The sequence below is a fragment of the Streptomyces phaeoluteigriseus genome, from assembly GCF_001896135.2.
Taxonomy (GTDB): domain Bacteria; phylum Actinomycetota; class Actinomycetes; order Streptomycetales; family Streptomycetaceae; genus Streptomyces; species Streptomyces phaeoluteigriseus.
On record NZ_MPOH02000015.1, the window covers coordinates 548711 to 605566 of the forward strand.

The window sequence follows — 56856 nt, forward strand, 5'->3', positions numbered from 1 at the left end:
TCGCTCTCATCCCGAGAGCAGCTCGAACTCCCGGAGGGACCCGGGGTTCGGTCCCCTGGACGAAGGACAAAGGAGTCGCGGGTGTCCAGCTCCGACATCTTCATCGGCGAGACCATAGGTACCGCCATACTCATCCTGCTCGGCGGCGGAGTGTGCGCCGCCGTCACGCTGAAGGCCTCCAAGGCCCGTAACGCCGGCTGGCTCGCCATCACCTTCGGGTGGGGCTTCGCCGTTCTCACGGCGGTCTACACCTCGGCGCCCCTGTCGGGCGCCCATCTGAACCCGGCCGTGACCCTCGCGCTCGCGATCAAGGACGGCGACTGGAAGAACGTCCCGGTCTACTGGGCCGGTCAGCTGGTCGGTGCCGCCATCGGCGCGGCCCTGGTGTGGGTCGCCTACTACGGCCAGTTCCAGGCGCACCTCACCGACAGGGAGATCGTCGGCGGTCCGGGTGCGCAGGACACGACCGCCAAGGCCGTGGAGGCCCGGGAGAAGGGCGCCGGCCCGGTGCTCGGCGTCTTCTCCACCGGCCCGGAGATCCGCAACGTGGTGCAGAACCTCGCCACGGAGATCATCGGCACCGTCGTGCTGGTGCTCGCCGTCCTCACGCAGGGCCTCAACGACAAGGGCAACGGCCTCGGCACCCTGGGCGCGCTGGTCACCGCGCTGGTGGTCGTCTCGATCGGCCTGTCCCTCGGCGGCCCGACCGGCTACGCGATCAACCCGGCCCGTGACCTCGGTCCGCGCATCGTGCACGCGCTTCTGCCCCTGCCCAACAAGGGTGGCTCCGACTGGGGCTACGCCTGGATCCCGGTGGTCGGTCCGCTGATCGGCGGAGCGATCGCAGCAGGCATCTACAACGTCGCGTTCGCTTAGGAACATGGGTTCAGGAACATGAGCTTCACGTTGCCCACCGAGCACGCGCCGTACGTACAGCCCTTCAACCACGGAATCCCCGGGAGCACACTGTGACCGACGCCCACACCGCCGGCCCCTTCATCGCCGCGATCGACCAGGGCACCACCTCCTCGCGCTGCATCGTCTTCGACCGCGACGGCCGGATCGTCTCCGTCGACCAGAAGGAGCACGAGCAGATCTTCCCGAAGCCGGGCTGGGTCGAGCACGACGCGACCGAGATCTGGACGAACGTCGAGGAGGTCGTCGCCTCCGCCATCGCGAAGGCCGGCATCACCCGCGACGACATCAAGGCCATCGGCATCACCAACCAGCGCGAGACCACGCTGCTCTGGGACAAGAACACCGGCGAGCCCGTCCACAACGCCATCGTCTGGCAGGACACCCGCACCGACGCCCTCTGCCGCGAGCTGGGCCGCAACGTCGGCCAGGACCGCTTCCGCCGCGAGACGGGCCTGCCGCTGGCCTCCTACTTCGCCGGTCCGAAGGCCCGCTGGCTGCTCGACAACGTCGAGGGCCTGCGTGAGCGCGCCGAGGCCGGGGACATCCTGTTCGGCACCATGGACAGCTGGGTCATCTGGAACCTGACCGGCGGCGTCAACGGCGGCCGGCACGTCACCGACGTCACCAACGCCTCGCGCACCATGCTGATGAACCTGCACACCCTGGAGTGGGACCCGAAGATCGCCGAGTCCATCGGCGTTCCGCTGGCGATGCTCCCGGAGATCCGCTCCTCGGCCGAGGTCTACGGCGAGATCACCGGCGGCAAGCTGGGCGATCTGCTCGGCGGCATCCCGGTCGCCTCCGCGCTCGGCGACCAGCAGGCGGCCCTGTTCGGCCAGACCTGTTTCGCGGAGGGCGAGGCCAAGTCGACCTACGGCACCGGCACGTTCATGCTGATGAACACCGGCGACAAGATCATCAACTCGTACTCCGGGCTGCTGACCACCGTCGGCTACCGCATCGGTGAGGCCAAGCCGGTCTACGCCCTCGAGGGCTCCATCGCCGTCACCGGTTCGCTGGTGCAGTGGATGCGCGACCAGATGGGCCTGATCTCCACCGCCGCCGAGATCGAGACGCTCGCGCTGTCGGTCGAGGACAACGGCGGCGCGTACTTCGTGCCGGCCTTCTCCGGACTGTTCGCCCCCTACTGGCGTCCGGACGCCCGCGGTGTCATCGCCGGCCTCACCCGGTACGTCACCAAGGCGCACCTCGCGCGCGCCGTCCTGGAGGCGACCGCCTGGCAGACCCGCGAGATCAGCGACGCCATGACCAAGGACTCCGGCGTCGAGCTGGCGGCCCTCAAGGTCGACGGCGGCATGACCTCCAACAACCTGCTGATGCAGACCCTCTCGGACTTCCTGGACGCGCCGGTCGTGCGTCCGATGGTCGCCGAGACGACCTGCCTCGGCGCCGCCTACGCCGCCGGCCTCGCCGTCGGCTTCTGGACCAGCACCGACGACCTGCGCGCCAACTGGCGACGGGCCGCCGAGTGGACCCCCCGCATGGACGCGGAGACCCGCGACCGTGAGTACAAGAGCTGGCTCAAGGCCGTCGAGCGGACCATGGGCTGGCTCGAGGACGAGGAGTAAGAACCGCAATGACCACTGAGTCCACCCTGAAGTCCGTGCCTGCCCTGGGTACGCACCCGGCCTTCGGCTCGAACCCGAGCCGTGCCGAGACCCGGGAGCAGCTCGCCAAGGCGTCGTACGACCTCCTCGTGATCGGCGGCGGCATCCTGGGCATCTCCACCGCCTGGCATGCCGCGCAGTCCGGCCTCAGGGTGGCAGTGGTCGATGCCGGCGACTTCGCCGGCGCCACGTCCTCCGCCTCCTCCAAGCTGCTCCACGGCGGTCTGCGCTACCTGCAGACCGGCGCGGTGAAGCTGGTGGCGGAGAACCACTTCGAGCGCCGTGCGGTGTCCCGCCAGGTGGCCCCCCACCTGGCGAACCCGCTGACCTTCTACCTCCCCGTGTACAAGGGCGGGCCGCACGGCGCGGCGAAGCTCGGAGCGGGCGTCTTCGCCTACTCCGCGCTGTCGGCCTTCGGCGACGGCGTGGGACACCTGCTGTCGCCGGGCAAGGCCCAGCAGGACGTGCCGGAGCTGCGCACCGAGAACCTCAAGGCCGTCGCCGTGTACGGCGACGACCAGATGAACGACGCCCGGATGGCGCTGATGACGGTCCGCGCGGCCGTCGAGGCGGGTGCCGTGGTGCTCAACCACGCCGAGGTGACCGGACTGCGCTTCACCAAGGGCCGGGTGACGGGCGCCGAGCTGCGCGACCGTCTCTCCGGTGACGAGTTCGGCGTCAACGCCCGGCTCGTGCTCAACGCGACCGGGCCGTGGGTGGACCACCTGCGCCGGATGGAGGACCCCGATGCCGCGCCGTCGATCCGTCTGTCGAAGGGCGCGCATCTGGTCCTGAAGCGGACGTCGCCGTGGAAGGCCGCGCTGGCGACCCCGATCGACAAGTACCGGATCACCTTCGCCCTCCCCTGGGAGGACATGCTGCTCCTCGGCACGACCGACGAGGTCTACGAGGGCGACCCGGCGGACGTCGCGGTCACCGAGCAGGACACGGCGCAGATACTCGACGAGGCCGCGTTCTCCATCCGCGACCAGCAGCTCGACCGTGATCTGATCACGTACGCGTTCGCCGGTCTGCGGGTGCTGCCGGGCGTCCCGGCGACACGGCGAAGGCCAAGCGCGAGACCGTGGTGACCGAGGGCAAGGGCGGGATGCTGTCGGTCGCGGGCGGCAAGTGGACGACCTTCCGGCACATCGGGCGGACGGTCATGAAGAAGCTGGAGGCGCTGCCGGGCCACCCGCTCGGTGACGACTTCGAGCCGGTCTCCTCGCTGCCGAAGAGGATGCCGCTGCCGGGTGTCGCCAACCCGCGCGCGGTCGCCCACCGGCTGCTCGTCGACCACCCGGCGCCGGGTCCGCGCATGGCGGCCGACACCGCCAGGCACCTGGCCACACACTACGGTTCGCTGGCCTTCGACATCGCCCGCCTGGCGAACGAGAACCCGGAGCTGGGCGAGCGGGTCCACCCCGACGCCCCGGAGATCTGGGCCCAGGTCGTCTACGCCCGTGACAACGAGTGGGCCGAGACGCAGGACGACGTCCTGCGCCGCCGTACGACCCTGACGATCCGCGGCCTGGCCACGGACGAGGTCCGCGCGAAGGTGCAGGACCTGCTCGACAAGAAGTAGGCGGTACGACGGGACTGCGGGAAAGGGACGGCTCCTCGGGGAGGGGCCGTCCCCTTTCTCGTCGGGAGGCCGGGAGGCCGGGAGGCCGGGAGGCCGGGAGGCCGGGACCGGGAGGGTTTCAGGTCGGTCAGGTTCGTCAGGTCGGCGAAGCCGATGACGCGGCGGACGGTCTCCGTGCCGACGTAGCCGACCGCGTCCGTCCAGACGCGGTTCACCAAGCGGTCGAGACAGGTGTCGACGCGGCTCGGCCGCAGGCGGAGGACCCGGTCTCGAACCCGTCCCAGCAGAGGCGGGGTTGGTCCGCGTGGTCGGAGAGGGCGCCCAGGCGCGGGCACGCTCCGTGGAGTTCGGCGGGGCGACGGCACCCACGTGACCAGCCCCGATCCCAACTCCCGCTGGAGGTCCCGAGTTTCGCCGTCGACTTCCACCACGACGCCACGGCCCTGGGGATTCCTGGCCGTCCGCCGCGTCCTGGGGCCGGCCGCGACGGCGATGACCGCCCTGCGCATCAGCGAGCTGCGACGGGACGTTCTCGAAGCTTGAGTCGGACAGGCCGGGCGCCGGGCCCTGGTGGAGAACTCGTCGTCGGCGAGCTGGAGTTCACCAGGATTCGTGCGGGCCGCCGGCAAGTCGGTGCTCCGCTCCCTCCTCGACGGCCTGTCCGGGCCCACCACTCGCGCCCGCGTCCGACGGGCTCTGAGGCGGGAGGACGCGGTCTAGAGCACCCCCCGCGAGCCCGGGGGGGATCCTGTCGGCGCCGCGCGACCGGGACGCGGAGGCGGAGGCGGAAGCGGAGGCCGCGAGATCGTGGGCGACGGTGCCCATCACGAGCGTGGAGCAGTGGCTGCGGGCGAGCCTTCGAGCGCCTTGCGGCGAAGGGTGTCCGGTGGTGGTGATCGGGGCAGTGATCCGTTCACTGGCCCGTGCAAGGGGGCTGCGGGCGCCCCCGCCGGACGCCGTAAGGTTGGGTGGTCAGGCGAGGGCACGTCGGAAGGAGGCGCTGGGTGATCGAGCTCGAGGGGGTTCCCGAGCTGATCGACCCGGTCATGGTGGCCGCGTTCGAGGGCTGGAACGACGCCGGCGACGCCGCCTCCACCGCGGTCGGGCATCTGGAGCGGGAGTGGAAGGGCGAGGTGTTCGCGGCGCTGGACGCCGAGGACTACTACGACTTCCAGGTGAACCGGCCCACGGTGTGGATCGATGCCGGAGTGCGAAAGATCACGTGGCCGACGACAAGGTTGTCGGTGGTGCGCGTCGGCGGCGAGAAGCCGCGCGACCTCGTGCTCGTGCGCGGCATCGAACCGTCCATGCGCTGGCGCTCGTTCTGCAACGAGCTGCTCGGCTTCGCGCACGAGCTGGGCGTGGAGCTGGTCGTCATCCTGGGCGCCCTGCTGGGCGACACCCCGCACACCCGTCCGGTGCCGATCAGCGGGACCACGTCCGACGCGGACCTGGCCCGGCGGATGGACCTGGAGGAGACCAAGTACGAGGGCCCCACGGGCATCGTCGGCGTCCTCCAGGAGGCGTGCACGCACGCGGGCGTACCGGCGGTCAGCCTCTGGGCGGCCGTACCGCACTACGTGTCGCAGCCGCCCAACCCGAAGGCGACGCTGGCCCTCCTCAACCGGCTGGAGGATCTGATCGACGTGCGCATCCCGTTGGGCGAGCTGCCCGAGGACGCGCGCGCCTGGCAGGTGGGCGTGGACCAGTTGGCCGCGGAGGACAGCGAGGTCGCGGAGTACGTCCAGACGCTGGAGGAGGCCCGCGACACCGCGGAGCTGCCGGAGGCCTCGGGCGAGGCGATCGCCCGGGAGTTCGAGCGGTATCTGCGGCGCCGGGACGGCGGTGGGCCACCCGGCCCCGGCGAGCGGACACGGCCGCCGAAGCCGCCGAGGCCGAGCGGGGAGAGCGCCGACGAGGACGACTCGTCGGACGACTAGGAACCAGGACAGACGGACGGGACGGGGGGCGGTGCGCTCGGCGCACCGCCCCCCGTCCCGTCCGTTCGCTCTCGTATCCGGTCCATGGCGGCCACCACGTCGGGGTCGGTGTCCGGCATCGGCTCCGCGTCGGAGCGCGCGGCCGCTGTCGGCTACAGCGCCACGCCCAGCAGCGCGTCCACCGCCCGGGACACCACGCCGGGCGCCCCGATGTCCGTGCCGCCCCGCTCCTCCTGGAGCGCGGCCCAGCGGTCGACGGCGGCCAGCGCGGCCGGGGCGTCCAGGTCGTTCGTCAGGGCCGCGCGGATCTCGTCCACGAGGGCCTCGGCAGGCGGACCGTCGGGCCGGGAGACGGCCGCGCGCCAGCGCCCGAGCCGGTCCAGGGCGTCCTGGAGCACCTGGTCGGTCCACTCCCAGTCCGCCCGGTAGTGGTGGGCGAGGAGCGTGAGCCGGATCGCGGCGGGGTCGACGCCGTCCCGGCGCAGCCGGGAGACGAAGACGAGGTTGCCCTTGGACTTGGACATCTTCTCGCCGTCCAGCGCCACCATGCCGGCGTGGACGTACGCCTTGGCCATGGGGAACTCGCCGGTGAGGACCTGGGCGTGCGAGGCGCCCATCTCGTGGTGCGGGAAGGCGAGGTCGGAGCCGCCGCCCTGCACGTCGAAGCCCATGCCGAGGTGGTCCAGGGCGATGGCGACGCACTCGATGTGCCAGCCCGGCCGGCCGCGGCCCAGCGAGCCGCCGTCCCAGCTGGGCTCGCCCTCGCGGGCCGCCATCCACAGCATCGGGTCGAGCGGGTTCTTCTTGCCCGGCCGGTCCGGGTCACCGCCGCGCTCCGCCGACAGCAGCCGCATCGCGGCGGCGTCCAGGCCGGACACCCTGCCGAAGTTCGGGTCGGACCGACGGAGAAGTAGACGTCCCCCTCGAGTTCGTAGGCGGCACCGAGGTCCCGCAGCCGCTCGACGAGCGGGACGATGCCTGGTATGGCCTCGACGGCGCCTATGTAGTGCTGCGGCGGCAGCATCCGCAGGGCGGTCATGTCCTCGCGGAAGAGGGCCGTCTCCTTCTCGGCGAGGGCGACCCAGTCGAGGCCGTCCCGCTGCGCGCGTTCGAGGAGCGGATCGTCCACGTCGGTGACGTTCTGGACGTAGTGCACCTGCCGCTTGGTGTCGAGCCACACGCGCTGAACCAGGTCGAACGCGTTGTAGGTCGCCGCGTGACCCATGTGGGTCGCGTCGTACGGCGTGATGCCGCAGACGTAGATACGGGCGACGGGACCGGGGTCGAGGGTGACGAGGCCGCCGGTCGCGGTGTCGTGGATCCTCAGGTCGCGGCCCTGACCAGGCAGGGCGGGGACCTCGGAAGCGGGCCAGGCATGCATGTCATGAGCCTAACCGGAGGGATCTCCCGTATACGAACCGGAGCGGGCCGGATGGCCGGGAAGGCACCCTTGCGCCACTCCGGCCCGCGTGCGGGGCCGCTCGCCCCGACGGGACGGACGGGGCGTGCCTAGACCGGTGGCCAGGGAATGGCCGGCCAGTCCCCGCCGGGCTCCGGGTGCTTGCCGGAGTCCAGCAGCGCGCCGACGCGCGCGCGTGTGGCGTCGATCTCGGCCGGGGTGATGAGGGCGGCCAGGGTGGCGGCCAGCGTCCCGCCCGCCTCCAGGGCGCTCCGGAGGCCCTTGAGCACCTCGACGGCCTCCCCGGTCAGGGGCTCCCCCGCCCAGCCCCACAGGAGGGTGCGGAGCTTGTCCTCGGCGTTGAAGGTGACGCCGTGGTCGATGCCGTACAGCCGCCCGTCGGCGGTGGGCAGCAGATGGCCGCCCTTGCGGTCGGCGTTGTTGACGACCGCGTCGAGGACGGCGAGCCGGCGCAGCCGCTCGTCGTCGGCGTGCACCAGCAGCGCGGTCCGTCCCTCGTCGGCCTCGGCGAAACCGATCGCCTTCCAGCCCGGCCCGGGCTCCTCGGCGTCGAGCAGGGCGAGCAGCTCGGCCTCCGGGGACACCTCGATCCACAGCTGGCACATGCCCTCGCCGTACGGCCCGTCGCGCAGGACGGTGGGCGGGACGAGCCCCCAGCCGGTCGCCTCGGAGACCTCGTACGCGGCGACCTCGCGCTGGGCGAGGGTGCCGTCGGGGAAGTCCCACAGGGGTCTCTCCCCGGCGACCGGTTTGTAGATGCAGGCGGCCTCGCGGCCCTCGTGCGCGACGGTGCAGTACAGGGCCGCGTTGGACGCCTCCCGGATCCGGCCGCGCACGGTCAGCTCGCCCTTCGCGAGCAGGCCGGCGTCGGCCTTGTCGGTGGTCGTCACGCCCCGCGGCGGTATCCGTTCTGGCGCGGACATACGTGTCCTTCCGGGTCGAGCGGCAGACTGCACAGCGGGCACGGCGGCCGGCCGGCGTTGACGACGTCGAGGGCCCGCTTGGCGAAGGCCCGCGCCTGCGCGCCGGTGAGGCGGACCCGCAGCATCGGGGGCCCGTTCTCCTCGTCCTGGAGCAGCCGTTCCTCGGCCTCGGCGAGGTCCTCGTCGGTGTCGGCCTCGAGTTCCACGAGGGCCTGAGCCTCGACGATCATGCGCTGCTCCTCGCCGTCCCAGGCAAGAGCCATCGTGCCGACCCGGAACTCCTCCTCGACCGGGGTGTCGAGGGGGGCGGAGTCGGCGACTTCGGTGGGCACGACGGCGGGCACCGCGGCACTTCCGCCGCTACGGCGTACGACCTCGTCCAGCAGTTCGTCCATGCGCTCGGCGAGCGCGGCGACCTGGGTCTTCTCCAGGGCCACGCTGGTCACCCGGGAGCCGGCCGTGGCCTGGAGGAAGAAGGTACGGCGCCCGGGCAGTCCGACCGTCCCGGCCACGAAGCGGTCCGGGGGGTCGTAGAGGAACACCTGACGGGACACGTCCTGTCTCCATGGGAATCGTGGGTACGGAACGTCCATGCGTGAACGTGCGTATGTGGACCGCTTCACCCTACTGCGGCCGACGATCACGGTGCGCCCGCATCGCCCCCGACGGTGGCGTCCGGCTCCGGGGGCGCCTCGCGCGGCATGAGGGAGGCGAAGTCGCCGGTGTCGCCGAGGCGTACGAGGAAGGGCCGCAGGCGGGTGTAGCGGATCACCGTGACGGAACAGGGTTCGACGGAGATGCGCTGGAAGAGGTCGAGATGCAGCCCGAGCGCGTCGGCCACGAGGGACTTGATGATGTCGCCGTGGGAGCACATGAGGTAGACGGCGTCGGGGCCGTGGTCGCGCTCCACGCGCGCGTTCCACTCGCGCACCGCCTCGGCGGCGCGGGTCTGCATGGCCCGCATGGACTCGCCGCCGGGGAAGGCCGCCGCGGAGGGGTGCGCCTGGACGACCTCCATCAGCGGGTCGTCCGTCAGCTCGGCGAGCTTGCGCCCCGACCAGTCGCCGTAGTGGGCCTCCCCGATCCTCTCGTCGGAGTGGACGGGCAGGTCCGGGCGGGCGTCCAGGAGGGGCCGGATCGTCTCCTGGCAGCGTTGCAGCGGGCTGGCGACGACCTCGGCGATCGGCAGGCCCGCCAGCCGTGCGGGCAGCGCGGCGGCCTGCGCGGCGCCGCGCTCGTCGAGGGCGACACCGGGCGTCCAGCCGGCGAGCACTCCGGAGGTGTTGGCGGTGGACCGTCCGTGCCGGACCAGGATCAGCGTGGGCATGCCGACCAGCGTAGGGGTACTAGTGGGGGCACGGGGACGACTGAAGGGAGAACGCGTTTCGTGATCGTCGACTGCGCCATCTATCGCGACGGGCGCCGGACGGAGGGTCCGCAGGACTTCTCCGACGCGCTGGACGAGGTGCGGGCCGCGGGCGGCTTCGTCTGGATCGGGCTGCACGAGCCCACCGAGAAGGAGTTCGCCCACGTCACGCAGGAGTTCGCGCTGCACCCGCTGGCGGTGGAGGACTCCCTCAAGGCCCACCAGCGGCCCAAGCTGGAGGTGTACGACGACTCGCTGTTCCTGGTGCTGAAGCCGGTCGAGTACGAGCCGGAGAGCGACACGGTGTCCTCCGGCGAGGTCATGGTCTTCCTCGGCGACTCCTTCGTGCTGACCGTCCGGCACGGCGAGGGCGCGCCGCTGGCGGCGGTACGGCAGCGGCTGGAGCACGAGCCGGAGTTGCTGGCGAAGGGACCCACGGCGGTGCTCTACGCGATCGCCGACGCCACCGTCGACCACTACCTGGACGTGGCGGCGGAGTTGCAGACCGACCTGGAGGAGCTGGAGGCGGAGGTGTTCTCGCCGGACGGCGGCGGCTCGCGGAACACGGCGTCCCGGATCTACACCTTCAAGCGGCAGATCCTGGAGTTCCGCCGGGCCACGGTCCCGCTGGCGCCCCCGGTGTCCCGGCTGACCGGCGGCGGTGTGGCCGGGACGGGCCTGCCGTTCGTGAACGACGAGGCGCGGCCCTTCTTCCGTGACGTCGGCGACCATCTCGCGCGTGTGAACGAGTCCGTGGAGGGCCTGGACCGGCTCGTCTCGGACATCCTGTCGGCGCATCTGGCGCAGATGAGCGTCCGGCAGAACGACGACATGCGGAAGATCTCCGCGTGGGCGGCCATGGCGGCGGTCCCCACGATGATCGCCGGGATCTACGGCATGAACTTCGAGCACATGCCCGAGCTGCGCTGGACGTGGTCGTACCCGGTGGTGATCGTGGTCATGGCCGCCCTGGAGGTGGCCCTGTACCGGCTGTTCAAGCGGCGGGGGTGGCTGTAGCTGTAGGGGACACGGGCACCCCGGCGTCCCGGAGGTTCGGCCGGTTCGGCCGGTTAGGCCCGTTCCGCCGGTTGGGCCCGTTCCGCCGGTTCAGCCGGTTCAGCCGGTTCAGCCGGTTCAGCCCTTCGAGCCGTCACCCGCGTGTGGTGGCCCGTCGCTCGGGCGGACTCGGGTCGGTGGCGGCGGAGCCACCCAGGGCGTCCAGGCGTTCGGGCATCCTCAGGGTGACCATGCGGCGCCAGCCCACCAGCCGCTCCCACGCGTAGACGGCGTGGATGCCGACGGCGAGGAGGGCCGCCCTGGGCCGGGACCAGCCGAGGATGCGGCCCATGTGGGACATCACGGCGAGGCTGACGTCGCGGTAGACGCGGATCTCCGCGAGCGCGGCCTCGCGCAGCGTCCGCTGGATGGCGCGGCCGTGCCCCGCGCGCGCGAAGCGCAGCAACTCCTCGTGGCAGTAGGCGAGGTGGTTGTCCTCGTCCTGGGAGATCATCCTGACCGCGCGCCCGAGGTCGGGGTGGTCGCCGAAGTGTCTGCGCAGCAGCTCCATCTGTTCGGAGGCGCGCTGCTCGGTGACCCGGCTGTGGGCGAGGTAGGTGACGATGTCCGGCACGGTCAGCGGCCGGTCGGCCCTGAGCCTGTCGTGGGCGAGGCCGATGCCGCCTCGCTCCAGGAGCATCGTGTAGTCGGTCTCGGGCGGCACGGGGACGGGTTGGAGGCCGCGCTTCTTCAGGAGGGCGTCGAAGATCCGCCCGTGCTTGTCCTCGTCGGCGCCGTGGCGGGTGATCTTGGGCGCGAGGTCACGCTGGTCCGGCGGGACGAGCGCGGCGATCCGGGCGTTCTCCCAGCCGCCCTGCGACTCCCCGCTCGCGGCGATGGAACAGAACAGCCGGAAGGACTCGTCGTCGTCCAGGATCTCCTGGAACAGGCTCTTGGCCGAAAGCATCGTGAGGCACCTCTCCGCATCCCCGGGGATTCCGCAGGTTCCGCAAAGAACGAGTCAAGTGCGGGACAAGAGGCACTGCAACAGCTATGTCGGACAACTACGCCGAAAGGATGACCCGAGAAGCTCGCGCGGGAGGCGTAACCGCACGCTTCCCGGCGCGTTGTTCCCCGTGACGGCCGTGGCGGGGAAGACCCCCGAGCCCCCACCACGGCCGCTGAAATCTCCCCCTACGCCACGAGCGGCCCTACGCCAGTCCGGCCAGCTCCAGCGCTTCCGCACCCGCCCGCAGCGAGGCGAGCCGCTCGTCGAGCGTGAAGCCCGCGGGGGCGAGGGTGAGGGTGGTGACACCGGCCGCCGCATAGGCCTTCATCCGGTCGGCGATCCGCTCCTTGGACCCCAGCAGCGTGGTCCGGTCGATCAGCTCGTGCGGTACGGCGGCCGCGGCACCCTCCTTGTCGCCGCTGAGGTACTTGTCCTGGATCTCGTCGGCGGCCTGCTCGTAACCCATGCGCCGGGCGAGCTGGTTGTAGAAGTTCTGCTTGCGGCTGCCCATCCCGCCGACGTACAGCGCGGTGTAGGGGCGGAAGGTGTCGGCGAGCTGCTCGACGTCCTTGTCGGCGCCCACGGCCAGCGGCAGCGTCGGGCAGACGTCGAAGCCGTCCAGGGTCTTGCCGGCCTTCTCGCGCCCCGCGCGCAGGTGCCTGATCGCGGTGTCCTCGATGTGGTCGGCGGACGGGAAGATCAGCAGGGCGCCGTCGGCGATCTCGCCGGTCTGCTCCAGGTTCTTCGGGCCGATCGCCGCGATGTACAGCGGGATGTGCTCGCGCTCCGGGTGCACGGTCAGCTTGATCGGCTTTCCGGGACCGCCCGGCAGCGGCAGCGTCCAGTGCTCACCCTCGTAGGACAGCCGCTCGCGCGTCATCGCCTTGCGGACGATCTCGACGTACTCGCGCGTACGGGACAGCGGCTTGTCGAACTTGACGCCGTACCAGCCCTCGGAGACCTGCGGGCCGGAGACGCCGAGGCCGAGGCGGAAACGGCCGCCCGACAGCGAGTCGAGGGTGGCGGCGGTCATCGCGGTCATCGCCGGCTGGCGGGCCGGGATCTGGAAGATGGCCGAGCCGACGTCGATCCGCTCGGTCTGGGCGGCGACCCAGGTGAGCACCGTGGCGGCGTCCGAGCCGTACGCCTCGGCGGCCCAGCAGACCGCGTACCCGAGCCGGTCGGCCTCCTGCGCCACGGCCAGGTTGTCCCCGTCCATTCCGGCACCCCAGTAGCCGAGGTTGATACCGAGCTGCATGGCCGATTCCCCTTACTGATCAGTAACGACGCTGTTCCGGAGACACTAGCGCGGGGGCGGCCCCCGGGGGAGCGCGATGTGGCGAGGGTCGCGCCGGCCCAGCGAGGCCCCCGGCCTGCCCGAACCGCTCGCGGCCTGCCCGGAATTCGGTTGTCCACAGGCAACCCACGGCCCAGTTCTGGCCAGTAATCTCGGCATCCATGGAGCAGAGGCATCTCGGCCGCACCGGCCTGCGCGTGTCCCGCATCGGGCTCGGCACCCTGACCTGGGGCCGTGACACCGATGAGCATGATGCCGCGGACCTCTTGAAGACGTTCTGGGAGGCGGGCGGCACCCTCGTCGACACGGCGGACGTGTACGGCGACGGAGAGGCCGAGTATCTCCTGGGGCGGCTCATGGAAGGCCTGGTCCCGCGCCGGGACCTGATCATCTCGACGAAGGCCGGCAGCGTGCCCGACCCGGAGCGGCGCTTCGACGGCTCGCGCGGTCACCTCCTCGCGGCCCTGGACGCCTCGCTCGGCCGCCTCGGCACGGACCACGTGGACGTGTGGCACGTGCACGCCTTCGACCCGGACACCCCGCTGGACGAGACCCTCCAGGCCCTCGACATCGCGGTCGCCAGCGGGCGCGCCCGCTATGCCGGAATCGCCAACTTCTGCGGCTGGCAGCTCGCCAAGGCCGCCACCTGGCAACTCGCCGCACCGGGCGCGCGCACCCGGCTGGCCAGCACCCAGATGGAGTACTCCCTGCTCCAGCGCGGGGTGGAGCGCGAGGTGCTGCCGGCCGCGCTGGACCTGGGCATCGGCCTGCTGCCCTCCTCCCCGCTCGGCAGGGGCGTCCTCACCGGCAAGTACCGGGGCGACGCCCTGCCGCCCGACTCACGCGCCGCCTCGGACCACTTCGCGCCGTTCGTCGAGCCCTACCTCGACGAGACCGCGAGCCGCATCGTGGACGCCGTGGCGACCGCCGCGGACGGACTCGCGGTGTCCCCGCTCCAGATCGCCCTCGCGTGGGTCCGCGACCGGCCCGGAGTGACCGCCCCGATCGTCGGCGCGCGCAACGCGCAGCAGCTCACGGCCGCGTTGTCAGTGGAGGCCCTTAGTCTTCCTGACGAGATCTGCCGGGCGCTCGACGATGTGTCGGCACCCGTGCACCGCTATCCCGATCACGACTGGAGCACGCTGTGAGCACGGAGCCGGAGCCCCCCAGCACCACGGAGAACACCGGGCCGGGCACCCCGGACGACGCCCCGCCCGCCGCGGGCACACCGGAGACCGACCCCGCGGCGGCCACTGCCGAGGAGCCGACGTCCGAGCCCACGGCCGATGAGACCTCGCCGGAGTCCCCGGCGGCCGGCGCCACGGATGCGGAGTCCGCGGCCGACGAGTCCGCCCGGAAGCTGTCCGAGGCCGAGGCGGAACTCGCCGCGCAGAAGCTGGAGCGTGAGCGGATCGAGCGGCGCAAGGCCGAGAAGCAGGGCCCCATCCCCGCCGGGACCAAGCTCAGCGGCAAGGCCGCCGACCTCCTCGCGGCCGTACGGGCCGTGGAGAGCGGGGAGAAGCCCACCGCCACCGTGTTCGCCGATCCGGAACCGGCCCCGCGCCGCGCCGCGGCAGAGCCCGTGCGGCGCCCGCAGCCGATGGCCGCGGAGCCCACCGCCACGGCACCGGCACCCGACACCGTCGAGGCGGTACGGCAGGTGCTGGCCGGTGGCGGTGCGCCCGAGGCGCTGGCCGCTCAGGTCGCCGCGGCTCTCGGCGAGGGCGCCGCCGAGGAGCTGGGCGAGGACCCCTGGCAGTTGTTGCGCGTCCCCGGTGTGCGGCCCGAGCAGGCCGACGGCTTCGCGCGGGCGCTGCTCGGCGCGGAGTGCGCCCCGGACGACGAGCGGCGGGGCCGGGCGGTCACCGTCTGGCTGCTGGAGCAGGCGGCCCTGGCCGGGCACACCGCCCTGGAGCTGCCGGCGCTGACGGCCGCGCTGGCCCAGCGGGGTGTCCCGGACGCGGACGCGGCCGTGCAGAGCACCCTCGCCGAGGGCGAGGCCCTCGCCTTCCAGGACGCCATCGAGGAGCAAGGGGCCGCCCCGGTCAGGGCCACCGGGAACGAGGAGTCCGAGGATTCCGACGGGTCCGACGAGGAGGAGGCCGGGCCGGTCCGGGTCCTCGTGGGTCTCGAGCGGTACGCGCTCGCCGAGGAGAGCCTCGCCGACGGTCTGGCCCGTGTGGTCAACTCCGTCGCCAAGGAGACCTCGACGCCTTGGGACTCGGCCGCCGCCTCGGCGTCCGGCAGCACGGCGGAGCTGATCCGCGCGGTCGCCGGGCACGGTCTGGTCCTGCACACCGGTGGCGAGGCCGCCCGCGCGGAACCGGCCGCCCTGCTGGCAGCCGCCCGCTCCCTGGGGCTGCGCGCGGTCGCCGCCTGTCACACGCCGGACGGACGGCGGCGCCTGGCGGCACACCTGGACGCGGCGGACGACGCGGACGGCTTCCTCGTCACCCTCCCCGGCCTGCTGTCCGGCGCCGAGGGCCCCGGCCGGGACACCGAGGGCGCCTTCGTCCTCGACCTGCTGATCCTCCTGGACGCCCCGCAGCTGGACGTGGAGACCGCCGCGATGCTCGTGGAGTCACTGCCGGACGGCGCCCGGCTGGTCCTCAGCGGCGACCCGGCGCTGCTCTGGTCGGCCGGGCCCGGCCGGGTCTTCGCCGACCTGCTCGCCGCCCGCGTGTGCCCCCAGGTCGCCTCCCGCACCCCCGATCCGGGACCCCTCGGTGAGCTGGTGTCCGGGGTGGGCATCGGTGAGCTGAACCAGGTCGAGGCGCCCGGCAAGGAGATCGTGATCGTGCCCGTGCGGGACGCGGGCGAGGCCGTGCACCGGACGGTGCAGCTCGTCGCGGACTCCGTGCCGCGGGCCTTCGGCATCCCCGCCGAGCAGACGGTGGTCGTCACCCCGGGCCACGGCGGCGCGGCCGGAACCCGCGCGCTGAACGCCGCGCTCAAGGAGCGCCTCAACCCCGGCCCCGGCCGCTTCGGCGGCTTCGACCCCGGCGACCGGATCGCCTACTCCCCCGTCCCGGGCCGTACGGTGCCGGGCCAGGTGGTGACGGCCGACGCGCAGGGGCTGCACCTGTCCTGTGCCGGTGCCGCCGTGGTCGTACCGAAGGAGCGGGTGGAGCAGTCCGTCCGGCACGGGTGGGCGCTCACGGCGCACCAGGCGGCGGGGAGCCGGTGGCCGGCCGCGGTCGTGGTGCTCCCCGGTGATGCCGCGCAGGTCCTCTCCCGGCCCTGGGTCTACACGGCCTTCAGCCGGGCGGAGCGCCACCTGTCCGTGGTCCACGGGGTCGAGCAGGCACTGGCCGGAGCGGTCGCCGAGGTCACCGCGAAGCCCCGTACCACCCGGTTGCCGGTGCTGCTGCGCACGCAGGTGCCGGCGGCGGGCTGACCGTCCCGCGCGCGCGAACGGCGGCGGTCACGGCGGGGTGTCACTCCCCTGCCGCGGCCGCCGGCGTCCGTGCACGTCCACCGCCTTCGCCGGGGCGTCCGGCGCGGCTCTCCGCCAGGGCCTGTCTTCGGATCAGGTCGCAGGGGAGGTCGACAGCGCTGTTCAGTGCCGGTGAGCGGGGTCTGGTGCGTGCGGCCGCAAGGCGGAGGAGGGCGTCGACGCGGAGCGTCGGCGACGCGGCAGATGCGCGAGCCGGACCCCGCGTCTGCGGCATGATCCGAACGACAGGGCCCTAGCGGTCCACGCGGTCGGTGGCCGACCGCTCCGGGCCCGTTTCCTCGTCCTCGTCGTCCTCTTCCTCCACCAGTTCGTCCTCGGCGTCGTCCTCGTCGTCCTCGAGGTCGTCGTCGAAGACCGAGCTGACGTCGAAGCGGCACACGACCTGCTGCGGGTCCGGCTGCTCGAAGGGGGTCTCCAGCCACTCGCCCGGCTCGGCCGGCTCGTCGGCCGCCAGCACCCACAGGGTGGAGTCGGCCTCCTCCAGGCCGAACTCCTTGTGCCGGGAGGCGATCTCGTCGGGTTCGAACTCGCCGAAGAGCAGGCCCAGCGCGCCGTGGACGGTCCCGGAGGCCTCCGCTTCCGCGCCGTCCTCGAACTCCGCCGCCTCGACCCGCTGGGCCTGCGCCAGCAGTCGCTGCGGTTCCACCACCGCGTAGTCACGGCGGATCAGCACGCTCAGGGCGTTGGGCTCCTCGGGGCCCGCGTAGGGCGGCAGCGAGTCGTCGGCGCCGGGGATCTCGAAGGGGGTGACCTCGTCATAACGGTCGTAGAGCAGCTCGTCGTACGCCTCCGCGGCCGCGGCCAGCTCGTTGAACGCCGCGTAGACGGCCGGGTCGTCCTCACCCGTCCTGCGTTCGACCGCCGCCAGGTGGCGGTCGAGCGCGGTCTTGACCGCCTCGGCGGCGGTGCGTACCTCGGCAGCGGTGGGCTGCGCAGCATCAGACATAGAGCAGACGCTATCCGTACCGGGCCCCAGCCCGCACAATAGATGCGATGCCGGAATACGAATTTGTCGACGTGTACGTTCCGCGCGGTGTCTCCCGCAAGGACGCGACACGTCTGCTGACCGACCATGCGGAGTACGGACACTGGGAGTTGGACCGTCTGAGCCTGCTGCGGGACGGCAGCCGCCGAGTGCGGCTGCGTCGGCGGATCATCCGTCAGGTACGCGCCACGTGGTGAGCTGAACATGACGGAAACGGAGCGGGCCCCGCCGAGGCGGGGCCCGCTCCGTTGTGCGGTGCCAGGGGACGTCACGCCGAGGCGCGCGCCTTGACGTCACACCGAGGCGCGCGCCTTGCGGTACAGGACCGCGCCCGCGAGCAGCGCGCCCGCACCGGCCGGGAGGGCGAGGCCCAGCGGCAGTCCGCTGCCGGTCTGCGCGAGCTGCGGGGAGTGGACGGAGGAGACGCCTGCCGGGGCCACGTGACCGGGCTTGGCGGGCGTGCCCTCGACCTCGGAGCGGCTGGACTTTCCGGGACCGGCCGGCTTGGCGGGGCCCTGGTTGCCCGGAGTCTCCTCCTGGCCGCCGGGAGGCGTGCCGTACTCACGGCCGGGGCCGCTGTCGTTGGCGCAGTCGTTGCCCATGGTCGGGTTGAGGATCCCGACGACGTCGACGCTGTTGCCGCAGACGTTGACCGGCACGTGCACCGGGGCCTGGACGTTGTTGCCGGAGCCGACGCCGGGCGAGTTGGAGGTGGAGCCGGACGCCTGCGCGCCACCCGAGCCGCTGTGCGCGCCGGAGCCGCCCTGCGAGCCGGAGCCGCTGTGGCCGCCGCCGTGTCCGGTGTGGCTGCCGCCGCCGCTCTTGTCGGCGCTGTGGCCCGCGCTGCGGTTGGCACAGGAGTTGCCGACCGACGGGTTGAGGACACCGATGACGTCGACGGTGTTGCCGCAGACGTTGATCGGCACGTGCACCGGGGCCTGGACGTTGTTGCCGGAGCCGACGCCGGGCGAGTTGGAGGCGGAGCCGGACGCGCCGGAGTCGGCGTGGGCGTACCCTCCGGCTGCGGCGATCACCCCCGTCGCCGCCGCCACGGTCATGAGGCCTTTGCGGGTGACCTGTCGCATTACTGAATCCCTGCTTTCGAATCTCGTCCCGAATTGCTCGCATCCTTCCAGCTGCGCGAGGCCTCCGGGTTCTACGGCTTCTTCGGTTTTCTTTTCTCACTCCATCGGCTTTCACGCGAATGAACATGAGAAAAGACCGGTCGCGAGCGCATGGCGCGCGCTCCGGGGCCGACGGTGTGGACGACCCCTCAGCGGGTCGGCGTCACTTGTTGATGCAGACGTTGCCGAAGGCGGGGTTCAGCAGCCCGATCACCGAGATCGTGTTGCCGCAGACGTTCACGGGGACGTGGACGGGCACCTGGATCACGTTGCCGGAGACGACACCCGGGGAGTTCACGGCGGCACCCTGGGCACCCGCATCGGCGACGGCCATGCCCGCACCCGCGAGAACCAGACCACCGGTGGCGGCCGCAGCAGCTACGATCTTCTTGATCATTATTCCTCCTTGTTGGCAATGCGATCCCAAGCAACGGATCGCATCAGCAGTAACGACGAGGAAGTAATGGGGCTACGTGCTTATCGTCGCATTCACTCTTCTCAGTCCCGCCCGCACAGGCTGCCGAATAAAAGGCACGCCGGTCGCTCCGTGGCGGTTGACGTAGACGTTGCCGCGGACGTCGACGTCGACGCTTCCGTTCAGGAGGCGTCGATGAAACGGTCGAGCACGCGGACGCCGAACTGGAGGCCGTCCACCGGCACCCGCTCGTCGACGCCGTGGAACATGCCGGCGAAGTCCAGCTCCGGCGGCAGCTTCAGCGGGGCGAAGCCGAAGCCGCGGATGCCGAGGTCGTCGAAGGACTTGGCGTCGGTCCCGCCGGAGAGCATGTAGGGGATCGCCTTGGCGGTGGGGTCCTCGGCGAGCAGCGCGGACTGCATGGCCTCCACCAGCGGCCCGTCGAAGGAGGTCTCCAGGGCCTTGTCGGAGTGGACGTCCTCGCGGCGCACCTTCGGACCGAGGATCCGGTCGAGGTCGGTCAGGAACTCCTCCTCGTGCCCCGGCAGGAAGCGCCCGTCGACGTGGGCGGTGGCCTCGCCCGGAATGACGTTGACCTTGTAGCCGGCGCCCAGCTGGGTCGGGTTGGCGGTGTTGCTCAGGGTCGCGCCGATCAGCTTGGCGATGCCGCCGAGCCGGGCGAGGGTCGACTCCATGTCCTCGGCGTCCAGCTGGGTGCCCAGCGCGTCGCCCAGCTCGTCGAGGAAGGCCCGGGTGGTCTTGGTGACCCGCACCGGGAACGTGTGGCGGCCCAGCCGGGCCACGGCCTCGGACAGTTCGGTGATCGCGTTGTCCCGGTGGATCATCGAGCCGTGCCCGGCGGTGCCGGCCACGGTCAGCTTCATCCAGTGCATGCCCTTCTCGGCCGTCTGGATCAGGTAGAGCCGCCGCTCCTCGCTCACCGTGAAGGAGAACCCGCCCACCTCGCTGATCGCCTCGGTGACGCCCTCGAAGAGGTCGGGGTGGTGGTCGACCAGGTGCCGGGCGCCGTAGGTGCCGCCGGCCTCCTCGTCGGCGAGGAAGGCCAGGACGATGTCGCGCGGCGGCCTGCGCCCGGAGCGCAGCCGGTCGCGGACGACCGCCAGGGTCATCGCGTCCATGTCCTTCATGTCGACCGCGCCCCGGCCCCATACGCACCCGTCGGCGACCTCGCCGGAGAAGGGGCCGTGGGTCCAGTCGGCCGCGTTGGCCGGGACGACGTCCAGGTGGCCGTGGATGAGCAGCGCGGGCCGGGACGGGTCCGTGCCCTCGATGCGGGCCACGGTGGAGGCGCGCCCCGGGTGCGACTCGTAGATCTGGGGTTCGAGGCCGACCTCGGCGAGCTTCTCGGCGACGTACTCGGCCGCCTTGCGCTCGCCGGGGCCCGAGTGGTCGCCGTAGTTGCTGGTGTCGAACCGGATCAGCTCGCGGCAGAGGTCCACGACCTCGTCCTCGCCGGTGACGCCCCTGGCCGTGTCGTCCGTCGCGCTCACGCTGGTTCCTCCCGCTGTCACTGCTGGTGGTTCCCCTCATCCTCCCCCGCGCCGCCACCCGCACCCAAGACCGGTCCCGGCCCGTCACACGTCGTTCACGCGCGGTGCGACAGCACGGCAGGCGGACGGAGTGCGGGCGGGATGCGGGCGGAGCGCGGCGCAAGGCGCACGGCGGGCGGGATGCGGGGAGTGCGGCGCACGGCAGGCGGGCTGCGGCGGCCTGTGATCGGGCACCCGGGAAAGCCTGGTAATGTTTACGTCGTCGCCGCAGGGGAAACCCGCGCGACAGACACCTTGTCCGGGTGGCGGAATGGCAGACGCGCTAGCTTGAGGTGCTAGTGCCCTTTATCGGGCGTGGGGGTTCAAGTCCCCCCTCGGACACGCGAATTGAGTGAGGGCCCCGACCGTGAGGTCGGGGCCCTCACTCGTTGATGTGGGGCATCTCTCCCCGGCTCGAAGATCACCAGGTCACAGCCTGTCCGAGGTCCCGCGGCGGGCCCCGGACGGCCTACCCGGCTGGCCGGTGGAAGGGGGACGAGCCTAGCGTCGTACTAAAATTTCCGGCTTGTTACGGGCTGGAGCCGGACAACCCCAGGCAGACCTGCGGGCCCGCCAGCGCCCCGGAGGTTTCCGGGCAGGAGAGGCGAGGACCCGATGGCAGCCACAGACGAGAGCAGCGCTCTCGGCCTGCTCGACGAAGAGATCCGCGAACAGCTCGGCGACACCGCACGTTTCTCCGGCGGTCCCGCCGCCTCCCCGCGCACCCTCGTCGACATCCTCGACGCGTCCGTGCGCTCGTACCCGGACGAGCCCGCCCTGGACGACGGCGGCACCTCGCTGACCTACCGGGAACTGGCCGTCCAGGTCGAGCGGCTGCGCCTCCGGCTGGCGGGCGCCGGGGTCGGCCTCGGCGACCGGGTGGGGGTCCGGGTGCCGTCCGGGACCAACGACCTGTACGTCGCGATCCTCGCCGTGCTGGCCGCCGGAGCCGCCTATGTGCCCGTCGACGCCGAGGACCCCGACGAACGGGCCGAGCTGGTCTTCGGGGAGGCCGGGGTCCGGGCCGTCGTGGGGGCCGGGCACGCGCTGACCGTCCACGGCCGCTCCGAGGTGCCCGCCGCGCGGCCCGGTGCCGGGCACGACGCGTGGATCATCTTCACCTCCGGCTCCACCGGGAAGCCCAAGGGCGTCGCCGTCAGCCACCGCAGCGCCGCCGCCTTCGTGGACGCCGAGGCCGCCCTGTTCCTCACCGAGGAGCCGATCGGGCCCGGCGACCGGGTGATGGCGGGGCTGTCCGTCGCCTTCGACGCCTCCTGCGAGGAGATGTGGCTTGCCTGGCGGTACGGCGCCTGCCTGGTGCCGGTGCCTCGTGCGCAGGTCAGGAGTGGTGCCGACCTCGGGCCCTGGCTGGTGGAGCAGGAGATCACCGTCGTCTCGACCGTGCCCACGCTGGCCGCGCTCTGGGAGCCCGAGACCCTCAACGACGTCCGCCTGCTGATCTTCGGCGGCGAGGCCTGCCCGCCCGAGCTGGTGCAGCGGCTGGTGACCGAGGGGCGCGAGGTCTGGAACACGTACGGGCCGACCGAGGCGACCGTGGTGGCCTGTGCCTCGCTGATGAGCGGGGCGGAGCCGATCCGGATCGGGCTGCCGCTGCGGGGCTGGGAGCTGGCCGTCGTGGACGAGGCCGGGGAGCCCGTGCCGATGGGCGGCACCGGTCAGCTGGTGATCGGCGGGGTCGGGCTGGCCCGGTACCTCGACGCCGGGAAGGACGCGGAGAAGTACGCGCCGCTGGAGTCGCTGGGCTGGGAGCGGGCGTACCGCAGCGGTGACCTCGTGAAGGCGGAGCCCGAGGGGCTGGTCTTCCTCGGGCGGGCCGATGAGCAGATCAAGCTCGGCGGGCGCCGGATCGAGCTGGGCGAGGTCGACGCGGCGCTCCAGGCGCTGCCCGGCGTCGCGGGCGCGGCCGCCGCCGTGCGCACCGCGCGCAGCGGCAACCAGCTCCTCGTCGGGTACATCGTCACCCAGGACGGCTGGGACCAGGCCGCGGCCGTGGAGAAGCTCCGCGCCGGGCTGCCCGCCGCGCTCGTGCCGCTGCTCGCGCCGGTGGCCGACCTGCCGACCCGGACGTCGGGCAAGGTCGACCGGGCCGCGCTGCCCTGGCCCCTGGAGGGCCTGGAGACGGGCGGCCCGGCCGAGCCGCTCTACGGCACCGAGGCCTGGCTCGCCGAGCAGTGGACGGCGGTCCTCGGCATTCCGGTCGGCGGCGCCCGTGACGACTTCTTCGCGATCGGCGGCAGCAGCCTGGCCGCCGCGCAGCTCACGACGCGGCTGCGCACCCGGTACCCGAGCGCCGCCGTCCTCGACATCTACCAGCAGCCGACGCTGCGCAAGCTGGCCCGGCACCTGGAGGAGTCCGCGCAGGACGACGGCTCCCGGCGCACGGTCGCGCCGGTGCCGCGGCGCGCGCAGCTGATCCAGGTCCTGCTGCTCCTTCCCCTGTTCACGCTGCTCGGGCTGCGCTGGACGGTGGTCCTGGCCGCCGCGGGCAACGTGCTGCCCGCCTACGGCCGGCTGCCGACCGCCCCCTGGTGGCTGGTGATCGCGGGCGCCTGCTGTTCTTCAGCCCGCCGGGCCGGCTCGCGCTCGGCGCGGGCGGAGCACGGCTGCTGCTGCGCGGGGTGACGCCGGGCCGCCATCCGCGCGGCGGCGGGGTGCATCTGCGGCTGTGGGCCGCCGAGCGGCTCGTCGAGTTCACCGGGGCGGCCTCGCTGACCGGCTCCTGGCTGGAGCGGTACGCCCGTGCCCTGGGCGCCAAGATCGGCCCGGACGTGGATCTGCACGCGCTGCCGCCGGTCACCGGCCTGCTCCGGCTCGGCCGGGGCGCGGCCGTGGAGTCCGAGGTGGACCTCTCCGGGTGGTGGCTGGACGGTGACCGGCTGGAGATCGGCCCGGTCAGGATCGGTGCGCACGCCGTCGTCGGCACCCGCAGCATCCTCTTCCCCGGTGCCCGGGTCGGCAAGCGGGCCGAGGTGGCGCCGGGTTCGGCCGTCACCGGTCAGATCCCGACCGGGCAGCGCTGGGCGGGCGCGCCCGCGGTCAAGCTCGGCAAGGCCAAGCGCAACTGGCCCAAGGAGCGGCCGGCCCGGGGCCGGATCTGGCGGGCGCTGTACGGGGCCGCGGGGGCCGGGTTGACGCTGCTGCCGGTGCTGGCCGCCGGAGCCGCGCTGCTCGTGGTGTACGCCCTCGTCTCGCCCGACGCCCCGCTGCGGGGTGCGGCGCTGGCGCTGGTCCCGGCCACGCTCGCCTACGGGCTGACGTACGCGCTGCTGCTGCTCGTGGCCGTGCGGCTGCTGAGTCTGGGGCTGCGGGAGGGCACGCATCCGACGCACAGCCGGATCGGCTGGCAGGCCTGGACGGTCACGCAGCTGATGGACCGCTCGCGCGAGACGCTCTTCCCGCTGTACGCCGGGCTGGCCACGCCGGTGTGGCTGCGGTTGCTGGGGATGCGGATCGGCAAGGGCGCCGAGGTGTCGACCGTCCTCGCGCTGCCCAGCCTGACCACGGTCGGAGAGGGCGCGTTCCTGGCCGACGACACGCTGACCGCGCCGTACGAGCTGGGTGGCGGCTGGATGCGGATCGGGCGCGCGGAGATCGGGCGGCGGGCCTTCCTCGGGAACTCGGGGATGACCGCGCCGGGGCGGAGCGTGCCGGACGGCGGGCTCGTCGGGGTGCTGTCGGCGACGCCGAAGAAGGCGAAGAAGGGCAGTTCCTACCTGGGGCTGCCGCCGGTGAAGCTGCCGCGGGCGGCGGCCGACGGTGATCAGAGCCGGACGTACGAGCCGCCGGCGCGGCTGCTGTGGGCGCGGGCGCTGGTGGAGCTGTGCCGGATCGTGCCGGTGTTCTGTTCGGCCGGTCTCGCGGTGCTGACCGTGGCGGCGCTGTGCGCGCTGGGGGCGTGGGCACCGCCGCTGTCCGGTCTCGTGCTGCTCGGGGCGGGGGCGCTGGCCGGACTGGTGTCCATGGCCGCCAAGTGGCTGCTGGTCGGGCGGCACCGCAGCGGGGAGCACCCGCTGTGGAGCGGCTTCGTGTGGCGCAACGAGCTGGCGGACACCTTCGTCGAGGTGGTGGCCGTGCCGTGGCTGGCCGGATTCGTGCCGGGTACGCCGGTGCTGTCGGCGTGGCTGCGTGGGCTCGGCGCGCACATCGGCAGGGGCGTGTGGGTGGAGAGCTACTGGCTGCCCGAGACGGACCTGGTGACGCTGGGGGACGCGGCCACGGTGAACCGCGGCTGTGTGCTCCAGACTCACCTCTTCCACGACCGGATCTTGCGGACGGATACTGTGGTCCTCCGTGAGGGTGCCACGCTGGGCCCTGGCGGGATCGTGCTGCCCGGCAGCACGGTCGGGGCCCGGACGACCCTGGGTCCCGCGTCGCTCGTGATGGCCGCGGAGTCCGTCCCGGACGACACCCGCTGGCTCGGAAACCCGATCGAAGCATGGCGTCCCTGAACGCCTGCCACTTCGAACCGGACGACGGCACACCGGCGGGGAGTGGCAGCACGGCGCAGGGAGCGGACGCGGAAGTGGCAGTTCAGCAGGCAGGTGGGCCGGACCCGTACTTCCCGGCCAACGGTGATCCCCGGTATCGGGTGCATCGCTACGAACTCACGCTGGACTACCGGCCCGGGCCGAACCGGCTCTCGGGCACGGCCCGGATCAACGCGATAGCCGGGCGCTCGCCGCTCGCCGAATTCCAGCTCAACCTGGCCGACTTCAAGATCGGCCGGGTCCGGGTCGACGGCCGGCAGACGCACTACACGCATCGCGGCGGCAAGCTGCGGGTCCGGCCCGCCAAGCCGCTGCGGGCCGGGGCCGCGTTCACCGTCGAGGTGCACTGGGCGGGCAACCCCAAGCCGGTCAACAGCCCCTGGGGCGGGATCGGCTGGGAGGAGCTGGGTGACGGGGCGCTGGTGGCGAGCCAGCCCGTCGGGGCGCCGTCGTGGTACCCGTGCAACGACCGGCCCGCCGACAAGGCGTCGTACCAGATCTCGGTCACGACGCCGTCGGCGTACTCGGTGGTGGCGGGCGGCCGGCTGCTGACGCGGACGACGAAGGCGTCGACGACGACCTGGGTGTACGAGCAGTCCGCGCCGACGTCGAGCTATCTAATCGGGTTGTCGATCGGCAAGTACCAGACGGTGCTGCTGGGAGATCCGGGGCTCGGCGGGGTGCCGCAGCACGGGCACATCCCGGCGGACCTGCTGCCGGAGTTCTCGCGGGACTTCGCGCGTCAGCCGGGCATGATGCACCTCTTCCAACAGCTGTTCGGACCCTACCCGTTCGACGAGTACGCGGTCGTGGTGACCGAGGAGGAACTCGATGTCCCCGTCGAGGCACAGGGGTTGTCGTTGTTCGGCGCCAACCACGTGGACGGGGCCCGGGGTTCGGAGCGGCTCGTGGCGCACGAGCTGGCGCACCAGTGGTTCGGCAACAGCGTGTCCATCGCCGACTGGCGGCACATCTGGCTGAACGAGGGCTTCGCCAAGTACGCGGAGTGGCTGTGGTCGGAGCGTTCGGGCGGCCGTACGGCGCAGCAATTGGCCGCCGTCGCGCACCGCTTGCTGTCCACCCTGCCGCAGGACCTGAAGCTGGCGGACCCCGGCCGCAAGTCGATGTTCGACGACCGGCTCTACGAGCGGGGCGGACTCACCGTGCACGCGTTGCGCTGCGCGCTGGGCGACGACGCGTTCTTCCGGATGCTGCGCGCCTGGCTGGGGCTGCACCGCGGCGGCGCGGTCACGACGTCCGCCTTCACGGCCCACGCGGCCCGGTTCGCCACCGAGCCGCTGGACGACCTGTTCGACGCGTGGCTGTACGGGACGGCGCTGCCGCCGCTGCCGCTGTCCGGGACCCGGGCGGCCGTCTAGCAGAATGACGACCATGACGACCCGTTCCTGCCCCTGTGGGCTGCCCGAGCCGTACGAGGGCTGCTGCGGCCGCTTCCTCCTGCCGCCTCGAACAGCCTCGACCGGGGGAACCCCCGCCACTGCCGCCGCGCCGACCGCTGAGGCGCTGATGCGGTCGCGGTACAGCGCCTTCGTGAAGGGCGACGCGGGGTATCTGCTGCGGACCTGGCACCCGCGGACCCGGCCGGGTCGGCTGGACCTGGATCCGGGGATGCGGTGGACGGGACTGGAGATCCTCGACACGGTCGACGGGTCCGCGTTCCACACCACCGGGGTCGTGGAGTTCCGGGCCTCCTACCGGGGCGGCGCGCTGCGGGAGCGGAGCCGCTTCGAACGGGTGGAGGGTGCCTGGGTGTACGTGGACGGGGAGTTCCCGGAGCAGTAGGGGCGCGGGCTACGGCGCCAGGATGTCCAGTTCCTCGAGGGCGCCGACCGTGATCTCGCGGGTCAGCTTCTCGGCGCGGTCCGCGTCGCCCTCGCGGACCGCCTCCGCCAGCCGCACGTGCAGGGTGACGGCGGCCGGGTCGGGGTCCTCGAACATGACCTCGTGGTGGGTGCGGCCCGCGAGGACCTCCGCGACGACGTCGCCGAGGCGGGCGAACATCTCGTTGCCGGAGGCCGTGAGGATCACGCGGTGGAAGGCCACGTCGTGGACGAGGTAGCCCTCCAGCTGGTGGCCGCGTGAGTTGGCCACCATGCCGAGCGCGCACTCGGTCAGCTCGGCGCACTGTTCCGCCGTGGCGTTGCGCGCCGCCAGGCCCGCGGCGACCGGCTCGATCGCCGACCGCAGGACGGTGAGCGAGCGCAGCTGGTGGGGGCGGTCGGCGCCGGCCAGTCGCCAGCGGATGACCTGCGGGTCGTAGACGTTCCACTCGGCCTTCGGGCGTACCGTCACGCCCACCCGGCGGCGGGACTCGACCAGGTGCATCGACTCCAGGACGCGGACCGCCTCGCGCATCACGGAACGGGAGACGTCGAAGCGCTGGGCCAGTTCGTCGGTGCGCAGAACACTGCCCGGCGGGTACTCACCCGCGGTGATGGCGGGGCCGAGGGCATCGAGTACACGGCCGTGCAGACCCCGGCCCAAAGTGGTCATGCACTCAGCGTACGGGGTAGATCACGGAGCCAAAAAGTCAGACTTATTTGTCACAGACTCTTGAATTCGTCGTACCTAATGAGTTTCAGTGTCGTCGACATCAGGTGTCGAGGAAGACAGCGAGGCAGAGATGCGCACCCCCCACGTCGTCGCGGTGATGGGCGTCGCCGGCACGGGCAAGACCACGATCGGTCCCCTGCTCGCCGCCCGGCTCGGCGTTCCCTACGCCGAGGGCGACGACTTCCACCCGCAGGCCAACATCGCCAAGATGTCGGCCGGCACCCCGCTCGACGACGACGACAGGTGGCCGTGGCTCGACGCCATCGGCACCTGGGCTCACGAGCGGGCCGGGCTGGGCGGGGTCGTCAGCTGCTCGGCGCTGAAGCGGTCGTACCGCGACCGGCTCAGGGCCGCCGCGCCCGGGATCGTGTTCGTGCACCTCGCGGGTGACCGGGCGCTGATCGAGGACCGCATGGCGCACCGGCAGGGCCACTTCATGCCGACCGCGCTGCTGGACTCCCAGTTCGCCACGCTCCAGCCGCTCGAAGCGGACGAGACGGGGGCCGCGGTCGACGTGACCGGGACTCCCGAGGAGATCACCGAACGGGCCGCGAAGGCGCTCGACGCCCTCCCCGGCACCCAGCGGTAGCCGCCCCGCCCGGACGGGCGGCGGCGCCCCGGCAGTACCCGTAGTACCTCCGCGGTGGACTCGCACACCGCTCGTACCTCCGTGCCTGGGCAGTACCCGCAGTACCCGCAGTACCCGCAGTACCCGCAGTACCCGCGTTCCCGCAGTTCCTGCCGTACCCGTAGTACCCCTCTCCCCCATCCCCGCATGCGTAAGGGACCCCCGTGACCAGACTCAGCGTCGAGATGCTGGCGGCGGACAGTGTCGAGCCGATCACCTCGGCCGGTCATGCCCAGCTGGGCATCGCCGTGCTGGCGGGCATCGCCTTCATCGTCCTGCTCATCACCAAGTTCAAGCTTCACGCCTTCCTGGCGCTGACCATCGGTTCGCTCGCCCTGGGGGCGTTCGCCGGGGCGCCGCTGGACAAGACGATCGTCAGTTTCACCACCGGTCTCGGCTCCACGGTCGCCAGTGTGGGCGTGCTGATCGCGCTCGGCGCGATCCTCGGCAGGCTGCTCGCCGACTCCGGCGGCGCCGACCAGATCGTCGACACGATCCTCGCCCGGGCGGGTGGCCGCTCGATGCCGTGGGCGATGGTGCTGATCGCCTCGGTGATCGGTCTGCCCCTGTTCTTCGAGGTCGGCGTCGTCCTGATGATCCCCGTCGTGCTGATGGTCGCCAAGCGCGGCAACTACTCGCTGATGCGCATCGGCATCCCGGCACTGGCCGGTCTGTCCGTGATGCACGGGCTGGTCCCGCCGCACCCCGGTCCGCTGGTCGCGATCGACGCCGTGGACGCCAACCTGGGCGTGACCCTCGCACTGGGCGTCCTGGTCGCCATCCCGACGGTGATCATCGCCGGTCCGGTGTTCTCCCGGTTCGCCGCCCGCTGGGTGGACGTGCCCGCCCCGGAGCGCATGATCCCGCAGCGGCCCTCGGAGGACCTGGACCGGCGTCCCGGCTTCGGCGTCACGCTGGTGACGATCCTGCTGCCCGTCGTGATGATGCTGGCCAAGGCGCTCGTCGACATCGTCGTGGACGACCCCGAGAACACCGTGCAGCGCGTGTTCGACGTGGTCGGCTCCCCGCTGATCGCCCTGCTCACCGCCGTCATCGTCGGCATGTTCACCCTCGGCCGGGCGGCCGGCTTCACCAGGGAACGGCTCTCCTCCACCGTGGAGAAGTCCCTCGCCCCCATCGCCGGCATCCTGCTGATCGTCGGCGCGGGCGGCGGCTTCAAGCAGACGCTGATCGACTCCGGCGTGGGCCGGATGGTCCTGGAGATCTCCGAGGACTGGTCGATCCCGGCCCTGCTGCTGGCCTGGCTGATCGCGGTGGCGATCCGGCTGGCGACCGGCTCGGCGACCGTGGCGACGATCTCGGCGGCCGGCCTGGTCGCGCCGCTCGCAGCCGACATGTCGACCGCCCACACCGCTCTGCTGGTCCTGGCGATCGGCGCCGGCTCGCTGTTCTTCAGCCATGTCAACGACGCCGGATTCTGGCTGGTGAAGGAGTACTTCGGCCTCACCGTCGGCCAGAACATCAAGACCTGGTCGATCATGGAGACCCTCATCTCGGTGGTCGCCGGCGCTCTGGTCCTGCTGCTCTCCCTGGTCCTGTAGAGGTACGGGGACGACTCACCCGCTGCTCGACATCAGCGGCCGTACGGCTCTGTCGACCGACTCCGGCCGCGGCATCGGGCCCGCGCCCGCCCGCGGCCTCACGGAGGCCGGCCGCGGGGTGGTCCTGAACGGGCGGGAGGGTGACCGCCTCGCGCACGCGGCCGCCGGCCTGCCCGGCGGCCGGGTGCGCACGGCCGTGTCCGACGTCACCGACAGCGCCTCGCCGGCCGGCACGCGGACGTGGAGATGGCCGGCGGACCGCTCGACATCGTCACGTCCTGAGGCTCGTCACGGCGGTCAGCGGCGCCACAGCGGGTGTTCCCGGTCGGCCCAGTCCGGGCTCACCGAGCCCGTGCGCATGCCGCGGCGGGCCTCCGGATCGCCGAGGGCCATGCCGATGTGGCCGGCCAGGACGACGCCGATGGTCAGGGCCAGCCAGTCGTGCACGAAGGTCGCGCTGGTCCGCCACGTGATCGGAGTGAGGTGGGTGAACCACATCAGCAGCCCGGTCCCGAGCATCACCAGCGTGGCGCCGGCGATCCACGCGGCGTAGACCTTCTGACCCGCGTTGAACTTGCCGGCCGGCCGGGACTCCGCGCGCTCGTCCCGGCGCAGGACCGCGCGCAGCCAGCGGCGGTCGTGCGGACCGAAGCGGTTGAGGTGGCCGAGGTCGGCGCGGAACGCGCGGGAGGCGAGTCCCGCCAGGACGGGGACGGGCAGGGCGAGGCCGGCCCACTCGTGGACGCGGACGACCAGCTCGCGGCGGCCGACGAGCCGCGCGAGTTCGGGGACGTACAGGAAGGCCGCCGTCAGCACGCATACGCCCATGAGCCAGGCGGTCGTGCGGTGGACCCACCGTTCGGCCCGGCTGAAGCGGCGGACCCGGGCGGCGCCGGGCGGGGCGTCAGCTCGTAGGGTCATCGTCCCGCCCGTTCGAACGGCCCACCCAGGCGTCGACGTCGTAGCCGCGCTTCTCCCAGTAGCCGGGCTCCACCTTCTCGGTGACGGTGATACCCGAGAGCCACTTGGCGGACTTGTAGAAGTACATGGGTGCCACGTACAGGCGGACCGGGCCGCCGTGGTCGTGGCCGAGGTCCTCGTCCCGCATGCGCAGGGCGACCAGGACGTCGGAGCGGCGGGCCTGGGCGAGGGTGAGGCTCTCGGTGTAGGCGCCGTCGAAGCAGGTGAAGCGGACGGCGCCGGCCCGCGCCCGCACCCCGGCCGCGTCGAGCAGGACGGACAGCCGTACGCCCTCGAAGGCGGTCTCGGGCACCCGCCAGCCGGTGACGCACTGGACGTCCCTGACCATGCGGGTCCGGGGCAGGGCCCTCAGGTCGGCCAGGGTGTGGGCGGCGGGGCGGTCGACCAGGCCGTCGACGGTGAGACGGTAGGTCTCGGCGTTCTTGTGCGGTACGGAGGAGGTCACCGAGTAGTAGCGGAAGCCGCCCCCGTTGGGGAGCAGCCCGGTGAGGCCGGTGGGGTCCTTGTCGGCGGCGCTGCCCAGGAAGTCCTCCAGGCCGCGCTGGAGGACGGGGGCGGCGACGACGCCGAGGGCGCCCAGGCCGAGCGTGCCGAGGAAGACGCGGCGGCCGACGGGGGTGCCTCGTTCCTCGGGTGATTCCGATGTCACGGGCCCATTCGAGCACTCGGGGCGTGCGCGGGGCCAGGGGTCAGGGGTGGCCGTCAGAATTCCGTCATCACTTCAGGACGCCTCGGTTCACAGGCCCTCCCGCTCCGTTGATGGCCCCTCCCTCTCCGTGCGCGGACCTCGTGTCGCCGAGGGACGCCGTCCTGGCCGCGTGGAAGGCGGCGTGGGGGTCGCGGTCCGGGTACGACCAGGGAGCCGGGGTGACGTGGTCGCCGATGCGGTGGAACAGCGCGGCGGCCTCGGCGGGCCGGCCCTCGCAGAACTTGGCGTGCGCGAGGAAGTTCAGGTCGACCAGGCGGCGCGGGTGTCCGTCGTGCTCCCATTCCAGCCACCAGTCGAAGGCCGCCTTCATCACGTCGGCGGCCCGGGGGTCACGCCAGTGCCGGGCGGTCGTCGGATCGGCGGGGGCGTGGCCGCGGACGGCCAGGGCCCGGTAGCGCTCGGCGTGCGCGACGATCGGGAGGATGGCGAGCGGGGAGTCGGCGGGCGCCTGGTCGGCCGCCCAGGACGCGAAGTCGTAGACCTCGTGCAGCTGGTCCGGGCCGGCGTCGGCGCGGCGCTCGGCGAGCAGGGCGATCATCAGGTGGTGCGCGTGGTGGTGGTCGCGGTGGCGGGCCCGGATCTCCTCGAAGATCCGGACGGCGTCGGCGGTTCCCTCGCGCTCCAGCATCAGCAGGCCGAGCCAGGGCGTGGGGTCGGCCGGTGCGGCCTCGGCGGCGGCCCGGCAGGCCGCGCGGGCGGTGGCCGGGTTCTCCTTGCCGCGCAGGGCTCGCCGGACGTGGGCCAGGGCCAGCAGGACGGCGGCGTCGGCGCAGCCCGGTTCGGCGAGCAGCCACGCGTGGGCCCAGGCAGCGGCGTCGGGATCGAGGGCGAGGACGGTGATCCGGTGTCCTCGCCGGTCCCAGTCGTCACCGGTGCGGGCGAGCAGCGAGCGGGCGGCCTGCCGTCGGGCCTGGGCCGGTGCGGCGCGGGCGCAGGCCAGCTCGATGTCGTCGAGGGCCGGGTCCCCTACCGTCGGGCCAGCGGCCGTCGGGGCAGCGAGCGTCGGGCCGGCGGGCGTCGGGTCGGCGAGCGCGGCCCGGATGGGCGCGGCGTCGACGCGGGCCGCGCCGACGGGCGCTGCGCCGACGGGTCCGGCCGGGCGCTCTTGGCTCCGGGGCGGGGACGGCTGGGATATCGGGGGTGGTGGGGGCACCGCGGGACTTCCTCAGACTTCTCGGTGACGGGCCGGGCAGGGCGCCGCGTACGGCTCGGCGGCGGGCACGTCGTCGGCCCGCAATCGACCGATCACCCTCAGCAAACCCCCGGGCGACACTCACCGTCAAGCGCCGGGGGCACGTGACAGCCGTCAACTGCCCCCCTGTGGCGAGCACTTGACCGGCTCCCACGCAGGTCGCGGCACCGGCGGCGGCACGGATGTGGCGTACGCCATGGCGCGGCCCGCTCCGGTCCCGCAGCATGGCCGCACGGTCGCTCCGCGCCACCCCCGGTGTCCGCCCGCGGCAGGCATCCGGAGCAAGCCACTCCCCCGAAGCACATCGAGGTACGCAGCGTGTCGGTTCTGGTCCTGGTTCTCGCAGTGAGCGCCGCCTGCTGCCTGGGCTTCGGATTCGTCCTCCAGCAGAACGCCGCCCAGAAGGCGCCCCTCGGCGACTTCCTCTCACCCCGGCTGCTGCTCGACCTGGTGCGTGTGCCGCGCTGGCTCGGCGGCATGGGGCTGATGGTGGCCGGCATGGCGCTCGGCGCGATCGCCCTCGGCCGGGGCGAGGTGTCCCTGGTCGAGCCGCTGCTCGCGACGAACCTGCTCTTCGCCCTCGCGCTCTCCCGCCGCCAGACCGGCCAGCCGCTCGGCCGGCAGGGCTGGTCGGGTCTGCTGCTGCTCGCGGGCGGGGTGAGCGCGTTCATCGTGGCGGGCGAGCCGCGCGGCGGTACGGCGGTCTCCGATCCGCTGCGGCACTGGCTGATCATCGGTGGGATGGTCGGACTCGCCCTGCTGCTCACCGCGTACGCCAAACGCTCACGGCTGTCCTCGGGCCCGGTGCTGCTGGCCCTCGCGGCCGGGTTGCTCTACGGCGTCCAGGACGCCCTGACCCGGGTCAGCGGGGAGCGCTTCTCGGACGGCGGCCTCGCCCTGCTGCTCACCGGCTGGCAGCCGTACGCCGTCCTGGTGCTCGGGGTGACCGGCCTGGTGCTGGTGCAGAGCGCCTTCGAGACGGCACCCCTTCGGATGTCGCTGCCCCCGCTGACCGCCGCCCAGCCGCTGGCCGGGATCATCTGCGGGGTGGGCTTCCTCGGGGACCGGCTGCGCACCGACGCGGGCGCGCTGGCCTGGGAGGCGGCGGGACTCGCGGCGCCGTCGTGGGCATCCTGCTGCTCGGGCTGCACCCCGCGATGCCGCAGGGCGCGGCGCCGCGCGAACGGGTGCCCGACCTCCGGCCGCTCTGACCGCCGGCCGCTCCGACCGCGGTCGTACCCCCGTTCTGCCGCCCGGCCGTCCGCCCCTGCTTGGATGGGCGCATGAGCGCTGCTGACGAGATCCTCGACGTCGTCGACGAACACGACCGGGTGGTGGCACAGCTTCCGCGCGGGCGGGTGTACGCCGAGAACCTGCGCCACCGCTGCGTCTTCGTCCGGGCCAGGGACGCCGAGGGCCGCCTCTTCGTCCACCGCCGCACCCCCACCAAGCTGGTCTTCCCCTCGCTCCACGACATGTTCGTCGGCGGGGTGGTCGGCGCGGGCGAGACCTATGACGACGCGGCGCTGCGCGAGGCCGAGGAGGAACTCGGCGTGAGCGGGCTACCGCGTCCGGAGTTCCTCTTCAAGTTCCTCTACGACGGCGGGGCCCGCGGGAGCTGGTGGTCGGCCGTGTACGAGGTGCGCTGCGAGCTGCCGGTGAACCCCCAGGTGGAGGAGGTCGCCTGGCACGCCTTCCTCACCGAGGAGGAGGTGGAGGACCGCCTGAGCGACTGGGAGTGGGTGCCGGACGGACTCGCGGCGTACGAACGGCTCAGGGCGCTCCGGGCGGGCGGCTGAGCGGCGCGTACGTGTCCCGGAGGGGCGGGTAGGGTCCGGCACGTGAGCGAGTTCGTGCGGAACGTCCGGTTGTGGTTCGCGCCCGAAGGGGTCCGGCAGGAGGGGGTGACGCCCGACTACCGGTTCTCGCTGGCCAACGAACGCACGTTCCTGGCCTGGCTGCGGACCGCTCTCGCGCTGATCGGCGGTGGGTTCGCGGTGGACCAGTTCCTGCCGGACCTGCGGTGGGGCTGGCGGGTGGGGCTGGCACTGGCGCTGCTCGCGGCGGGTGTGCTGTGCTCCCTGCGGGCGGTGAACCACTGGGTGCGCTGCGAGCGGGCGATGCGACGGGGCGAGGATCTGCCGGTGTCGCGCTTCCCGGCGCTGCTGGGCGTCGTCGTCGCCGTGGTGGCCGTCGCGATGGTCGTCGTCGTGCTCGTCGGGTGGGAGGGGTGAGCGGCGACCGCGATCCGGGGCTCCAGCCGGAGCGGACCCGGCTCGCCTGGCGGCGTACGACGCTGTCCGGCACCGTCGCCGCCGTGCTGGGCATGAAGGCCGCGCTGCACGGCGGTGCGTCGGCGCCCGCGATCGCTGCCTGCGTGGCGTGCGGCGGGCTCTGGCTGGGCTTCCTCGTCCTCGCCCACCAGCGCATCCGCGTCCTCGCCTCGACGACCGCTCCCCCGGCCCTGCACCCACGGCGTGCCACGGCGGCGGCCCTGTGCACGGTGGCGCTGGCGGTGTGCGCGGCGGCGCTGGTGATCTGACGCCTCCCGCGGCTCGTCGGCGCTCCGGGTCTCACTCCGCCGTCTCGTCCGGCCAGTCCACCGTCACCGTGATCTTTCCGCGGGTGCGGCCCTCCTCGCTGCGCCGGTGGGCGTCCGCCGCGCGTTCCAGGGGGAACGTCTCCGAGACGTGCACCGACACCACCCCCTGTTCGGCCAGTTCCGCCAGCCGGGTGAGGTCCTCGGCGTCGGGGCGGACGAAGACGTAGCGGCCGCCGTAGTCGACGACGTCGCCGTCGGCGATCGACACCAGCCGGCCCTCGGGCGCCAGCAGGTTGGCGGAGGTCCTCAGGGTGTCGCCGCCGATCGTGTCGAAGGCCGCGTCCACGCCCTCGGGAGCCAGCCCGCGCACCCGTTCGGCCAGACCGTCGCCGTAGGTCACGGGCTCGCCGCCCAGGGAGCGCACGAAGTCGTGGTTGGCCTCGCTCGCCGTGCCGATCGCGCGCACGCCGAGATGGCGGGCGAGCTGCACGGCGACGGAGCCGACACCGCCCGCGGCCGCGTGGATCAGCACGGTCTCGCCGCGCCTGACCTGGAGGGCCTTGGTGAGGACCTGGTAGGCGGTGAGGCCGACCAGGGGCAGGCCCGCGGCCTCCTCCCAGGTGAGGTTGCGCGGCTTGCGGGCGAGGGTGCGCACGGGGGCGGCGACGTACTCGGCGAAGGTGCCGCGGGAGAGGAAGTCCTCACGGACGTAGCCGATCACCTCGTCGCCGACCGAGAACTCGCTGACGGCCGCGCCCGGCTGGACGACGACGCCGGAGACGTCCCAGCCGGGCACCACCGGGAAGACGGCTTCGAGGGCGCCGTCGAGATAGCCCGCCCGGCACTTCCAGTCGACGGGGTTGACGGCGGCCGCCCGCACCTTGACCAGCACGGAGTCGGGGCCGACCTTGGGGTCGCGGACCTCGCCGTACTCAAGGACCTCGGGACCGCCGTACCGGCTGTAGCTGATGCCCTTCATGCCACCGACCCTCCGGGGTACTCGCACGCCACGCAAGCCGGACGCCCGGAATGTACCGTTCGCGTGGCAGCCTGTCCGACGTCGTCCCCGTACCCCCGAAGGTGAGCGCCATGACCACCCTTCACCAGGAGCACACAGCACACTCCCACGCGCACGGCCCCGCGTGCGGACACACCGGGGTCCCGCACGGCGACCACGTGGACTACGCGCACGACGGGCACCTGCATCGCGAGCACGGCGGCCACTGGGACGAGTGCGAGCCGGGCGGGCATCTGCCCCACGAGGTACACGAGCACCGGCACGCCGAGGGCTGCGGGCACCCGGGCGTGCGCCACGGCGACCACGTCGACTACCTGCACGACGGGCACCGGCACGCCGAGCACGAGGGGCACTGGGACGACCACTGAACGGGCATGCGCCCGTCCCCCTCGCGGCTCCCCGGGTTCTCCCCGGGGGCGTCGTCCTATCGTGGCTCCGATCACTTTGGGTACACCCTCTGGACGTACATACCGACCGGTCGGCATCATGGTGCGGGTTACCGTCACCCGTCCGTAGGAGCGATGTATGACCCCCGACCACCCGCCCGGACTCGACCTCGACCGGTTGCGCGCCCTGTTCGACCGTGAGCGCCCCGGTCTGGTCGACGGCCCCCTCACCGGCCGGCTGATCGAGGGCGGACGGTCGAACCTCACCTACGCGGTCACCGACGGCGGATCCCGGTGGGTCGTCCGGCGGCCCCCGCTCGGCCACGTCCTGGCCACCGCGCACGACATGAGGCGCGAGCACCGGGTGATCGACGCCCTGCACCCGACCAGTGTGCCGGTGCCGCGTCCCGTGCTGCTGTGCGAGGACGAGGAGGTGCTCGGAGCGCCCTTCTACGTCATGGAGTTCGTCGAGGGCACGCCGTACCGCACGGCCGACCAGCTGGTCCCGCTCGGCCCGCAGCGCACCCGGGGCGCGGTGCTGTCGCTCGTGGACACGCTCGTCGAGCTGCACGCCGTCGACCCGGCCCAGGTCGGCCTCGCGGACTTCGGCCGTCCCGAGGGCTTCCTCGCCCGGCAACTGCGGCGCTGGGGCAAGCAGCTCGACGCCTCCCGCAGCCGTGACCTGGCCGGCATCGACGAACTGCACGCCGCGCTCGGCCGGTCCCTGCCCTCCTCCCCGGCCCCGGCGGTCGTGCACGGCGACTACCGGCTCGACAACGTCCTGATCGGCGAGGACGACACGATCAGGGCGATCCTCGACTGGGAGATGTCGACGCTCGGTGATCCGCTGACCGACCTCGGCCTGCTGGTGATGTACAGCGTGCCGCTGGAGGTCCCTGAGTCGCCCGTCTCGACCACCGCCTCGGCCCCCGGCCACCCGACACCCGCCGAGCTGATCGAGCGGTACGCCGCACGCTCGGGGCGCGATGTGTCGGCCGTCTCCTGGTACACGGCGTTCGCGTGGTTCAAGCTCGCCGTGATCCTCGAGGGCATCCACTACCGCTTCACGCTGGGCCAGACGGTGGGCCCCGGCTTCGACCGCATCGGCGAGCTGGTCCCCGTCTTCATCCACCACGGACTGACCACTCTCCAGGAAGGCTGACGCCATGGACTTCGCGTTCGACGCACGCACGGAGGAACTGCGCGCCAGACTGCTCGCCTTCATGGACGAGTACGTGTACCCGGCCGAGGCGGTCGCCGAGGAGCAGCGCGCCCGGCTCGCCTCGCCGTGGGACACGCCCGCGGTGGTGGAGGAGCTGAAGGCCGAGGCCCGCCGCCAGGGCCTGTGGAACCTCTTCCTGCCCGACGCCGAGTACGGCGCCGGCCTCACCAACCTCCAGTACGCGCCGCTGGCCGAGATCACCGGCCGCTCCCCGCAGCTGGCGCCGACCGCGCTGAACTGTGCCGCGCCGGACACCGGCAACATGGAGGTGCTCTCGCAGTTCGGCAGCGAGCAGCAGAAGAAGCAGTGGCTGGAGCCGCTGCTGTCGGGTGAGATCCGCTCGGCGTTCGCGATGACCGAGCCGGAGGTGGCCTCCTCCGACGCCACGAACATCACCACGCTCATCGAGCGGGACGGCGACGACTACGTCGTCACGGGTCGCAAGTGGTACATCTCGGGGGCGATGAACCCGGACTGCTCGATCTTCATCGTGATGGGCAAGACGGACCCGGACGGCTCCGACATCCGCCGTCAGCAGTCCATGGTGCTGGTGCCCCGGGACACCCCCGGGGTGACCGTCGAGCGGGCGATGAAGGTCTTCGGGTACGAGGACCACTACCACGGCGGCCACGCCGAGGTGGTCTTCGACCACGCGCGCGTGCCGGTGACCAACCTGATCGGCGAGGAGGGCGGCGGCTTCGCCATCGCCCAGGCCCGGCTGGGTCCCGGCCGCATCCACCACTGCATGCGGCTGATCGGTATGGCCGAGCGGGCGATCGAGCTGATGTGCCGCCGGGCCGTCTCGCGTGACGCGTTCGGCAAGGCGCTGGCGCAGCAGGGCGTGGTCCACAACTGGATCGCCGACGCGCGCGTGACGGTCGAACAGCTGCGGCTGCTGGTGCTGAAGACCGCCTGGATGATGGACACGGTGGGCAACCGGGGGGCGCACACCGAGATCCAGTCGATCAAGATCGCGACGCCTCGGGCGGTCGTGGACATCATCGACCGGGCCATCCAGTTGCACGGCGCCGGCGGTGTCAGCCAGGACTTCCCGCTGGCGGAGCTGTACGCCGGGGCGCGGACCCTGATGATCGCGGACGGGCCGGACGAGGTGCACCAGCGGTCGCTGGCGCGGCGGGAGTTGAAGAAGTACGTGTGAGGAGAGGTGAAGGGGCGGCGGGGCTCTCGCCCCCGCCGCCCCTTCACCTGCCGAACCCGGGGGCCGGCGCCCCCGGCCCGCTGTCGGCGCCTCGCGCCGCGTCCTCGAACGCCGGACGGGCTTGCGGCCCTACGGGCGCAGCGCCCGCAGCAGCAGGTCGGCCAGGTGGTCGGCGACCTCCTGGGGGCTCATCGGGCCGTCCGGGCGGTACCAGGTCGACAGGTGGTGCACGGAGCCGAAGTGGTAGTCCACGATCAGGTCGGCCGGGGTCGCCTTCGAGAAGACGCCCTCCCGTTGGCCCTCCTCGATCAGGGCGCGGAAGCGCTCGTGGTAGCGGCGGCGCTCGGCGCGGACCTGCTTGTTCTTCTCGGGGCCGAGGTGGTGCATCGAGCGGAAGAAGATCGACGCGTCGTCGAGGTTGTCGATCGTCGTGACGACCACGTCGGCCGCCGCGCCTCTGAGCCGCTTCTCGATGGGCTCGTCGGCGTTCGCGAAGGCGTCCAGGCGTTCCTGCTGGACGCGCAGCACGCGCGCGTACACCTCGTGCAGGAGGTCGTCCTTGGAGCCGAAGTAGTGGTAGAGCGCCCCCTTGGTGACGCCTGCCGCCTCGACGATCTCCTGGACCGAGGTGCGGTCGTAGCCCTGCTCCGCGAAGAGCCGGGTGGCGGCGGCAAGGAGCCGTTGCGGAACAGGAGCCTCCGCGTCGTCCGTCGTCCTGGGCACTGCCGCCACCTGCCTTCCGTTCGCCTTACTGGCTGTCGTGCGCGCGGGAACGCAGTTCCCGACGGAGGATCTTCCCACTCGCCGTCTTGGGCAAGTCGGCGAGGATCTCCACCTGCCGCGGATATTTGTAGGCGGCCAGTCTCTCCCTGCAGTACACCGCCAGTGCATCCGGGTCCGTGTCGGCCCCCGGACGGAGGCTGATGTACGCCTTCACGGTCTCCCCGCGGTACCCGTCGGGCACCCCGACGACGGCTGCCTCGCGCACCGCCGGGTGGGTGTACAGCACGTCCTCGACCTCACGCGGCCAGACCTTGAAGCCGGACGCGTTGATCATGTCCTTCTTGCGGTCGACGACGTACAGCCAGCCCCGCTCGTCCATGAAACCGATGTCGCCGGTGCGCAGCTCGCCGTCGGGGAAGGTCTCGGCGGTGGCGTCGGGACGGCGCCAGTAGCCGGGGACCACCTGGGGCCCTCGGACGACGATCTCTCCCTGTTCCCCGAAGGGCACCTCCTCGCCCCGGTCGTCGACGATCCGTACGACCGTGTCGGGGCCGGGCACGCCGACCGCCAGGGTCCCGGAGGCCGGGTCCACGGGCGCCTCCCGGTGGGGCGGCACGGAGGCGCAGGGGGCGCTGCACTCGGTGAGGCCGTAGCCGTTGCGGATGTACGGCCCGAAGCCCGCCCGGAACTTCTCCACCAGGGCCGGCGGCAGCGGGGCGCCGCCGGAGGAGATGTGCACGAAGGAGGAGAAGTGGTCCCGGGTGACGTCCGGGTGGGCGGCCAGCGCCATGAACGCCGTGGAGGGGCCGACCGTGTAGTGCGGGCGGTGCTCGGCGAACGCCTCCAGGACGAGGCCCGCCTCGAACCGGTACGTCAGGACGAGCGTGCCCGCGCTGTTCAGGCAGGCGCCGAGCTGGCAGACCATGCCGGTGATGTGGAACAGCGGCGCGAGCGCGTAGTACACGGGCCCCTCGGGCAGAGGCAGGCCGGTGCTCTGCCGTTCGGCGTTGTACATGATGTTGGCGTGCGTGTTGGTGGCGCCCTTGGGGGCACCGCTGGTGCCGGAGGTGTAGCTGATCAGGGCGGTGTCCGAGGCGGCCGGGTCGCGGTCGGCGGGCGCCGGGTGCCCGGCGCGGGCGACGGCGGTGAGGTCGTCGGCGTCGGAGGCTTGCGGGAGCCGTTCGAAGGTGAGCACCCGCGCGTCGCCGCGCGTCTGGAAGTCCAGCTCGCACGCGGTGAGCACGACCCGCACCGGTGAGTCGGCCGCCGTCTCCCGCAGATACGACTCCCAGGCGCGGTCGGCGCAGACCAGCGCGGCCACCTCACCGTCCCGCAGGACGTGGGCCACCTCCCCCGACTTGTACATGGGATTGACGGGAACGACGGTCAAGCCCGCCTTCCACGCGCCCAGCACGGCGAGCACGAAGTGCGGGGAGTTCTGGAGGAGGACGGCGACCCGGTCGCCCCGCTCCAGGCCGCGGGCCGCCAGATGTCCGGCGACCGAGTCGCTCAGCTCGTCCACCTCGCGGTAGGTGAGCCGGCCGTCGAAGTAGGCGAGGAAGGCGCGCTCCGGGGCCTTCGCGGCGGACCGGCGCAGGGCGTGCACCAGCGAGTCGGCCGGGTCGACGGGGCCGCGCTGGGCCTCGTCGAGCAGATCCAGCCAGGGCTTGGCGGCGTAGCGGGAGACGGTCACTCGGCGGCCTCCCACTTCTGCTGGATGTGGTTCATGGTGGACAGCCACCGGTCCGGGTCCCCGGCCCGCGCCTGGTAGTACCCGGCGACCTCGGGGTGCGGCAGGATCAGGAAGCGGTCCTCGGCGATCCCCGCGAACAGGGCGTCCGCCACGTCCCGCGGCTCGATCGCGGTCGGCTTGAGGACGAGGTCCCCCGCGGTGCCGGTGGCGTCGAGCATGTCGGTGCGGACACCCTGGGGACAGATCGCGTGGACCTTGATCCCACGGTGGCGGTACGTCAGCGACAGCCACTCGGCGAAGGCGTACGCGCCGTGCTTGGTCACGCTGTAGGGCGCGGCACCGATCATGGTGAGCAGCCCGGCGGCGGACACGGTGGAGACGAAACGGCCCGAGCCGCGCTCCAGCCAGTCGGGGATCAGGGCGTCGGCCGCGCGGACATGGGCCATCACGTTGACGTCCCAGGCCAGCGCCCACACCGACTCGCCGGCCGCCTCGGACCCGCCCGAGCCGACACCGGCGTTGGCGCAGTAGATGTCGACGGTGCCGCCGAGTGCCTCGCGTGCGTCGCCGATGATCGCGGAGGCGTCGCCCGGTACGGCGGTCCCGCCGATCTCCTCGGCCACGGTCCTCGCCCGGTCCGCGTCCAGGTCGTTCACGACGACCCGCGCGCCCTCCGCGGCGAAACGCCGGGCGAGCGCGGCCCCGATGCCGCCTCCCGCACCGGTGACGACGACTCCAGCACCTCGAACGGCTTCCACCATCGATCTCCTTCGACCCGGCTCGGACGCACGGCCCTGCTTTCCGGCCGTCAGACTAACCGGTCGGTATGTTTCAGAAAAGGGGAAGCGCAACACCGTTAAGGGGCGCGGGACCGTGTCCGCACGCGGCTCCGCCCACGGAGCGCGATCAGTCACGCACCCCAGGAGCCGGCATGCATCTGCCCAGACGAACCCTGCTCGCGGCCACGGCGGCAGCCGCCGGCCTGCCCGCGACGGCAGCCCCCGCCCAGGCGGCCCGCCGCACCCGGACCGGCTTCGAGCGCCTGCGGGCAGCCGGTTACGCCCAGCTCAGCGGCGAGCGGACCGGCGTCGTCACCAACCCCACCGGCGTCACCCGCGACGTACGCCACATCGTCGACGTCATGCACGCCGACGACCGGGTGGACCTCGTCGCCGTGTTCGGACCCGAGCACGGGTTCCGGGGCACCGCGCAGGCGGGCGGCTCCGAGGGCCGCTACGACGACCCGGCGACCGGTCTGCCCGTCTACGACACCTACCTCAAGAGCGGACAGCGGCTCGCGGACGTGTTCACCGCCTCCGGTGTCGACACGGTCGTCTTCGACATCCAGGACGTCGGCGCCCGGTTCTACACCTACATCTGGACGCTGTACGACTGCATGGTGGCGGCGCGGCTGGCCGGGAAGCAGTTCCTGGTGCTGGACCGGCCGAACCCGGTGACCGGGCGGGCGGCCCTGGGACCCGTGCTGCACCCGGAGTTCGCGACGTTCGTGGGGCGCGAGCCGATCGCGCAGGCGCACGGGATGACGGCGGCGGAGCTGGCCCGGCTGTTCAACGGGGAGTTCCTGGCCGCGCCGGTGGAGCTGGAGACCGTGCCCATGAGCGGGTGGCGGCGGGCGGACTGGTACGACGCCTCGGGTCTGCCATGGGTGCCGGCCAGTCCGAACATGCCGACGCCGGACACGGCCCTGGTGTACGCGGGGACCTGTCTGTTCGAGGGGACGAACCTGTCCGAGGGGCGGGGCACGACCCGCCCGTTCGAACTCCTCGGCGCGGAGGGCGTCGACGGGCGGTGGGCCGCGGCCGTGGGCGGACTCGGGCTGCCCGGTGTGCACTTCAGGGAGGCGTACTTCGCGCCCACCTTCTCCAAGTTCCAGGGGAGGACGGTCGGCGGGGTGCAGATCCACGTGCACGACCGGGACGCCTTCGACCCCGTCCGCACCGGCATCGCCCTCCTGGTGACCGCCAAGCAGGTCTGGAGCGGCTTCGGCTGGCGTGCCGACCACTGGATCGACAAGCTCACGGGCTCGACATGGGTGCGTACGGCGATCGACAAGGGGGCGGGGGTCGACGAGGTGGTGGCGGGCTGGCAGGAGGAGCTGGCCGCGTTCCGGCGGGTGCGGCGGGAGTACCTGCTGTACCGGTGAGCCGGTGAGCGGGGACATCCGGTGAGCGGGTGAGCGGGGACCATCTGGCCTCTCGCACCACGCGTTCGCCGCCCGGCTGCCGCACGACCCGCGCGCGGGCTGCGCGCTCCGGGGGCGGCAGCACCGCATCGACGGCCCGCTCCTGTGCTGTCACCCGCGCACGACACGGCCCTCGGCACGTCCGTCCGCCGGCCTCCCCCACGGCGGGCGACGCGCGGTGCAATCCGCGAGCCGCTCGTGGACGATCTGCTGGGCGCCGGGTGGTGGGCGATGGGCTTCGCGCCCGGACGGCGCGGGTGGTGCCGACGGCGGGCCGCGTCCACCGCGGTCGCGACCCGCCGCCCCCGGCCGTCACCGACCGGCGCCGGCTACCGGTGCGAGGTGAACTCGACCACCTGCTGATAGGTGGGCCGGTTCTGCCAGCTGATGTTGCCGTGCTTGATGCCGCCCAGGGTGCGCTGGACGATCGAGTCGGCACACCACTGGTTGCCCGCCGCGCACAGGGCGTCGCCGGGGTAGACCTGGGCCGCGGTCCGGCCGGCCGCCTCCTTCAGGGTGGTCAGGAGGACGTCGCGGCAGCCGCTGAGGGAGCCGCCGCCGCAGTACTTGCGGCCCAGCGCGCCCTGCACCGGCTCACCGAGGACCGCCCGGATGTCCTTGTCGACATAGCTCCACCAGCCGTACTGGAAGGCGCTTCCGGCGTGTGCGCCGGTGGGGCCGTGCGCGGCCGACGGGGTCTCGTCGACGGGCAGGTTGTTCGTCATGGCGGTGTACAGCGCGGTACCCAGGCCGGGTTCGAACTCCGCCTTCACCAGCAGCGGCCACCAGGCGTCGAGGATACGGATGGCGTCCGCGTTCGCGTACGTCCGCGAACCGGCCGTGGTCTCCGTGCGTCTGCCGCCCGCCGTCAGCCAGGTCTGGAGCTTGGCGACCGCGGCCGAGGCCGTGGGGTCGGTGACCGGGGAACTGTTGAGCACCTTCAGCAGGTCGGGAAGGACGTCCTCGGCACGCAGATCGGCGAGGGCGGCGTCCGCCATCGCCTTCGTCAACGAAGCCCGCGTGACGCCGCCCGCCTGGACCAGTTTCTTCACCCGGTCCTCCAGCAGGTTGCCGCGGTGCACCGAGCCGTTGCCCCACGGCGCGGTCGCGTAGTCCTTGGCCTGCTTGTTGTTCCAGGAGATGTAGTAGTCCTGGTCGATGGAGTTGGGGTGTTCCGAAGCGGGGGTGTACGAGGCCGTGTTGGTCGTCGGGTCCCAGTTCCGCCACTCGTACGCCGGCTGCGCCCAGACCGGGAACTCCGCGTCGACGCCGCTCGCCCGGACCGGGTTGTCGCCGCTGTTGTAGTAGGCGGTGTGCTCGGAGTCGGCGTAGAACCAGTTGAAGGTGTAGTTGATGTGCTGCACCGCGCTCTGGAAGGACTCCGGTCCGGTGACGTGGTCCGGGTCGTTCAGCATCTGGAAGCCGATGATGGAGTCGGCCTCGTGCAGGAACGACGAGCGCAGGGTGGTGTAGGCGACCTTCTTGCCGCCGACGGTCGCGCGGTACTCGACGGGGCCGTACTTGGTGCGCCAGACGCGCATCGTGTACGAACCGGCCGCGGTGCCGTCGGCCGTGGTGGGTTTCCAGGCGTTCTTCTGCTCGATCTTCTCCATCGGCGTGCAGGTGCCGCGGTACAGGTAGTGGAAGTCGTCCTGGCACAGCTCGACCGCGTAGGTGTCGATGATGTCCTGGCCGGAGGTGGTGGCGCTCCACGCGTAGTCCTGGCCGCGACCCAGTTCGACGTACATGCTCAGGCCCGCGAAGGAGGCGCCGCGGGCGCTGATGCCGGGGCCCTGGAGTTCCTGGAGCAGCAGGAGTTGCGGGGCGAAGTAGCCGGTCTGCGGGCCGAAGACGGCCACGGGGTGGCCACTCGCCGTGTGATCGCCGCTCACCAGGAGGGCGTTGGACATGCCGCGCCTGGCGGAGGTCATGGCGGTCCGCGCGGCCTCCGTGGAGGCGCCGGTGGCGCTGGTGCCCACGGCGCTGCCCGTACGGTCGTGAACGAGCGGTTCGGCGACGACCGAGCCGGGGTCGGGCAGGGCCTCGCCCTGCGGGTCCTCCGGCCGGACGGCGTAGGGGAAGCTCTTGCCGTCGTGGAGGGTCATGACGGCCTCGGGGTCGTTGCGCTCGCGGAAGGACTCCCAGATCGCGGTGCCCTGTTCGGCGCCGTACTTCTCCTGCGCGGCGAGCAGCGACATCGCGTTGTTGACCTCCCCGCCGCCGCCCGATCCGAAGAGGGCGCCGATGACCGACGCGAGCGCCACCAGGTCGGTGATCTTGAAGTGGGCGATGCTGCCCGCGTTGGTGATTGAGTCCTTGTGGCCCGTCAGGACGTATTCACCGGGGAAGTAGCGGCCACTGTCGGAGGCGTCGATGTAGGCGTTGACGCCGGCCAGATAGGCGTTGGCGTCGGCCAGGGCCTGTCGGCCGCGGGCGCCGTTGGTGGCGGTCGCCCGGTCGATCTGGGCCTGGAGGTCCGCCTCGGTATAGGGGGCGTGGCGCCAGAACTGCTGTTCCAGGCCCTGATTGGAGGGATCGCCGCCCGCGAAGGAGGTGAGCTGGCCCCGGCCGACGTGCCGGAAGACGTCCATGAGCCACAGGCGGTCCTCGGCTGCCGCATAACCGGCGCCGAACTCGGTGCCGTATCTGGTGGTACCGGTGATGTGCGGTACGCCCGTCTTCTTGTCGCGGACGATCGTGACGTCGCCGCGGCCCGCGGGCCTGACGGTGGAGGCGACTTGATCGGCGGGGACCCCGAAGGACGCGTCGTTGAAGAACGTGTTGATCGTGGAGTTGGTGAGCGTCGTATGGCCCTTGGCCAGGTTCGCGTACGGGCCGAGCTGGTCGGCGGCGTGTGCCGGCTGGGTGCCGAAGGCCTGGTTGAGCAGGATCTGGGCCAGGGTGGCGTTGCCGTTCTGGCCGGGCGGCAGGATGTCCGAACACTGGTTGCCGCAGTAGTCGTTCGCCGCCGTGACCTCGACCGCTGCCGCCGTCCGGGAAAGAGGCGACAAAAGTCCGGCAATCAGGGCGCATATCGAAGCGGTCTTCAGGAACCCGGGGATTCTGCCGGGAGTTCTCAGTCTGTCGAGTGCGGTGCGGGAGGTTCGCCGTGACATCGGCAACTCCTAGCGAGGGGGTGACGGAGAAGTTACCGCCGGTATCCCCGGGATTGAAGATGAACATGCGTCACTTTTTGGAGTCGCCTCGTCCGGCTTATGGACGGCATCGGAAAACGGATGGACCGGAAGGGAGCCGAATCGGGTGTCGATACGTCTATTCGGCGACGTCCGTACGACGACGCCGAAGTGACCGAAGTGCAGGTGCAGATGTGACGGAGGTGCAAGGCGATGGCCGGTTTCCGGAGTCTGGCGAGACAGGTGCGCGACCCGCGGTGCGATCTGGCACTGCGGCGCTACTCGCTCCGCAAGTGCCTTGAACGGTTCGCCCCCTACGGGCACAGGGCGACCTGGGACCATCTGTGCTCCCGTGCCGGGTTCGGTCCCGAGGACCGCTCCCCCGATCCGGCGCGGCTCGTGGCCGCACTGGAGGAGTTGGAGGCGGCGCGGGCGGTATGGCTGGCCTACGAGGTGGAGTTCGCCGACCGCCGCAGGAAGGAGAAGCACGACGGGCTGCGCCGGCCGGGCAGCGTGGACGACTGGCACCGGATGACCTGGGGCGGCTTCGGCGTCGCCTGGTGCGACGACCCGCGGGTCCACCCCCGTGAACCGCTGGCCGAGGTACTGCGTCGGCTGATCGCCGCGCTGGAGCGCGAACCGGGCTCCGGCTGCCCGGTGTGCGGCGGCGAACGGCTCCTGTGGAGGTACGACCTCGACCACGACCCGTCGGCCGGTCCGGTCTGCACGGACTGCGGAATACTCGTCCCGCGCCCCGTGCTCACGCCCGAGGCCCTGGCGTACGCCAGGCGCGGACGGCTGCTCGTGTCGGCCTGATCCGACCCTGGGATCCGAGTGAACGGCGGGGGTGCGCCGGGGATGCCGCACCCCCTGTTTCCTGCCGCCCCGCCCCGCCCCCAGTCGGTGGCGGAGGGTCCGTACCGGTACGGGTGTGCCCGGCGTTCGTCGTAGGGCAGGGCCGGTAGGGCGGCGCGGGTGGCGAGGTCCGGGTGGCCGACGGCACGCAGGCGGGCGGGGCGTGTTCGGCCAGCCACGCCTGGTGCTGAGCGACGACGGCGGACTCGTCGGCACCGTCCCAGCGGAGGAGAGGCGCCTCGTCCCTGATGTACTCGCGGTTCCAGTGGTCCGCGCACACCGCGAGGTGCGCGTCGGCGACGGGACCGGGCTGCCACAGGTCCGGCAGCGGGGTGATCGTGCCGAGGATCCTGGCGCGGATCTCGAACATGTCGTAGACCGGGTAGGGCATGCCGGGAGTCGTCAGGACGTCCTGCCACCATGCGTGCGCGAAGGTCTCCACCGTCGCGGCCTGTCTCGGCGGCCAGGCGCGCCGCGCGACCCTGGCGAGACCCGGGACCACCCAGCCGACACCCTCCGGCGCACCGTCGACCAGGGCGTGCGCGGTCTGGGGCAGCGGACGGCGTACGACGGCGGCGTGATCATCGCAGTGGCCGGGCGCCTCGAAGAAGAACCGCCGCAGCACGTCGAGCGGCACACGCGTGTACGAGGTGCGCGGGTACGCGGTCTCCTCGGGTCGGAAACAGCGCTCACGACCGGTCCCGTCCGGGCCGGCGAAGCCGTTGAAGACCGTGTCCATGTCGGCGAGGGCCCGCGGCAAGGGCGGTGCTGTGCAAGGGAGTTCGCCCCGTCAGGACTCCGCGCGCGGCGTTGCCGCCGGCCCGAAGAAGGTGACGTTACCAGCGGCAATTCGGTCGCTCCACCCGTTTCCCGCGGGGAGAGTTGGGGGCGATGAGACATCCCTGACCGTGCTGGAGGAGCCCCCATGTCGACGCTGCGCGTCACCGCCGAAGTGCTGACCGTCCACGAGCATCCCAACGCCGACGCCCTCGAACTGGCCCAGGTCGGCCTGTACCGGGCCGTCGTCGCCAAGGGCGCCTACCGCACGGGGGAGGCGGCCGTGTACATCCCCGAGCAGTCCGTGCTGCCGGCCGGCCTGATCGAGGAGTTGGGGCTCACCGGGCGCCTGGCGGGCGGCAACGCGGACCGGGTCAAGGCGGTACGGCTGCGGGGCGAGCTGTCGCAGGGGATCGTGTGCCGGCCGAAGGCGCTGGCGGACGTCGACCTCGCGCGGGCGGTGCAGGAGGGGACCGACTTCGCGGAGCGGCTCGGCATCGTCAAATGGGTGCCGCCGATCCCTCCCACGATGAACGGGGAGGTGGAGTCGGCGCCGGATCTGCTGCCCTGGGTCGACATCGAGAACATCCAGCGGTATCCGGACATCTTCACGGCCGGCGAGCCGGTGGTCCTCACCGAGAAGCTGCACGGGTCGGCGTGCCTGGTGACGTACGTCGCCGACGAGGGGCGGCTGTACGTCTCCTCCAAGGGCTTCGGCGCGAAGTCGCTGGCGCTGAAGGAGGATCCGCGGAACCTGTACTGGCGGGCCGTCCGCGGCCACGGTGTCGCCGAGGCGGCGGCCCGACTCGCCGAGCGGCTGGGCGCGCGGCGGGTCGGCATCTTCGGCGAGGTGTACGGCGCGGGGGTGCAGGACCTGACGTACGGCGCCGACGGGCGGCGGGACTCCCTCGGGTACGCGGTGTTCGACGTGTCCGCGGAGATCGGGGGCGCGGTGCGGTGGCTGGACGCGGGGTCCGTGCTGGGGGAGGAACTTCCCTTGGTGCCACGGGTGTTCGAGGGGCCGTACGACAGTGCGCGGGTGCTGGAGCTGGCCGGCGGGCGGGAGACGGTGTCGGGGCGGGGGCTGCACCTTCGCGAGGGGGTGGTGATACGGCCGGCCGTGGAGCGGTACAGCCCGGTGACCGGGGGGCGGGCTGTCGCCAAGGCGGTGAGTGCGGCGTATCTGACGCGGAAGGGTGGGACGGAGTACGAGTGACGGGCTCGGGGGTTGCTTCGGTGACCCGGGGTCGGTGCGGGGTGGGGTAGGTCGCGCGGCCCGGCGCCGGCGGGGTGGCCGCCTGCGCCCACCCCGGCGGGCGGGTCGGCGCAGGCCAGGCGGCCGGCAGGTGGCCGCAGGCCGGGTCGGTCGGCGCAGGCCAGGCGGCCGGCAGGTGGCCGCAAGCCGGGCCGCGGGCAGGTGCCCGCGTCATGGGCGGCAGCCAGGTTGCCGCACCCCGTGTCCGTCGCGTGGGGTGGTGTCAGACGCAGCGGTTCCTTTCCGTGTCCGTGTCCGGAGTGGTCCGGGGCTTTCGTTCCGCTAGCAGGCGGGAGCCTATGATCCGGTCGCCCGAGGTGTCGTTCGGGTTGGAGAGGATGCAGGAGTCGAGCGAGAGGCAGCCGCAGCCGATGCAGTCGGTGAGGTGGTCGCGCAGGCGGTTGAGCTGCTTGATGCGTTCGTCGAGTTCGACCCGCCAGGTCTCCGAGAGGCGGGCCCAGTCCTCGCGGGTCGGGGTGCGTTCCTCGGGGAGTTCGGCGAGGGCCTCGCGGATCGTGGCCAGCGGGATGCCGACACGCTGCGCGGCGCGGACGAAGGCGACCCGGCGGAGCGTGTCACGGGTGTAGCGGCGCTGGTTGCCGACCGTACGCCGACTGCTGATGAGGCCCTTGGACTCGTAGAAGTGCAGGGCGGAGACGGCGGCGCCGCTGCGGGCGGCGACCTGGCCGACGGTGAGTTCGTGGATCGTCTCTGGAATCTTCGGCACCCCTCGGAGCCTACCCATTCCGCCGGACCCCCGGGTCCGTTGACATGACCCCCCGCACCCACCATGCTAAGCAGTCGCTTAGACATTCCGTGAGCGCGAGAGAGGCCGCAGACATGGCAGAGCCGAGGATCTTCACGTCCCCCGACGAGCTGAAGGCGGCGGTGGGCGAGCAGTTGGGGTACACCGACTGGCTGGAGGTCGACCAGAAGCGGATCGACCTGTTCGCCGAGGCCACCGGGGACCACCAGTGGATCCACGTCGATCCCGAGCGCGCGGCCTCCGGCCCGTTCGGGACCACGATCGCGCACGGCTATCTGACCCTGTCGCTGCTGCCGCTGTTCGGTCCCCAGCTGATCGCGGTCGAAGGCGTGAAGATGGGTGTCAACTACGGGACGAACAAGGTCCGTTTCCCCGCGCCCGTCCCGGTCGGCTCGCGGCTGCGCGCCACCGCGGCCGTCTCCGCCGTCGACGACGTCCCCGGCGGCGTCCAGGTCACCATCGCGTTCACCGTGGAGCGCGAGGGCGGGGACAAGCCGGTGTGCGTGGCGGAGTCGGTGTCCCGCTACTACCTCTGAGCGGGGGGCGCGGCGCGGCTACTTCGCCGCGCCCACCATCCGCAGCACGAGGTCGGCGTACAGCGCGCCGACCTCGTCGGGGGTGCGCGGGCCGTCCACGTTGAACCAGCGGGCCACGTCGATGCACAGGGACAGCACCGCGAGGGTGGTCCCGTGCACGTCGATGACGTCGAACTCGCCGCCGGCCACGCCCTCCTCGATGATCCCGCGCACCTCGCCGTCGACCTGGCGGCGCAGCGCGAGGATCTCGGCGCGGGCGTCCGGGCCCAGGGCGTCCAGTTCGTACTGGACGACCCGCGCGGTGGTGCGCCGGCCCGCGTGCCAGCGGACGAAGGAGCTGACGGCCTCCGCGAGCCGGTCCGTCGCACTGCCCTCGGTGCGCGCGGCCGTGCGCAGGATGTCCAGCGCGCGGTCGTGACCGATCCGGCTGATGCGGTGGAGCAGTTCTTCCTTGGTCTTGTAGTGGATGTAGAGCGCGGCCGGGCTCATCCCCGCGCGGCCCGCGATGTCACGGGTCGTCGTCGCGTGGTAGCCGCGCTCGGCGAAGGCCTCCACGGCGGCGACGAGCAGTCGCCGGGCCGCGTCAGGGGTGACCTCTTCCCACGGCTCGGTCTCGCCGCCCGCCGTCTCCTCCGCCGTACTCATCGCTCGTTCGCCCCTCTCGGTACCCGGAGCACCACCATACCGCCGAAGCTGAGCGCCCGCTTAGGGCGCCCGCCCGGGGTTCTCCGCGCTCCAAGCTTCGCAGAGGGGTTCAGAGCTTCTCGAAGGGGCTGTACACGCGGGTTGTGGCGTCCTGCCGGTCCCTGATCACCTTGGCCAGGGTGAAGGCCGAGGTGACGAGGTAGAGGACGGCGATGCCGAGGAAGGCGCGCACCCAGGAGTCGGCGTCCAGACGGTAGATGCCGATGGCGGTCGCCGCCATGGCGACGGCGAAGGACGCGACCGCCTGGCCGTAGAAGGCGGCGGTGTTCTGCTTGACCGGTGTCTCACTCATGGGAGAAGGGTCCGCCGGTGAGGCCCGCGCCACATCCGTCCGGCTACTCAGGACGTACTCAGAACGCCGAGACTCCTGTGAGCGCGCGGCCGATGACCAGTTTCTGGATCTGGCTCGTGCCCTCGTACAGGGTCATCACGCGGGCGTCCCGCAGCAGCTTGCCCGCCGGGTACTCGTCGATGTAGCCGTAGCCGCCGTAGACCTGGAGCGCGTTGTTGGCGGCGCGGACGGCGGCCTCGGAGGCGAAGAGCTTGGCCTTGGAGGACTCGACGGCGAAGGGCAGCCCGCGGTCGACGAGGTCCGCGACCCGCCAGGTCAGCAGGCGGGCGGCGTCCACGTCGACCGCGATGTCGCTGATCAGTTCCTGGACGAGCTGGTGGTGGGCGATGGTCCTGCCGAACTGCTCGCGCTCCCCCGCGTACCGCACGGCCGCGTCCAGGGCGGCCTGGGCTATGCCGACGCAGCCGGCGGCAACCGACATCCGGCCCTTGGCCAGGGCGGACATCGCGACGGAGAACCCCTTGCCCTCCGCGCCGAGCAGCGCGGACGCGGGCACCCGTACGTCCTCCAGCACCAGCTCGGCGGTGGCCTGGCCGCGCAGGCCGAGCTTGCCGTGCAGGGCGCGGCGGGTCAGGCCGGGGGTGCTGGTGGGGACGAGGAAGGCGGAGACGCCCTTGTGGCCGGGGGCGTCCGTGGAGCGGGCGAACAGCAGCACGACGTCGGCCCAGGTGCCGTTGGTGATGAACATCTTCGTGCCGTTGATGACGTACTCGTCGCCCTCGCGGACCGCGCGGGTGGTGAGGTTGCCGGCGTCGGAGCCGGTGCCGGGTTCGGTGAGGCCGAAGCAGCCGAGGTACGCGCCGGAGGTCAGCCCCGGCAGCCAGCGCCGCTTCTGCTCCTCGTCCCCCCAGGCCGCGATCGTCTTGGCGACCAGGCCGAGGGAGACGGAGACGATGCCGCGCACGGAGGAGTCGCCGCGCCCCAGCTCCTCCGTGACCAGGCAGTACGCGAGATGGTCGCCGCCGGAGCCGCCGTACTCCTCGTCGATCGTGAGGCCCAGGAAGCCGACCTCGCCCAGCTTCTTCACGAGGGACCGGTCGACCTCCTCGGCACGGTCCCAGGCGACTGCGTGCGGGGTGACCTCGCGGTCGACGAAGTCCCGGGCGAGCCGCCGTACGGCCTCCTGCTCCTCGCTGAGCCCCAGATGCATGTCGCGTCACCCCACGGAGAATTGAATGCGGATTTAAATTAGCACTGCTAGTTTCTTGGTCGCAGCCCTACTATGTGCGCCATGGCCCGACCGCGCAAGCCCTTGCTGAGCATCGACCGCATCGTCGCGACGGCCCGCGCGCTCGTGGACACGGAGGGCCTCGCGGCGCTCTCCACCCGGCGGCTCGCCGCCGAACTCGGGGTCAGTGGGCCCTCGTTGTACAACCACTTCCGCACGAAGGACGAGATCCTGGAGGCGGTCGCCGACTCGGTGAGCGCCCAGGTCGACCTGTCGATGTTCGAGGACGGCCGGCCGTGGCGGACCGCGCTGCACGACTGGGCGGTCTCCTACCGGGCCGCCCTGCGCGACCATCCGAACATCGTCCCGGTCCTCGCCCGGGGCCCCGGCCGCCGCCCGGCCGCACTGCGGCTGGCGGACGCGGTCTACGGCGCGATGGTCGAAGCGGGCTGGCCGCCCTCGCAGGCCACCTCGATCGGCGCGCTGATGCGGTACTTCATCATGGGCTCCGCGCTCGGCTCGTTCGCCGGCGGATTCGTGGACGACCAGAGCGCCTACGACCCGGCCGACTATCCGCATCTCGGGCAGGCCCACCTGCTGGCCGACCAGCAGGAGAAGGTCGACGAACGGGCCTTCGAGACGGGCCTCGCGGCGCTGCTGGACGGGCTGGCCCAGCAGTACGAGCGGCTCGGGCGCCCGGCGTAGTCCGGGCGCCGACACTTCGGCGCCCGCCGAACCGTCCGTGTCCCATGCTGGAAGCCATGACCACGAGGGATCCCCGCGCCCCGCTGCTGGCCCGGCTGGCCGCGCTGATGGCCGACGAGACCCGCGCCGCGTGTCTGCTGGCGCTGCTCGACGGCCGGGCCTGGACCGCGGGCGAGCTGGCCCGGCACGCGGGTGTGGCCGCCTCGACCCTGAGCGAGCACCTCGGCAGACTCGTCGCGGGCGGGATGCTCGCCGAGGAACGGCAGGGCCGCCACCGGTACGTGCGGCTCGCCGACGCGCGGGTGGCCCAGCTCGTGGAGGACCTGGCCGCCCAGGTCGCCCCCGCCGACGCCGTACGGCCCCGGACCCTGCGGGAGGCGGGCACCGAATCCGCGATGGCACGCGGGCGGACCTGCTACGACCATCTCGCCGGGCGGCTCGGCACCGCCGTCACCGACGCCCTGACCGCGCGCGGGCTACTCGTCCAGGACACCGGGTTCGCGCTCACGGACGCGGGGCTCGGCTGGTTCGCCGGGGCCGGCATCACCCTCGACCGCGGGGGCCGCCGTCCGCTGGCCCGCGGCTGCCTCGACTGGACCGAGCGGCGGCCCCATCTCGCCGGGGTCGCGGGCGCCGCCCTGTGCCGGCACGCCCTCGACACGGGCTGGTGCGAGCGCATCGGCTCCGAGCGGGCGGTACGGGTGACGGCGACGGGCGAGCGGGCACTGGGCGAGCTGCTCGGCATCGACGGGACGGCCCTGCGCTGAGCCGCCGTCCGGAAAGCGCCCGTCCGAAATCCACGAGCCTCCCCTCCCTCCGACTTCCTAGCATCAGGAGCATGATGAACACCGCCCGTCGCCCGGAGCGCCGTACGGAACTGCTCGCCGCCGGTGCGGCCTCGGTCACCGTCGTGCTGTGGGCCTCCGCGTTCGTGTCGATCCGCAGTGCCGGCACCGCGTACTCCCCCGGCGCGCTGGCCCTCGGCCGGCTGCTGGCCGGGGCCCTGACCCTGGGCGTGATCTGCCTCGTACGGCGGGAGGGGCTGCCGCCGCGGTCCACCTGGCGCGGGATCGCGGTCTCGGGGGTGCTGTGGTTCGGCTTCTACATGGTGGCGCTGAACTGGGGCGAGCAGGAGGTGGACGCGGGGACCGCGGCCCTGGTCGTGAACATCGGGCCCCTGCTCATCGCCCTGCTCGGCGCGCGGTTCCTCGGCGACCGGCTGCCACCGCGCCTGCTGGCCGGGATGGCGGTGTCGTTCGCGGGCGCGGTGACGGTCGGGCTGTCGATGTCGGGCGGGGGCGGTTCCTCCCTGCTCGGGGTGGTGCTGTGCCTGCTGGCCGCCGTCGCGTACGCCGGGGGTGTCGTGGCGCAGAAGCCGGCGCTGGGGCAGGCCAGTGCCCTGCAGGCGACGACGTTCGGCTGCCTGGTGGGCGCGGTGATGTGCCTGCCGTTCGCCGGGCAGCTGGTCGGCGACGCCGCCGACGCGCCGGTGTCGGCCACCCTCAACATGGTGTACCTGGGCGTGTTCCCGACCGCGCTCGCCTTCACCACCTGGGCGTACGCGCTGGCCCGGACGACGCCGGCCGGATGGGCGCGACGACGTACGCCGTCCCGTCGCTGGTCGTGCTGATGTCGTGGCTGGCCCTGGGCGAGGTGCCGGGGGTGCTCACGCTGGCGGGCGGGGCACTGTGCCTGGCGGGCGTGGCGGTGTCCCGGTCGCGGGCGGGGGACGCGAGGGCCGCGGCGCCGGAGGAGACGGAGCAGAAGGCGGAGAGGCAGGAGACGGCGCCTCGGCCCGAGGAGGCCGAGACGCCGAAGTGACGGGCACCGCGGCCCTGGACGGTCGCGCTGCCTGCGCCGCGGCCCGGCCCGAGGAGGCCCCGGCGCCGCCCCGGTGAGCCGTCGTGCGCCCGGTGTCAGAAGACGATCAGCGCGCGGCCTCCCTTGCCCGCGAGCATGTTCTCGAAGGCCGCCGGGATGCCCTCCAGGGCGATGTGCTCCGTGACCAGGGAGCCCAGGTCCAGGCGGCCGGCGCGGACGTGTTCGGCCAGGACCGGGAGGTCGCGGGCCGGGTCGCAGTTGCCGTAGACGCAGCCGGAGAGGGTGCGGCCCCAGTGGAACAGTTCCAGGGCGTTGAAGGTGACCTGCTGGTCCTTGCCGCCGATGCCGACGACCGTGGTGCGGCCGCCGCGGCGGGTGGACTCCCAGGCCGTGCGGATGGTGACCGCGCGGCCCACGCACTCCACGGCGACGTCGACGCCCTGCTTGCCGGTGAGGGCGCGGATCTGGCGGGCGGTGTTCTCGGAGGCGACGACGTACTCGGTGGCGCCCGCCGCGCGGGCCAGCTCCTCCTTCTCCGGGGAGACGTCGACGGCGACGATCGTGGAGGCACCCGCGATCCGGGCGGCCTGGAGGGCCGAGAGGCCGACCCCGCCGACGCCGAACACGGCGACCGTCTCGCCCGGCCGGACCTGGGCGGAGTGGTGGACGGCGCCGTAGCCGGTCAGGACCGCGCAGCCGAGGAGGGCCGCGTCGGTGAGCGGGATGCCGTCGGGCAGCGGCAGGGTGCAGGAGACGGGGACGACGGTCTCCTCGGCGAACGCGGCGACGTTCAGGCCGGGGTGGAGGTCGGTGCCGTCGGCGGTACGGGCGTAGACGTCGGCGGAGCCGCTGAGCGCGTTGGCGCACAGCCAGACCTCGCCGAGCGAGCAGGGGTGACAACTGCCGCAGGAGGGTGCCCAGTTGAGGACGACACCGTCGCCGGGCGCGAGGCCGGTGACGCCCTCGCCGACGGATACGACCGTGCCCGCGCCCTCGTGGCCGAGGACGGCCGGGACGGGGACGCGCATGGTGCCGTCGGACAGGGACAGGTCGGAGTGGCAGACCCCGG

General features: G+C 72.5%; 47 protein-coding genes, 1 tRNA gene and 6 pseudogenes (1 of these 54 running past the window's edge). 29 read left to right on the forward strand and 25 right to left on the reverse strand.

The genetic code is table 11. From position 1 onward, the window contains the following. Nucleotides 1-81: 81 nt before the first annotated feature. The 5 genes and pseudogenes from BM536_RS20375 to BM536_RS20390 all read left to right on the forward strand — a co-directional run bounded on the left by BM536_RS20375 (nt 82) and on the right by BM536_RS20390 (nt 6071). Nucleotides 82-876, forward strand: a complete 795-nt coding sequence (locus BM536_RS20375) for an MIP/aquaporin family protein (RefSeq protein ID WP_073491979.1) — start codon at nt 82-84, stop codon at nt 874-876. A gap of 92 nt (nt 877-968) precedes the next feature. Further along, nucleotides 969-2507: a glycerol kinase GlpK gene (gene glpK / locus BM536_RS20380; protein ID WP_073491978.1), complete on the forward strand. Its 1539-nt coding sequence runs from the start codon at nt 969-971 to the stop codon at nt 2505-2507. Between the two features lie 8 nt (nt 2508-2515). Then, nucleotides 2516-4131, forward strand: a pseudogene (locus tag BM536_RS20385) (glycerol-3-phosphate dehydrogenase/oxidase). 345 nt (nt 4132-4476) lie between these two features. Further along, nucleotides 4477-4990, forward strand: a pseudogene (locus BM536_RS44895) (GntR family transcriptional regulator); the annotation flags it as partial. Between the two features lie 145 nt (nt 4991-5135). Continuing rightward, entirely contained in the window at nt 5136-6071 is a 936-nt protein-coding gene (locus BM536_RS20390) for a PAC2 family protein (RefSeq protein WP_094103297.1), read from the forward strand. A 152-nt stretch (nt 6072-6223) separates the two neighbouring features. Here the strand turns inward: BM536_RS20390 and mshC are convergent. From mshC to BM536_RS20410, 4 genes and pseudogenes are all read right to left on the reverse strand, one after another. Beyond that, nucleotides 6224-7452: pseudogene (mshC, locus tag BM536_RS20395) on the reverse strand (cysteine--1-D-myo-inosityl 2-amino-2-deoxy-alpha-D-glucopyranoside ligase). A gap of 128 nt (nt 7453-7580) precedes the next feature. Next, nucleotides 7581-8414 carry an SCO1664 family protein gene (locus BM536_RS20400; protein ID WP_079274927.1) on the reverse strand — a complete coding sequence of 278 codons (834 nt, stop codon included), beginning with the start codon at nt 8412-8414 and terminating at the stop codon, nt 7581-7583. Then, nucleotides 8378-8968, reverse strand: a complete 591-nt coding sequence (locus BM536_RS20405; RefSeq protein ID WP_073491975.1) for a DUF3090 domain-containing protein — start codon at nt 8966-8968, stop codon at nt 8378-8380. The genes BM536_RS20400 and BM536_RS20405 overlap by 37 nt, the downstream gene beginning before the upstream one ends. 86 nt (nt 8969-9054) lie before the next feature. Beyond that, nucleotides 9055-9741 (reverse strand): histidine phosphatase family protein, encoded by a 687-nt coding sequence (locus BM536_RS20410; RefSeq protein ID WP_094103298.1) that lies wholly within the window; start codon nt 9739-9741, stop codon nt 9055-9057. 60 nt (nt 9742-9801) lie between these two features. Between BM536_RS20410 and corA the strand changes: the two genes are divergently transcribed. After that, nucleotides 9802-10797 (forward strand): magnesium/cobalt transporter CorA, encoded by a 996-nt coding sequence (corA, locus tag BM536_RS20415; RefSeq protein WP_073491974.1) that lies wholly within the window; start codon nt 9802-9804, stop codon nt 10795-10797. A 133-nt stretch (nt 10798-10930) separates the two neighbouring features. Here corA and BM536_RS20425 read toward each other — a convergent pair whose 3' ends face one another. Both BM536_RS20425 and BM536_RS20430 read right to left on the reverse strand, forming a co-directional pair. Continuing rightward, nucleotides 10931-11743 (reverse strand): ferritin-like domain-containing protein, encoded by an 813-nt coding sequence (locus BM536_RS20425; protein WP_073491973.1) that lies wholly within the window; start codon nt 11741-11743, stop codon nt 10931-10933. Between the two features lie 244 nt (nt 11744-11987). Further along, nucleotides 11988-13043 (reverse strand): LLM class F420-dependent oxidoreductase, encoded by a 1056-nt coding sequence (locus BM536_RS20430; protein ID WP_073491972.1) that lies wholly within the window; start codon nt 13041-13043, stop codon nt 11988-11990. Between the two features lie 200 nt (nt 13044-13243). Here BM536_RS20430 and BM536_RS20435 point away from each other — a divergent pair, with 200 nt between their 5' ends. Beyond that, complete coding sequence (locus tag BM536_RS20435) at nt 13244-14230, forward strand: aldo/keto reductase (RefSeq protein WP_094103299.1); 987 nt, start codon at nt 13244-13246, stop codon at nt 14228-14230. Further along, nucleotides 14227-16479 carry a helix-hairpin-helix domain-containing protein gene (locus BM536_RS20440; protein WP_094103300.1) on the forward strand — a complete coding sequence of 751 codons (2253 nt, stop codon included), beginning with the start codon at nt 14227-14229 and terminating at the stop codon, nt 16477-16479. The genes BM536_RS20435 and BM536_RS20440 overlap by 4 nt, the downstream gene beginning before the upstream one ends. 292 nt (nt 16480-16771) lie before the next feature. Here BM536_RS20440 and BM536_RS20445 read toward each other — a convergent pair whose 3' ends face one another. After that, nucleotides 16772-17485, reverse strand: coding sequence for a hypothetical protein (locus BM536_RS20445; protein ID WP_073495889.1), 714 nt, complete (start codon nt 17483-17485; stop codon nt 16772-16774). A gap of 47 nt (nt 17486-17532) precedes the next feature. On the opposite strand from BM536_RS20445, the gene BM536_RS20450 reads away from it, so the two are divergent. After that, the gene (locus BM536_RS20450) at nt 17533-17721 is read left to right on the forward strand and encodes a DUF5703 family protein (protein WP_005485166.1); all 189 of its coding nucleotides are present in this window, start codon (nt 17533-17535) and stop codon (nt 17719-17721) included. A gap of 96 nt (nt 17722-17817) precedes the next feature. Here the strand turns inward: BM536_RS20450 and BM536_RS20455 are convergent, their stop codons facing one another. The 3 genes from BM536_RS20455 to BM536_RS20465 all read right to left on the reverse strand — a co-directional run bounded on the left by BM536_RS20455 (nt 17818) and on the right by BM536_RS20465 (nt 20574). Then, nucleotides 17818-18609, reverse strand: a complete 792-nt coding sequence (locus tag BM536_RS20455; protein WP_094103301.1) for a chaplin — start codon at nt 18607-18609, stop codon at nt 17818-17820. Nucleotides 18610-18811: 202 nt separating this feature from the next. Then, nucleotides 18812-19045, reverse strand: coding sequence for a chaplin ChpH (gene chpH, locus BM536_RS20460; protein ID WP_073495885.1), 234 nt, complete (start codon nt 19043-19045; stop codon nt 18812-18814). A gap of 200 nt (nt 19046-19245) precedes the next feature. Continuing rightward, nucleotides 19246-20574, reverse strand: coding sequence for a M20/M25/M40 family metallo-hydrolase (locus BM536_RS20465; RefSeq protein WP_073495883.1), 1329 nt, complete (start codon nt 20572-20574; stop codon nt 19246-19248). 296 nt (nt 20575-20870) lie between these two features. On the opposite strand from BM536_RS20465, the gene BM536_RS20470 reads away from it, so the two are divergent. The 4 genes and pseudogenes from BM536_RS20470 (at nt 20871) to BM536_RS20485 (ending at nt 26924) form a co-directional block, all read left to right on the forward strand. Continuing rightward, nucleotides 20871-20955: transfer RNA gene (locus BM536_RS20470), tRNA-Leu, on the forward strand. Between the two features lie 273 nt (nt 20956-21228). After that, nucleotides 21229-25082, forward strand: a pseudogene (locus tag BM536_RS20475) (Pls/PosA family non-ribosomal peptide synthetase). Between the two features lie 74 nt (nt 25083-25156). Next, nucleotides 25157-26500: a M1 family metallopeptidase gene (locus BM536_RS20480; protein ID WP_073495895.1), complete on the forward strand. Its 1344-nt coding sequence runs from the start codon at nt 25157-25159 to the stop codon at nt 26498-26500. 4 nt (nt 26501-26504) lie between these two features. Continuing rightward, on the forward strand, nt 26505-26924 hold the full coding sequence (locus tag BM536_RS20485; protein WP_073495881.1) for a YchJ family protein: 420 nt from the start codon (nt 26505-26507) through the stop codon (nt 26922-26924). A 9-nt stretch (nt 26925-26933) separates the two neighbouring features. Here the strand turns inward: BM536_RS20485 and BM536_RS20490 are convergent, their stop codons facing one another. Further along, nucleotides 26934-27635, reverse strand: a complete 702-nt coding sequence (locus BM536_RS20490; RefSeq protein WP_073495879.1) for a FadR/GntR family transcriptional regulator — start codon at nt 27633-27635, stop codon at nt 26934-26936. 130 nt (nt 27636-27765) lie between these two features. Here BM536_RS20490 and BM536_RS20495 point away from each other — a divergent pair, with 130 nt between their 5' ends. Continuing rightward, entirely contained in the window at nt 27766-28284 is a 519-nt protein-coding gene (locus BM536_RS20495; RefSeq protein WP_211362915.1) for a gluconokinase, read from the forward strand. A gap of 203 nt (nt 28285-28487) precedes the next feature. Beyond that, nucleotides 28488-29885, forward strand: coding sequence for a GntP family permease (locus tag BM536_RS20500; protein WP_073495876.1), 1398 nt, complete (start codon nt 28488-28490; stop codon nt 29883-29885). 297 nt (nt 29886-30182) lie between these two features. On the opposite strand, the gene BM536_RS20505 is transcribed toward BM536_RS20500, so the two are convergent. The 3 genes from BM536_RS20505 to BM536_RS20515 form a co-directional block, all read right to left on the reverse strand. Then, nucleotides 30183-30806 (reverse strand): cytochrome b/b6 domain-containing protein, encoded by a 624-nt coding sequence (locus tag BM536_RS20505; protein ID WP_094103302.1) that lies wholly within the window; start codon nt 30804-30806, stop codon nt 30183-30185. Further along, a complete protein-coding gene (locus tag BM536_RS20510) occupies nt 30790-31515 on the reverse strand; it encodes a molybdopterin-dependent oxidoreductase (RefSeq protein ID WP_073495872.1) in 726 nt (241 codons plus the stop codon). The genes BM536_RS20505 and BM536_RS20510 overlap by 17 nt, the downstream gene beginning before the upstream one ends. 67 nt (nt 31516-31582) lie before the next feature. Then, nucleotides 31583-32617, reverse strand: a complete 1035-nt coding sequence (locus BM536_RS20515; protein ID WP_425444667.1) for a hypothetical protein — start codon at nt 32615-32617, stop codon at nt 31583-31585. A 468-nt stretch (nt 32618-33085) separates the two neighbouring features. Between BM536_RS20515 and BM536_RS20520 the strand changes: the two are divergent. From BM536_RS20520 to BM536_RS20535, 4 genes and pseudogenes are all read left to right on the forward strand, one after another. Further along, nucleotides 33086-33978 (forward strand): annotated as a pseudogene (locus tag BM536_RS20520) (DMT family transporter). Nucleotides 33979-34050: 72 nt separating this feature from the next. Continuing rightward, nucleotides 34051-34566 (forward strand): NUDIX hydrolase, encoded by a 516-nt coding sequence (locus tag BM536_RS20525; RefSeq protein ID WP_073497637.1) that lies wholly within the window; start codon nt 34051-34053, stop codon nt 34564-34566. A 42-nt stretch (nt 34567-34608) separates the two neighbouring features. Then, entirely contained in the window at nt 34609-35001 is a 393-nt protein-coding gene (locus tag BM536_RS20530) for a YidH family protein (protein WP_073497636.1), read from the forward strand. Continuing rightward, complete coding sequence (locus tag BM536_RS20535; protein WP_073497635.1) at nt 34989-35309, forward strand: DUF202 domain-containing protein; 321 nt, start codon at nt 34989-34991, stop codon at nt 35307-35309. The genes BM536_RS20530 and BM536_RS20535 overlap by 13 nt, the downstream gene beginning before the upstream one ends. Before the next feature lie 31 nt (nt 35310-35340). On the opposite strand, the gene BM536_RS20540 is transcribed toward BM536_RS20535, so the two are convergent. After that, nucleotides 35341-36288: an NADP-dependent oxidoreductase gene (locus BM536_RS20540; RefSeq protein WP_073497634.1), complete on the reverse strand. Its 948-nt coding sequence runs from the start codon at nt 36286-36288 to the stop codon at nt 35341-35343. Nucleotides 36289-36398: 110 nt separating this feature from the next. On the opposite strand from BM536_RS20540, the gene BM536_RS20545 reads away from it, so the two are divergent. The 3 genes from BM536_RS20545 (at nt 36399) to BM536_RS20555 (ending at nt 39094) form a co-directional block, all read left to right on the forward strand. Beyond that, the gene (locus tag BM536_RS20545; RefSeq protein ID WP_073497638.1) at nt 36399-36695 is read left to right on the forward strand and encodes a hypothetical protein; all 297 of its coding nucleotides are present in this window, start codon (nt 36399-36401) and stop codon (nt 36693-36695) included. 157 nt (nt 36696-36852) lie between these two features. After that, complete coding sequence (locus tag BM536_RS20550) at nt 36853-37875, forward strand: phosphotransferase family protein (RefSeq protein WP_073497632.1); 1023 nt, start codon at nt 36853-36855, stop codon at nt 37873-37875. 4 nt (nt 37876-37879) lie between these two features. After that, nucleotides 37880-39094, forward strand: a complete 1215-nt coding sequence (locus tag BM536_RS20555; protein ID WP_073497631.1) for an acyl-CoA dehydrogenase — start codon at nt 37880-37882, stop codon at nt 39092-39094. Nucleotides 39095-39223: 129 nt separating this feature from the next. Here the strand turns inward: BM536_RS20555 and BM536_RS20560 are convergent, their stop codons facing one another. Genes BM536_RS20560 through BM536_RS20570 form a run of 3 tightly spaced genes read right to left on the reverse strand, consistent with a single transcriptional unit; the run spans nt 39224 to nt 42271 of the window. Next, nucleotides 39224-39817 (reverse strand): TetR/AcrR family transcriptional regulator, encoded by a 594-nt coding sequence (locus tag BM536_RS20560; protein WP_094103303.1) that lies wholly within the window; start codon nt 39815-39817, stop codon nt 39224-39226. A gap of 25 nt (nt 39818-39842) precedes the next feature. Further along, entirely contained in the window at nt 39843-41510 is a 1668-nt protein-coding gene (locus tag BM536_RS20565) for a class I adenylate-forming enzyme family protein (protein ID WP_073497629.1), read from the reverse strand. Continuing rightward, complete coding sequence (locus BM536_RS20570; RefSeq protein ID WP_094103304.1) at nt 41507-42271, reverse strand: SDR family oxidoreductase; 765 nt, start codon at nt 42269-42271, stop codon at nt 41507-41509. Before BM536_RS20570 ends, BM536_RS20565 begins: the two co-directional genes overlap by 4 nt. A gap of 170 nt (nt 42272-42441) precedes the next feature. Here BM536_RS20570 and BM536_RS20575 point away from each other — a divergent pair, with 170 nt between their 5' ends. Then, nucleotides 42442-43674: an exo-beta-N-acetylmuramidase NamZ family protein gene (locus BM536_RS20575; protein WP_073497625.1), complete on the forward strand. Its 1233-nt coding sequence runs from the start codon at nt 42442-42444 to the stop codon at nt 43672-43674. Between the two features lie 368 nt (nt 43675-44042). Here BM536_RS20575 and BM536_RS20580 read toward each other — a convergent pair whose 3' ends face one another. Beyond that, entirely contained in the window at nt 44043-46829 is a 2787-nt protein-coding gene (locus BM536_RS20580; protein ID WP_079275184.1) for a penicillin acylase family protein, read from the reverse strand. A 231-nt stretch (nt 46830-47060) separates the two neighbouring features. Between BM536_RS20580 and BM536_RS20585 the strand changes: the two genes are divergently transcribed. Continuing rightward, nucleotides 47061-47663: a hypothetical protein gene (locus BM536_RS20585; RefSeq protein ID WP_073497622.1), complete on the forward strand. Its 603-nt coding sequence runs from the start codon at nt 47061-47063 to the stop codon at nt 47661-47663. Here the strand turns inward: BM536_RS20585 and BM536_RS20590 are convergent. Next, a complete protein-coding gene (locus BM536_RS20590) occupies nt 47608-48462 on the reverse strand; it encodes a hypothetical protein (protein ID WP_211362916.1) in 855 nt (284 codons plus the stop codon). The genes BM536_RS20585 and BM536_RS20590 overlap by 56 nt on opposite strands. Nucleotides 48463-48627: 165 nt before the next feature. On the opposite strand from BM536_RS20590, the gene BM536_RS20595 reads away from it, so the two are divergent. Next, nucleotides 48628-49695, forward strand: coding sequence for an RNA ligase (ATP) (locus BM536_RS20595; RefSeq protein WP_094103305.1), 1068 nt, complete (start codon nt 48628-48630; stop codon nt 49693-49695). A gap of 262 nt (nt 49696-49957) precedes the next feature. Here the strand turns inward: BM536_RS20595 and soxR are convergent, their stop codons facing one another. Continuing rightward, entirely contained in the window at nt 49958-50461 is a 504-nt protein-coding gene (soxR, locus tag BM536_RS20600; RefSeq protein ID WP_073498700.1) for a redox-sensitive transcriptional activator SoxR, read from the reverse strand. Between the two features lie 113 nt (nt 50462-50574). On the opposite strand from soxR, the gene BM536_RS20605 reads away from it, so the two are divergent. After that, complete coding sequence (locus tag BM536_RS20605; protein WP_073498701.1) at nt 50575-51036, forward strand: MaoC family dehydratase; 462 nt, start codon at nt 50575-50577, stop codon at nt 51034-51036. An 18-nt stretch (nt 51037-51054) separates the two neighbouring features. On the opposite strand, the gene BM536_RS20610 is transcribed toward BM536_RS20605, so the two are convergent. The 3 genes from BM536_RS20610 to BM536_RS20620 form a co-directional block, all read right to left on the reverse strand. Further along, the gene (locus tag BM536_RS20610) at nt 51055-51681 is read right to left on the reverse strand and encodes a TetR/AcrR family transcriptional regulator (RefSeq protein ID WP_094103306.1); all 627 of its coding nucleotides are present in this window, start codon (nt 51679-51681) and stop codon (nt 51055-51057) included. A gap of 109 nt (nt 51682-51790) precedes the next feature. After that, nucleotides 51791-52033 (reverse strand): YiaA/YiaB family inner membrane protein, encoded by a 243-nt coding sequence (locus BM536_RS20615; RefSeq protein ID WP_073498703.1) that lies wholly within the window; start codon nt 52031-52033, stop codon nt 51791-51793. 58 nt (nt 52034-52091) lie between these two features. Continuing rightward, entirely contained in the window at nt 52092-53243 is a 1152-nt protein-coding gene (locus tag BM536_RS20620) for an acyl-CoA dehydrogenase family protein (protein ID WP_094103307.1), read from the reverse strand. Between the two features lie 81 nt (nt 53244-53324). Between BM536_RS20620 and BM536_RS20625 the strand changes: the two genes are divergently transcribed. The 3 genes and pseudogenes from BM536_RS20625 (at nt 53325) to BM536_RS20635 (ending at nt 55787) form a co-directional block, all read left to right on the forward strand. Beyond that, on the forward strand, nt 53325-53966 hold the full coding sequence (locus BM536_RS20625; RefSeq protein WP_094103308.1) for a TetR/AcrR family transcriptional regulator: 642 nt from the start codon (nt 53325-53327) through the stop codon (nt 53964-53966). Nucleotides 53967-54010: 44 nt separating this feature from the next. After that, on the forward strand, nt 54011-54733 hold the full coding sequence (locus BM536_RS20630) for an ArsR/SmtB family transcription factor (protein WP_094103309.1): 723 nt from the start codon (nt 54011-54013) through the stop codon (nt 54731-54733). Nucleotides 54734-54804: 71 nt separating this feature from the next. Beyond that, nucleotides 54805-55787 (forward strand): annotated as a pseudogene (locus BM536_RS20635) (DMT family transporter). A 95-nt stretch (nt 55788-55882) separates the two neighbouring features. Here the strand turns inward: BM536_RS20635 and BM536_RS20640 are convergent. Further along, a protein-coding gene (locus tag BM536_RS20640) for a Zn-dependent alcohol dehydrogenase (RefSeq protein ID WP_094103310.1) crosses the window boundary here: on the reverse strand, nt 55883-56856 show its 3' portion. It continues 106 nt past the right edge of the window; 974 of the gene's 1080 nt are visible here — the last part of the coding sequence; its start codon lies off the right edge, out of view — the gene reads right to left on this strand; the stop codon is at nt 55883-55885.

What these genes read in the sequence shown, in the direction of transcription:
- BM536_RS20485 (WP_073495881.1), top strand. Translation starts at nt 26,505, where the DNA reads ATGACGACCATGACGACCCGTTCCTGCCCCTGTGGGCTGCCCGAGCCG.
- BM536_RS20455 (WP_094103301.1), bottom strand. Translation starts at nt 18,609, where the DNA reads ATGCGACAGGTCACCCGCAAAGGCCTCATGACCGTGGCGGCGGCGACG.
- chpH (WP_073495885.1), bottom strand. Translation starts at nt 19,045, where the DNA reads ATGATCAAGAAGATCGTAGCTGCTGCGGCCGCCACCGGTGGTCTGGTT.
- BM536_RS20585 (WP_073497622.1), top strand. Translation starts at nt 47,061, where the DNA reads ATGGCCGGTTTCCGGAGTCTGGCGAGACAGGTGCGCGACCCGCGGTGC.
- BM536_RS20575 (WP_073497625.1), top strand. Translation starts at nt 42,442, where the DNA reads ATGCATCTGCCCAGACGAACCCTGCTCGCGGCCACGGCGGCAGCCGCC.
- BM536_RS20410 (WP_094103298.1), bottom strand. Translation starts at nt 9,741, where the DNA reads ATGCCCACGCTGATCCTGGTCCGGCACGGACGGTCCACCGCCAACACC.
- BM536_RS20435 (WP_094103299.1), top strand. Translation starts at nt 13,244, where the DNA reads ATGGAGCAGAGGCATCTCGGCCGCACCGGCCTGCGCGTGTCCCGCATC.
- BM536_RS20570 (WP_094103304.1), bottom strand. Translation starts at nt 42,271, where the DNA reads ATGGTGGAAGCCGTTCGAGGTGCTGGAGTCGTCGTCACCGGTGCGGGA.
- BM536_RS20545 (WP_073497638.1), top strand. Translation starts at nt 36,399, where the DNA reads ATGACCACCCTTCACCAGGAGCACACAGCACACTCCCACGCGCACGGC.
- BM536_RS20495 (WP_211362915.1), top strand. Translation starts at nt 27,766, where the DNA reads ATGCGCACCCCCCACGTCGTCGCGGTGATGGGCGTCGCCGGCACGGGC.
- BM536_RS20615 (WP_073498703.1), bottom strand. Translation starts at nt 52,033, where the DNA reads ATGAGTGAGACACCGGTCAAGCAGAACACCGCCGCCTTCTACGGCCAG.
- BM536_RS20540 (WP_073497634.1), bottom strand. Translation starts at nt 36,288, where the DNA reads ATGAAGGGCATCAGCTACAGCCGGTACGGCGGTCCCGAGGTCCTTGAG.
- BM536_RS20550 (WP_073497632.1), top strand. Translation starts at nt 36,853, where the DNA reads ATGACCCCCGACCACCCGCCCGGACTCGACCTCGACCGGTTGCGCGCC.
- BM536_RS20445 (WP_073495889.1), bottom strand. Translation starts at nt 17,485, where the DNA reads ATGTCTGATGCTGCGCAGCCCACCGCTGCCGAGGTACGCACCGCCGCC.
- BM536_RS20430 (WP_073491972.1), bottom strand. Translation starts at nt 13,043, where the DNA reads ATGCAGCTCGGTATCAACCTCGGCTACTGGGGTGCCGGAATGGACGGG.
- BM536_RS20595 (WP_094103305.1), top strand. Translation starts at nt 48,628, where the DNA reads ATGTCGACGCTGCGCGTCACCGCCGAAGTGCTGACCGTCCACGAGCAT.
- BM536_RS20555 (WP_073497631.1), top strand. Translation starts at nt 37,880, where the DNA reads ATGGACTTCGCGTTCGACGCACGCACGGAGGAACTGCGCGCCAGACTG.
- BM536_RS20580 (WP_079275184.1), bottom strand. Translation starts at nt 46,829, where the DNA reads ATGTCACGGCGAACCTCCCGCACCGCACTCGACAGACTGAGAACTCCC.
- BM536_RS20400 (WP_079274927.1), bottom strand. Translation starts at nt 8,414, where the DNA reads ATGTCCGCGCCAGAACGGATACCGCCGCGGGGCGTGACGACCACCGAC.
- BM536_RS20630 (WP_094103309.1), top strand. Translation starts at nt 54,011, where the DNA reads ATGCTGGAAGCCATGACCACGAGGGATCCCCGCGCCCCGCTGCTGGCC.
- BM536_RS20425 (WP_073491973.1), bottom strand. Translation starts at nt 11,743, where the DNA reads ATGCTTTCGGCCAAGAGCCTGTTCCAGGAGATCCTGGACGACGACGAG.
- BM536_RS20525 (WP_073497637.1), top strand. Translation starts at nt 34,051, where the DNA reads ATGAGCGCTGCTGACGAGATCCTCGACGTCGTCGACGAACACGACCGG.
- BM536_RS20450 (WP_005485166.1), top strand. Translation starts at nt 17,533, where the DNA reads ATGCCGGAATACGAATTTGTCGACGTGTACGTTCCGCGCGGTGTCTCC.
- BM536_RS20605 (WP_073498701.1), top strand. Translation starts at nt 50,575, where the DNA reads ATGGCAGAGCCGAGGATCTTCACGTCCCCCGACGAGCTGAAGGCGGCG.
- BM536_RS20620 (WP_094103307.1), bottom strand. Translation starts at nt 53,243, where the DNA reads ATGCATCTGGGGCTCAGCGAGGAGCAGGAGGCCGTACGGCGGCTCGCC.
- BM536_RS20625 (WP_094103308.1), top strand. Translation starts at nt 53,325, where the DNA reads ATGGCCCGACCGCGCAAGCCCTTGCTGAGCATCGACCGCATCGTCGCG.
- BM536_RS20505 (WP_094103302.1), bottom strand. Translation starts at nt 30,806, where the DNA reads ATGACCCTACGAGCTGACGCCCCGCCCGGCGCCGCCCGGGTCCGCCGC.
- BM536_RS20610 (WP_094103306.1), bottom strand. Translation starts at nt 51,681, where the DNA reads ATGAGTACGGCGGAGGAGACGGCGGGCGGCGAGACCGAGCCGTGGGAA.
- BM536_RS20490 (WP_073495879.1), bottom strand. Translation starts at nt 27,635, where the DNA reads ATGACCACTTTGGGCCGGGGTCTGCACGGCCGTGTACTCGATGCCCTC.